Source organism: Daejeonella sp. (assembly GCF_030695525.1).
In the GTDB taxonomy this organism is placed as follows: domain Bacteria; phylum Bacteroidota; class Bacteroidia; order Sphingobacteriales; family Sphingobacteriaceae; genus Daejeonella.
The window spans coordinates 57464-115134 of sequence record NZ_JAUYSS010000012.1; the positions used below are offsets into that span (position 1 = coordinate 57464).

Genomic DNA, 57671 nt, shown 5'->3' on the forward strand with positions numbered 1-57671 from the left:
TTTCCTGATGCACCCGCTTCTGTCGCCGGGCTGATGCTCCTGTTTGAGTACAAATCAAATTCCTGGGTTACCTGTGGTGGTAGCCAGGCACTGATCGCTTTCAAAGGTGCCCCCCATAGTCCGGGAACCATGTATAAAGTAAAACCAAGAATCAGCATCGAGAAAAACAGTCTTGGTAATGAGAGAAAATTAATCTCATGATCATGCGACAAACGAATCTTTCCGAGAAGATACAATGCCCATAATCCAAAAACAACGATCCAGATAATCAGAAAAACATCCCGGTTCAGAATACCCCAATGATATGCTAAATCTACATTAGACAGGAATTTAAATGCGAGCGCTATCTCCAGGAAACCTAATGAAACCTTTACCGTATTGAGCCAGCCACCTGATTTTGGCATTTCTTTGAGCCAAGACGGAAATATTGCAAAAAGTGTAAAGGGTATAGCTAATGCGGAAGAAAATCCAAGCATACCAATCGCCGGGCCAAGATAAGAGCCTTTTGAAACTGCATCAACCAGTAGAGTTCCAATTATCGGTCCGGTACATGAAAAAGAAACCAAAGCCAGCGTAAAGGCCATAAAGAAAAGGCCAACGAATCCGCTCTGATTCGATTTTTCATCCATCTTATTCACCAAAGAAGATGGAAGTGTAATTTCAAAAGCACCTAGAAAGGAGATTCCAAAGATGATTAGGACCACAAAGAAAAGTAAGTTGAATGTGGCACTGCTGGCAGCTTCATTCAAGGCAGAGGCCCCGAAAATCAATGTGATAAGCATGCCAAGTGCTACATATATGATTATAATGGATAGCCCGTAAATTATTGCACTTTGAATTCCCTTAGCCCTTGAGCCTGATTTCTTGGTAAAAAAAGAAACTGTCAGCGGAATCATCGGGTAAATGCATGGCATAAAAAATGCTGCAAGTCCGCCAATAAACCCAGCTATAAATATGCCCCATAATGAGCCGCCGGAAGAGTTAGAAACAGGCTGTATTGGAGCAATTCCGGGTGTCAGCACGCTTGTGGATGTTGAATCAGATGAATTTGCAGTTGAAATACTATCTGATTCCGGCATGGCAGCTATTGTTCCGCCTGGTGCCTTACCGGCCTCTAATGTGATAGTGAATTCAACTTCTGAAGGGGGTAAGCAACGCTCATCATTACAAACCATAAATTCGAGTGTTCCGGCAATACTTGTTTTTGGAACAAGCAAACTGACCTTCTGTTTAAATATTACCTCATCTTTATGCCATGCAATTTGCATGTTGAAATTTTTATCGAATGCGGTGACAGCTTTGGGGCTTTCAGTCACCTTATCTACTAATTTATAGTCTGAAGAAGGTTTAAATTTAAAGGATGTCGGAATCGGCCCCCCTTCTTCGATGAATTGAGAATACACATGCCAACCTTTCTCAATTTTGGCAGTAATGATCAGATTGTATTCCTTATCATTTAATTTCTCGGAAGAGAAGCTCCATTTTACCGGATCATAAATCTTCGCATTAGGATCAGGGAACTGTGCATAAGATACAACAGCCAAAAACAGAAAAATTAGCCCCAATAGTTTTTTCATATGCCCTTAATTAATAAATTCTATTTCTTTGTTATTAAAGTATCGTAATCCATTGGCTGTTTCAAGAATAAGTTGCCCTATAGAGCTTAAACCCTGAATTTTACCGTTCTGGATCTCGTTGTCAAACCTAAACAGAGCCCATGTATCTTTTAAATATAATTGGCTAAGGTACTCATCTCTAAGCTTTACAGTCTTCCCGGCTTTCAGTTGTAAATACCTGGATTCTATGATGCTGCAAATTTCGCCCAATAAATCCATTAAGTTGTAATCCTGATGTAAAGCTTGCTTCAAAGAAGTTACATTCATTAAATCTGCAGGGAAATTCTCCTGATTTACATTTAAACCTATCCCAATTATGGCATGTTTGATGGTATTGCCATGAACAATATTTTCAATCAGTATTCCGCCTATCTTTTTTTTGCCAACATAGCTGTCATTCGGCCATTTTATGGATGCGGCTCCGGAGGTGTATTTATTTAAAAAATCGTTTAAGGCAAGGCTGATGGCCATATTCAAGTCAAATTGCCGTTCAATTGGTAGGAATCCGGGATTTAAAAGGACGCTGAAAGTCAGATTTTTCCCTGCTTCACTTAGCCAAGAATTACTTGCCTGCCCTCTTCCCGAATACTGCCTGTCTGCCATTATAACAGTACCATCCAAAAATGGCTTAGATTTTGACAAAGCATCCTTGAGAAAGGTATTCGTTGAGTCTACCTCTTTTAGAGTAATTAAATTTCGACCGATAAATAGTCCTGAAAAAGTATTATTTTGCAATTAAGATGCGTTAATATGATTCAACAAAACTAATTTTTTTTAATGGTAAAAAATAAAACTGTACAAGAATCTACTTCAATCTCAGAAATAGTTGTTTTTGGAATACAAGAGAAAAAAGGAAATGAAATAGTCCGTCTGGATCTGAGAAACATCCATAGTTCAGTTGCCGATTATTTTGTTGTTTGCCATGCCGAATCCTCAACTCAGGTAAAAGCAATTGCCCAAAGTGTGGAAGATGAGGTTTTTAAGGCTTTGAAACTCGAACCCTGGAGAAAGGAAGGTTTACAACAGTCTGACTGGATAATTCTTGACTATATCGATGTAGTTGTTCACATTTTTAAAACAGACAAAAGAGAATTTTACGGAATAGAGGATCTTTGGGGTGATGCCGACATGAAATCATTCAAAAGTGCCTGATATTCAGTATTTTAACTAAGAAAATTCCTACATACAAATACTTAAAATGAAAGATAATAAAACGGATAAAAAATCTCCCATAAAAAAGATTCCAGGCAAAAAAATCGTTCCCAAAGCACCTAAGTTCAATATCATGTGGCTATATGCTGTCATCATTCTGGGCCTATTTGTGGTTCAGTACATGTTCAGTGGAAACAATGCCAAAATAATTAATTATCAGAAGTTTGAGAATGAGATGCTCAAACCCGGAGATGTTGAAAAGCTGGTCGCTTACAAAAATGGTGACCTTTATAATGTCGATGTTTACATAAAGAAAGATCGTTTAGATCAGAAGAAATATGATGATGTCCGTAATAAGAGCAGCTTCAATGCGACTACCACTGGTCCGCAATACATATTCACTTCGGCAACCTATGAGAGTTTTGAATCAAAAGTGATTGCTGCAGAAAAGGATCTTCCTCCAAATCAGCGTACCCCGATTATTTCAGAATCCAGGGAAAGTCCATGGGCAGGATGGTTCATGTCATTTATTCTGCCCGTACTTCTATTGGTAGGTTTCTGGGTATTTATTATGAAAAGAATGGGCGGAGGTGCAGGCGGGGGTGCCGGGGGTCAGATCTTTAATATCGGTAAATCTAAGGCAACACTTTTTGATAAAGAATCTCAGGTTACCATTACTTTTAATGATGTTGCCGGACTTGAAGAAGCCAAACAAGAGGTTATGGAGATCGTTGATTTCCTAAAAAATCCCAAAAAGTACACTAATCTGGGAGGTAAAATTCCAAAAGGGGCATTACTGATAGGTGCTCCGGGTACCGGTAAAACCCTGATGGCCAAAGCTGTTGCAGGTGAGGCTCAGGTTCCTTTCTTCTCGCTCTCAGGTTCAGACTTTGTAGAAATGTTTGTCGGGGTAGGTGCCTCCAGGGTACGTGACCTGTTTAAGCAGGCGAAAGAGAAAGCTCCATGTATTATTTTTATTGATGAGATCGATGCAATCGGTCGTGCCCGCGGTAAAAACAATATTGTTGGCGGAAATGATGAACGCGAAAACACCCTGAACCAGTTACTGGTTGAGATGGATGGTTTTGGTACTGATAGCGGAATTATTATTCTTGCCGCAACCAACAGGCCGGATGTTCTGGATACTGCATTATTACGACCGGGTCGTTTTGACCGTCAGATCTCCATTGATAAACCGGATTTGGTTGGACGTGAGCAGATCTTTAAAGTTCACCTGAAGCCATTAAAACTTGCTGAAGGTGTTGATGCCAAGAAACTATCAGCACAAACTCCCGGATTTGCGGGTGCAGAAATCGCAAACGTATGTAATGAAGCTGCCCTGATTGCTGCGCGAAGGAATAAAGAAGCTGTAGACATGCAGGACTTCCAGGATGCTGTGGATCGTGTAATCGGTGGTTTAGAGAAAAAGAACAAAATTATCTCTCCTGAAGAGAAACGAATTGTTGCTTATCATGAAGCAGGACACGCGATTGCAGGTTGGTTCCTTGAACATGCAGATCCATTGGTTAAGGTTTCAATCGTGCCCCGAGGTGTGGCAGCGCTTGGTTATGCACAATACCTTCCAAAAGAGCAGTTTTTATATACAACAGAACAATTGCTTGACGGAATGTGTATGACCCTCGGAGGACGAGTTGCTGAGGACATTGTATTTAATAAAATATCAACTGGTGCACAGAATGACCTGGAACGAATTACCAAATTATCTTATGCCATGGTAACAATCTATGGTATGAACGACAAAGTAGGTAATGTTTCGTTCAATGATACTCAGGGTGAATACCAGTTCAACAAACCATATTCAGAAAAGACCTCCGAAATTATTGATATCGAAGTTCGCAATCAGATTGACCGGGCTTATCAGCGGACCAAACAATTATTGACCGATAAACGTGAGGGCTTAGAGAAACTGGCTGAAAAATTACTCGAGAAAGAAATCCTGTTTCAATCGGATCTTGAAGAAATTTTGGGTAAGCGTCCATTTGACAACCGCACTACTTATGATGAGTTCGTAAATGGTACCAAAACAGAAATTACTGTAGAAGAACAACCAAAAGAAAATCTGGAGCACGAAGGTGTGGTTGATCATAATATGGATCTTCCTGAAAACAGATCATCACAGGACTAAATTATCAATTCATAAAATTCCTTTTCCGAAAGAATGAACTTTAAGATTTCTTTCTTTCGGTTTAAAAAGCGTTGTTCATGAACGAGACAACTTCTAAAGAAAAAATGCTTAAGAAGATCCGAAGGGCTCTTCTCGAGAAGCGCGACAACCCGTATCCCAATTTAGAAGAAACGGCTCTTTATGAAGAGTACACCGGCCATCTGGATTCACTTTTTGCTGAACAATTAACTGCTGTTTCAGGAAATTTTGTGTTCTGCGAAGACGAAATTGAACTTATCGAAAATCTTTTACACCTCTCAGAAGCGAAAAACTGGCGAAAGATGTATTGCTGGGAACCCAAATTACAAAAACTATTAAGTACCTACGAGTTTCCGTTCTATAGTACCGACACTGATTTTTTAAATGCCGATGTAGGGATCACAGCATGTGAGTCACTTATTGCCCGCAACGGAAGCATCATGGTTTCTAACGGGAACGCTGCCGGAAGAAGATTAAGCATTTACCCGCATGTACATATTGTTATTGCCTATACCTCTCAACTGGTACTCGACCTGAAAGATGCTTTTAAACTTTTAAAGGCGAATTATCCGGAGAATCTGCCAAGTATGATATCCAATATTACCGGCCCCAGCCGAACAGCAGACATTGAGAAAACCCTTGTACTTGGAGCACATGGTCCAAAAGAACTTTATGTGTTTTTAATGGAAGGTTAAGCAGAGGGTAATTTCATTTTCCTTTCAGAGATTGATTCTACCCAATATTGCTCGTTAATTGAGCAAATATTTCCTGAGATCCTGACTCGTCGATGTAAATCAGAATGCTTTTGGCAATAAATCCCGGACAAATGATATCCAAATGATATCTTCCTGCAGGAAGGGATTTGATGCAAACCTTTCCTGATTGATCAGAAACAGCCGTTAAACTTGCCGAATCAATACTTATTAATGCCTTATTTAAAGGCTTACCACTATCTGAAGTAACATATAGGTTTAGATCGGATTGAAACCTGTTTGCTGCAACGTTTAGGTTCTTAAATGATACCAGAACAGAGTTGGAAGGTGTTGGTAGTTCCTGCTCTATCAAGATATCGGAATCGTGATGAATCTTTTGCATTTTTATTAATTGCATTAATTAAAAACAACATTAAATTCCTCATAGGTTGTTCTAGATATATAAATATACGTATTCTATTCTATGTTACAATTCTGTTACATTTTTTTGATCAAATCATTGATTATTGCGCTGAAAAAATTCCATTGATCAAATCATTGATTTACTAATATTATTAGTGTTTTTGTATCTTCGATTCGTGACACATATTAAAAACAATGCATATTTTAAAGGGAGAGGAGCTCAGGTAAATACCCATAATAGGTTTTTAAAAACTAGCTATGTTACTGAACATGAAGAAGGTATAGACGAGTTTATGCTGGAAAACAGCGTCACACAATTATTTGAAGAGCATCCCAAAAATATCGTAAGCAATTCAAAAAGTCCGGACTTGCCTTTTTCACAATCTATGAATCCATATCAGGGATGTGAACACGGCTGTCTCTATTGTTATGCACGGAATTCCCACGAATATTACGGATTTAGTGCCGGATTAGACTTTGAACGGAAAATAATTGTCAAACGAAACGCTGCAGAATTATTGGAAACCTTTCTGAACAGGAAGGGATATGTACCCTCAACTATCTTTAAATAAATACATGAGTGGCAGAAGCATGAGACCCTATAATTTCGAGCATTTTAGTCCGGTTAATGGGAAACAGCTTAATTTATTTTAAGCAAATTTTTATTTTAAAAAGAATACGTACCTTTAATACAGTAAACCAATATAGTATTCAGTATAATTTCTTTTAATGAGCACTAATATCAAGTCTGTTATCATTGGGACCGGTAGTTTCGTACCCTCCAACATCATACCAAACAAAGACTTTTCAGAACATCGCTTTTTCGAAAAAAATGGAGAACCCATTTTACGGGATAATGAAGAAGTCATACAAAAGTTTCAGGACATCACAGAAATTGAGGAGCGCCGCTATGCCAATAAAGATCATATGGCTTCCGATCTGGGATATTTTGCAGCTTCAAACGCAATCGAAAGCTCTGGAACAGATCCTGAAACTCTGGATTATATCATTGTCGCACATAATTTTGGAGACATTGCTCCCGGCAGCACAAGGGTTGATGTTTTGCCTACCCTGGCATCCAGAATTAAGCATAGACTGGGGATAAAAAATCCGGATTGTGTAGCATATGACCTGCCTTTCGGTTGCCCGGGATGGCTGCAGGGAATGATACAGGCAGATTATTATATTCGGTCGGGAGATGCAAAACGGGTTCTGATCATTGGCACAGAAACTCTATCGAGAGTTACTGATCCGCACGATCGTGATAGTATGATTTATGCAGATGGTGCTGGAGCAACGATATTGGAAGGAAGAGAAGGTGTTGAAGAGGGTATTTTGGCGCATAAAACACAAACCCATACTTCTGATGAGGCTTATTATTTGTATTCCGACAAATCCAGCAATCCCGACCTTATATCAGATGATCAGTTTATAAAAATGGATGGCAGGAAGATTTATGAATATGCCTTGAAAAATGTACCATTGGTAATACAACAAACCCTTGAAAAGTCTGGAACAGACATTAATGACATAAAGAAGGTTCTGGTTCATCAGGCAAATGGCAAAATGGATGAGGCTATTCTTAAAAGACTCTTTAAACTTTATGGAATCAGGGAGGCTCCGATGGATGTTATGCCAATGACCATTTCAAAATTTGGGAACAGTTCGGTAGCTACGGTGCCTACGCTGCTGGATATGTTATTAAAAAACAAGCTTGAAGGTCATCAAGTCAAAAAAGGCGACCGCGTTGTTTTCGCTTCTGTAGGATCAGGAATGAATATTAACGCAATGGTTTATAATTTTTAATTATTCACGTTTTAAAATCCAGTTTTCGCTCTTTTCCAAAAAAAACCAGCTCTCTGAGTGCAGTAACAGGGCGAGCGATCAAAAGAAAAGATAAAAAATTAAGAATAAAAAAAGCGAGCAGTGGATACTGCTCGCTTTTTTTTATTTTTTAAATTAAAATATTAAGCTACCGGATTTTCTTCCAAAGCAAACCCTTCATCAACCAGGATACGTCCGCAATGCTCGCAAACAATAATACGCTTACGCTGACGGATATCCAATTGTCTCTGCGGCGGAATCTGATTAAAACATCCGGAGCATGAATCGCGCTGAATGGTTACAACTGCAAGACCATTCTTTGCATTGCTTCTTAAACGGTTATAAGCGATCAATAAACGCTCATCAATATGTTTTTCAGCTTCCTGAGCCTTTAAAAGAATACTTGCTTCATCTTTTTCAGTTTCAGCAGTAATTGTATCTAATTCAGCTTTTTTAAGTTCAAGATCTTTTTTACGCTCAGAGATATTAGCCAAAGCACTCTCATAAACTTCAGTTTTATTCTGAATCTCAAAAGAATATTCCTTGATCTTTTTCTCCGATACCTGAATCTCTAAGCCCTGAATCTCAATTTCCTTAGAGATTGCATCATATTCACGATTGTTTTTAACATCGTTAAGCTGAGTTTCGTATTTTTTGGTAGCGGCTAAAGCCTCCTTGATCAGATTCTTACGGGTTACGATTGAATCTTCCAATTCATCAAGATCAGCTTTAATTTTTTGTATACGGGTTTCCAAACCTGCAACCTCATCCTCAAGGTCAGCAACTTCCATCGGGAGTTCACCTCTTGTTTGACGGATCTTGTCGATCTGTGTATGCAAAGTCTGAAGTTCGAATAATGCTTTTAATTTCTCTTCTACTGATTTTTCCATTAAATCAAATAATTTATGGGGTTTGTGTTCTGTACTGTTAAACGGAGTGCAAAGTTACTAAATTTTTCTGTAATTAATTCCAACAATAATTCCTGCGTAAACTGCTCACTCTCAAAATGTCCAACATCTGCAATAATCAGTTTTCCTTCAGCATCAAAAAACTCATGGTATTTAAAGTCGCCGGTTATAAATATATCAGCTCCGGCGCTCAGTGCCTGAGGAAGAAGAAAACTTCCTGAACCACCACAAACAGCCACTCTGCGTATCTTTTTTGACCTCAATGCGGTGTGCCTGATAACTTTGGCACCCAGTCTTTCTTTCACAAAATTTAAAAAATCCAATTCATCCGAGTCGCTCTCCAGATTACCTATCATACCTGATCCCACCTGTGGATGGCTATTATTTATGGGATATAGATCATAGGCGGGCTCCTCATAAGGATGTGCTTCATAGATTGCAGCGAGAATTTTCTGTTCCAGATATACCGGATAAATAGTTTCAATCCTGATTTCCGATTCATGATGCTGCTTGCAAGGCTCTCCAACAAATGGATTGCTGCCTTCGCCACCTTTGAAAGTGCCCAGGCCGCTTGCATTATAACTGCATTCAGAATAATTGCCAATATTGCCGGCTCCTGCCCTGAACATAGCTGCTCTTAGCGCTTCTGCATGAGCTTCTGGACAAAATGTAACCAGCTTCCTGAAAGAAGCCTCCCTTGGCTTTAAAATGGCAGAATTCTTTATTCCTAGCTTATCACATATCTTCTTATTTACGCCAATGGATACATGATCCAGATTTGTATGGATTGCATACAAAGCAATATCATGCTTAATGGCTTTCATCACCACCCGTTCCACATAAGATTTACCATTAAACTTCTTTAAACCCTTAAATACAATAGGATGATGTGAAATAATCAGGCTCAAACCTTGCTGAATCGCTTCATCAACAACAGATTCTGTACAATCTAAGGAAATAAGGGCACCTGTTATTTCCTTATCCGGATGACCCACGATCAGGCCTGAATTATCATAATCTTCCTGGTAGGCAAGCGGAGCCAGTGATTCGAGAAAAGATGTAATCTCTCTTAATTTCATAAACAAAGATACCCATATGTTTTTAGTGAGGAAATTCGGAGCATAATGTATTGCCAAATCATTCCACGGCTTAGATCCCGGGCCAGGAAGCCTATAAGCTTTAACTATTACCTAAAAAATAGCAGTGTTTACAATGAGTTCTCAGTACCCTGGTTGCTCATTATTTTTACAAGCTGAGCACTTTCATAAGCCGCTTTTCGATTAAACTCAAGAGTGATGGATTTATGATTAATAACATCTACTATGGTGCCAATAAAACATAAACCTACTGTTAGAAAATAAAGAATACCCATTCCCATTTGACCCGTAATAAACCGCTGAATACCCGCAACGCCAAGAAAGCCAAGCAGGGTAAACAGAAGTATTTCCTGAGGGTCCTTTCGCCTTTCCGAGTAGAACATTGCAAAATTTTGAGTTTGGCCCGGGTTCATTCCTGCAACCACCTGTTTCAGGTATGAATACTCCTCAAGGCCCATGCCTTTAAGGTTAATAAGCGGATCATTTTCCATAATTAATTAGGGTTTGTAATCTTAAATTTATCGGGAATATTTTCAATAATTGCAACATCCGGTAATTCAGAATCAGAAAAGCCGGTATTCCAAACCAATGATGTTCGATCGATAAGCGAAATTCTCCGTGTAATAAAAACCGGATTGAACGGCCTAATCCGCATCCAGGACACCAACTGAAACCCAGGTTCTCCAAAGGGCATAAACTGGAATGCGCAGATCCGGCTGCCGTAAAAGCCAAAAATAAAATGGCAGCTGCCCAGGCCAATAACTCCAATGGCAGTCTCATTAACAAGCTATAAAACTGGTTTTTATTCATTAATCTGCTCAATGATACCCTAAGAATTCTAATTTGGGTTAAATAAATATAGTTTAAATTCTGATTTCTACCTAGGAATTATACCCCTTTTACTGCCACAATCGATTTTTGCCGCACCAAAACGTATATTTGCGATGAAAATCAGATTGTGAACATTCGGGATATTTTAAAGCAGTATAAATCGGACCCCCGGATTGCAATTCTGGCAGAAACCCTCAATAAAGGGGGAAAAGGGCGTGTTCATTTAAGAGGTTTGGTCGGATCAAGCGATTCAGTCATTGCGCTAGCTTTGCATTTTTTGTTACACCGGCACATGGTCTTTGTGCTTCCCGAACGCGAAGAAGCCGCCTATTTTCTTAGTGATCTCGAGAATCTGCTCGAAAAGGAAGTTCTTTTTTTTCCATCCTCCTTCAGAAAATCATTTGAATTTACCCTGGTCGATAGCAATAATGTTTTACAACGGGCAGAGGTATTAAACGAACTCAACCATTCGTCTGAATATGGAAAAATTATTGTAACCTATCCTGAAGCATTGGCTGAAAAGGTAATTGATCGTTCTGCACTCGAAAAAAATACGCTCGAAATTGCTGTAGGAAATAAGCTAAGTATTGATTTCATCAATGAATTTCTAATTGAATATGATTTTGAGCGGGTAGACTTTGTTTATGAACCGGGACAATTTTCTATCCGGGGCGGAATTGTGGATATTTTCTCTTTCTCTCATGACCTTCCCTATCGGATTGAGTTCTTCGCTGATTATATTGAAAGTATCCGGACCTTTGAAATTGAAGATCAGCTATCCGTTCAACAGGTTAAAAGCATCACTGTGGTGCCGAATGTTCAATCGAAATTCCTTACCGACCATAATATTTCCCTTCTTGAATATATTGATCAGGACAGCATTATCTGGTTTAAAGACGTGGAGTTTACCTTTGATGTAATAAAAGGCGGATATAAAAAGGCAGTAGAATACTGGAAGGCACTTTCATCTGAGGATAAACAGCAAAACCCGCATTGGATCGACCCAAAATTTAATTTCACAGATGAAAAAATGCTTGCTGATCAGCTACGGGATTTTGATATCCTGGAATTTGGTAAACAGTTCTATTACCGGGCTGATGAGACGATACATTTTGATATTAAACCCCAGCCATCCTTTAATAAGGATTTTAACCTGCTGATTCATAATTTTAAAGAAAACGAGAAATCAGGCCTCGAAAATCTAATATTTACAGATTCTACAAAACAGATCGAACGTCTCTACAGCATTTTTGAGGATCTGAATGCAGGTGTAAAATTTAGTCCGGTTCACCTTTCTCTGAGAGAGGGATTTATAGACCACGCGCAAAAACTGGTTTGCTATACCGATCATCAGATTTTTGACCGTTATTATAAATACAAGCTTAAAAAAGGCTATATCCGCAACCAGGCAATCACCCTTAAAGAATTGCGCGAGTTAAAGCCCGGAGATTTCATTACCCATATTGATCACGGGATCGGCAAATATGCTGGTCTTGAAAAAGTGGATGTAAATGGCCGGTCACAAGAAATGATCCGATTGGTCTATGCGGACAATGACCTGCTTTATGTCAATATCAACTCCCTGAATCGCATTTCCAGGTACTCAGGTAAGGAAGGTACCGTACCGAAAATGAATAAGCTCGGCACCGATACCTGGGAGAAGCTGAAAAAAACAACTAAAAAAAAAGTTAAAGATATTGCCCGTGACCTGATTAAGCTTTATGCAATCAGAAAGGCACAAACCGGAACTGCATTTTCACCCGACACCTATTTACAAACTGAGCTTGAGGCTTCATTTATTTATGAAGATACCCCTGATCAGGTAAAAGCCACGGCTGATGTTAAAAAAGACATGGAATCGGCACATCCAATGGACAGACTTGTTTGTGGGGATGTGGGTTTTGGTAAAACAGAAATAGCTATCCGTGCTGCATTTAAAGCGGTTACCGATAGCAAACAAGTGGCTATTTTGGTGCCAACTACCATTCTGGCATTGCAGCATTTTAAAACTTTCCAATCCCGCCTGGTTGATTTTCCATGCACAATCGATTATATCAACCGGTTTAAATCAGCAAAACAGATTAAAGATTCCCTTCAAAACCTTGCTGACGGTAAGATTGATATCATCATTGGTACCCACCGTATTGTAAGTAAGGATGTAAAATTTAAAGATCTGGGTCTGCTGATTATTGATGAAGAACAAAAGTTTGGGGTCAGTGTGAAGGAAAAGCTTAAGCAGTTCAGGGCAAATGTAGATACTCTAACACTAACTGCCACTCCTATTCCAAGAACCCTGCATTTTTCACTGATGGGCGCCCGGGATCTGAGTATTATCAGCACCCCGCCACCAAACCGCCAGCCTGTACAAACAGAACTGCATGTATTCAATGAAAAACTGATCAAGGAAGCGGTGGAGTATGAAATAGACCGGGGCGGACAGGTATTCTTTATTCACAACCGTGTGCAGGATTTGATGCAGCTGGGGGGCTTGATCAATACCCTGGTTCCAAAAGCCAGAATTGGTATTGCCCATGGGCAGCTGGAAGGCGATGCACTTGAAGATGTGATGTTAAAATTCGTAGGGGGTGATTATGACGTTCTTGTTGCTACAACAATCATTGAGGCCGGTCTTGATATTGCAAACGCCAATACCATACTGATCAATCATGCACATATGTTCGGATTGAGTGACCTGCATCAGATGCGCGGACGTGTAGGCCGATCCAATAAAAATGCATTCTGTTATTTATTAAGTCCGCCGCTTTCCACCCTGACCAATGAAGCCCGAAAACGCCTCAGTGCGATCGAAGAATTCTCTGACCTCGGAAGCGGCTTTAATGTAGCAATGCGCGATCTGGATATCCGCGGAAGCGGAAACCTCCTGGGTGCCGAACAAAGTGGATTCATTGCAGAAATCGGATTTGAGATGTACCATAAAATTCTGGATGAGGCTATTCAGGAATTAAAGGACGATGAGTTCAAAAATCTGTTCAGTGATGAAAAACCAAGACCATTCATTTCATTTACCCATGTAGATACCGATCTGGAGGTGATGATCCCCGATGAATATGTGACCAATATCGCTGAACGATATAGTTTATATACCGAACTTTCAAACATAGAGAACGAACTGGCGCTCGATGATTACCGGCAAAAACTTACTGATCGCTTTGGACCCGTTCCTCATCAGGTAAATGAGTTAATTAATACCTGGCGCCTGCAATATCTGGGAAAAATGATCGGTTTTGAAAAAATCACTTTTAAAAAAGGGGTACTTCGGGGGTATTTTATTGCGAACAAACAGTCACCCTACTTCGAAACGACACAGTTTGGACGTGTCCTCGAATTTTTACAGGCTCACCCCAGAATAAGTAACCTGAAAGAGGTTAAAAACACCCTAAGGCTGGCAATTGAACATGTTCAGACATTGGATATGGCAATAGAAATACTACAGGAGCTGGCAGGAGAACCTGCGGCAGTTTAATTCCCAAGCTGAAAGGTTATTGGCAGAACATAAGATGTTCTTACGGGTTTTCCGTTAGCCATGCCTGGCCTCCATGCCGGTGAAGACCTTAGTACACGGATTGCTTCCTCATCACATCCTCCTCCTATACCTCTTACTACCTTAAAATCACCAAGATTTCCGTTCTTGTCTACAACAAAGCCAATATAGACCTTTCCTTGAATTTTGTTTTGACGTGCCTCAACAGGATAACGTAACCGGGATCCAAGATACTTACCCAAAGCCAGCTGCCCTCCCTGAAACTCAGGCGCAAGCTCTACACTGGCAAGGTCATATAATTTTCCCTCATAACGCGCTTCCGGATTAGAACTTTCTATGGGTACCGGTAAAGGTTCTGTAACCATTTCCGGAACGGTTGATGCCTGACTATAGTCAACTTCACTGTAAATTATACTGTCGGGAACATAATTAAGTGTTGTTACAACCAGATTTTTAATTTCAGCTTCCCTGAGCGACGTGATCTTTCCTTCCTCATTCACCCTTAATTCAAATTTTATATCTCCGGACACGTCAGCATTTCGGGAAGGCTGCCGATAACTAACTTTTGCCCAGTAAGTTGCAAGCAATTCATTGCTATTGCGATTGTATTCAAGGCTGGAAACAATCCAGGTAAGATTGTAGTTCTGAAGATCGGCCATTCGCTTAGCATGAACGTCTTTCAGACGCTTATAAGTAAGATTATGATAATTAAAATAGGTTCTGGTAATGGATGAAAAATAGCTCGGAGGATCAAAATATCCCTTCCTTTGATCGTTATAAAATGCTTCAATAAACTTAATGAGCGATCTCCGGACCTCTTCATCACTCATATTTGAATTCTCGACCAGAACATCAGAATTATTGTCATCTATAACAGACACAACTTCTTCTTTTTTATCTGAAAATAAAGAACTGACGTCATCTACATAGAGCGTAAGATAACCCATAACAAGAATTAATGTCCCAAGCCCAATGGCCATGAATCTCAATGAGCGGTCTTTTATTACTTCATTCTCAGGCATGGCGTCATGCTGTGTTATATTCTCTCTTTCCAATTATTAGTATTTATACTTATAATAATAAAAATCGTTCCAATAATTTTATGTACCGCTGAACTGAGCAGGTATTATAAACAGGATCAGAAAATTTTTACCAAAGACAAATATACAAATACGAGAGGAGCAGCAAGAAGTAAACCATCAAACCGGTCGAGCAGACCACCGTGTCCGGGTAAAAAAGATCCGGAATCCTTTGTCGAAAGGCTTCTTTTCAACATTGACTCAGATAGATCACCCAAAGTGCCTGAACCAACAATGATTAATGAAACTATAAGCCAGTGAATTAAGGATAGCTCCGTAAAATTTATACTGATTATATAACCCGAAAGCAAGCTGCACAATAAACCTCCTGCGAAGCCTTCCCAGCTCTTTTTGGGAGAATGCCTTTCAAACAATCTATTCTTACCCAGACTGATACCAAACAAATAGGCTCCGGTATCACTCGCCCAGAGCAAGATCAGAAAAGCAAAGGGTAAATGCCAGGAATACTCACCTTCCATAAAACCCAGTGCATAGAAAAAGCAAAAAGGAAGTGCTGCAAATACTACTCCGAATATGGTGTATGCAATATTGTGAAAGGGATTCTTCAGATCACGGTAAAGCTCAGCAATTATAATTAATACAAAAAATGGAACACAAATGAGAAGAACCGTTAAAGGTGCATCATACAGAAAATACAAACTGAGTGGTGCATAAATACTGATTACAAGGATCCAACCCAATAAGCTCTGGGGTTTCAGACCATCAGCACGCACCAGTTTGTAAAACTCCTCGGTACTGAATAAACTAAGCAACAGGAAAAAGACAGTAAAAGCATAGGCCCCCAGAAGAAGTGAAGCAAGCATTACTGCAACAAAGAAAAATGCTGTTATTGCTCTTGTTTTCATTTACAACTCATTTTTTACTATTATTTCAATCGCTTTCTGAAAATCATCTTCATGAATATAAACTTCAACCTCCCCAATACGGTAGGGAAAACCTTGCTTATTTATGATAATGGCCTCCATCTCCTGGTCAATCAAGACCTGCCTTACAAGTTCTGATTTAAAAAAATCAGCTGAAGTATATATTTTAACCCATCCTGCTTCCATCCAAACTTCCTCTATTAATTTCGTGTAATTTTCGGGTATACCTATAAAAGTATCGCATTGATACAATAAATAAAATGAAACTGATGCTGATCAGCACAGGGCTTGAGGGTTCTGATTCAAACATTTTATCGATTGAAAGCCCCTGCTTCTGATACCAGTATGCAGTAATTACCGCAATCGCATTATTCAGAAAATGTCCTAAAATGGGAAGCCAGAGACTGCCACTCCAAACAAGCAGGTAACCGAAGAGTGCCCCCAGGAACATTCGTGGAAAAAATCCATAGAATTGAAAATGTATCGAACTAAAAATAATTGCGGTTAACCAGATCGCGACATGATAGTTTCCAAACCATCGTGCAAAAATTCCCTGAAACCCGGCTCTGAAGATCAGTTCCTCGCCAAAAGCAGGGATAAGGGCAAGCATGATTAAATTCACGAGAAGCTCAGGTACAGAATTCATTATAATGAGCTGTTTCGTCATCTCCTCCATCTTCAATTCCTGCTGAAGCATCCATGCTTCAACTTCTTTAAGAAAATAAGGAAGCTTCATCCCTTTATTAAGCTGCATAATATATTCAAGTGCAGGACTTGAAGAAAACATGATTACAATGGTAATTAAAGCCAGATAGCCCGGAACAGGTATGATTTTAAGATACCCTAACCAATCCTTGTTCTGTAGTTTCGCATACACTAAGGCCGGTACAACAAACATCCCAATGGATGAAACAATCTGAACCAGCTTGATTAGATCCAGGTTTACAATCTCTCCTGAGGAAAGCTGTAGCATGGATTCCATGCCATAGATAGAAAAGCCTATCACAAAAGCAATGCTGGTAAAAATCACAGCGCCTGCAAAAATAAGCAGGAGTAAAAGGATCAATGAGCTGAAAGGATTACGTTCTACTGACGCGGATTTGAACATGCTTATATATTATTCGTAATTTTGCATTTTAGTAAATAAAAATACAAGGTTGAAAGATAGCTAATGTCTGTTAAGATTGGAAATATAGATTTAGGGGAATTCCCGCTTTTACTGGCACCTATGGAAGATGTGAGTGATCCTCCATTCCGTTTCGTTTGTAAGCAAAATGGGGTAGACATGATGTACACTGAATTTATTTCATCAGAGGGTTTGATACGCGATGCAGCCAAAAGCAGGGCAAAACTCGACATTTTTGAATATGAACGGCCAATTGGGATACAGATTTTTGGTAGTGAGATTGAGAGCATGGCTGAAGCAACCCGTATTGCAACACTGGCCAATCCGGATTTAATCGATATAAATTATGGCTGTCCGGTAAAAAATGTAGCTTGCCGGGGGGCCGGAGCGAGTTTATTGCAGGACATAGACCGGATGGTGGAAATGACAAAAGCTGTTGTCAATGCCACCCATCTTCCGGTAACTGTTAAAACACGACTTGGATGGGATGATAATACCAAAAATGTTTACGAGGTTGCTGAACGTCTTCAGGACATAGGTATTCAGGCACTGACCATTCATGGCCGCACCCGTGCCCAAATGTATAAAGGTGAAGCCGACTGGTCACTGATTCGGGAGATAAAAAGAAACCCTAGAATCAAAATACCGATATTTGGAAACGGAGATGTCAATTCCATTGAAAAAGCAGCAAGCTGGCGGATGGAATATGAAGTTGATGGAATTATGATTGGCAGGGCAGCAATTGGTTATCCCTGGATTTTCAGAGAAATTAAACACTTTTTTAAGACCGGAGAACTTTTACCTGAACCAACAATTTCTGAAAGAGTGGATGTTTGTAAAACACATCTTGATAAATCCATCTCCTGGAAAGGACCCCGGGTTGGTATTTTTGAAATGAGAAGGCATTATTCTAACTATTTTAAAGGTATCCCTGATTTTAAGGAATATCGAATGAAACTGGTCTCACTTGAAAATATAGACCATATTTATGGAGTTCTGAAGGAAATTAATGAACGATTTCAGACAGAATTGGCTTGATTTTAGCGTTTATCTTTATATTGCCTATTATTAAAACTATTAATTATGGTAACTAAAATTACTGATGGGGTCAAAATATCGGTAGAAACCATTTACCAACCCGAATATTCGAATCCTGCAAATGAACATTTTATGTTCGCATACCGGGTAAATATTGAAAATATGACCGAAAATAGTGTTCAGTTATTGAACCGTCACTGGCATATTTTTGATTCAAACGGCACCAAAAGAGAGGTGGAAGGAGAGGGTGTGGTTGGCTTGCAGCCAATAATCGAGCCGGGCGACAATCATGAATACGTATCCGGTTGTAATTTAAAGACCGACATGGGCAGTATGAAAGGTTTTTATGAAATGAAAAGAATTGTTGACGGACGTAAATTCCGTGTCAATATTCCTGAATTTTACCTGATTGCACCCTATAAAATGAACTGAAAAAAATCACATAATATAAAAAAACCCCTTTACGAAATCATAAAGGGGCTTTTTTATTTGAAGAAATACTATTCTCTTCTTCCCATTAACATGCTGGCATAATACACCAATGTTGCAAGGGAACCTAATGCAGCAACCACATAAGTCATAGCTGCCCACCATAAAGCATCTTTAGCCTGATCATTCTCAAGGCTGGTTTGCATAATGCCACGATTACTTTGCAGCCAGGCCAAAGCCCTGTTGCTTGCATCAAACTCAACCGGAAGAGTAATGAAAGCAAATAAGGTAACTACGGCAAGAGCCACTACACCTATTGCAAGAACTGTAATATCACCTGAAAAAATAAGTAGCATCACGCCAATCATCAATGCCCATTGAGTAATCTTTGATGCCACATTAACTGCAGGAACTACAGCGGACCTGAATTTTAGCCAATTGTATGCCTTTGCGTGCTGCACAGCATGACCACATTCGTGTGCTGCAACCGCTGCTGCAGCGACACTGCGGCCATGATATACTTCAGGACTCAGGTTTACAGTCCGGTCTGCCGGATTATAATGATCAGATAACTGACCCTCTGCAGAAATAATTTGAACATTATATATTCCGTTGTCCTTTAACATCTTATCTGCAATATCTTTTCCACTCATTGCAGAACCTAGAGGCATTTCGGAGTACTGTTTAAATTTGCTTTTAAAACGCCATTGGACAGCAAAACTAACCACCGCAATGACAATCATTAAAATTAATCCCATAGTTTGTATTTTATGTAAACATATTCAATAACCATTCCGAATAAAAATAATCACAAATAATTTACCTTTAGATTATATGTCCAATTTATTTTCTTACTGGGAACAAAAATCATTCTTATCAGGTTTTGATGTGATCATTATTGGTAGCGGAATAGTTGGTTTGAACGCTGCATTGCATCTAAAATCAGGGCGGCCTTCATTAAAAATTGGTGTTCTGGAATCAGGTTTTTTGCCGGCCGGTGCAAGCACAAAAAACGCCGGTTTTGCATGCTTTGGAAGCATTTCTGAGCTTATAAATGAGATGGAATCCCGGTCTGAGTCTGAGCTTCTTGAAATGATCAGTATGCGCTGGAGGGGTCTGAAAAAACTTAGAAATAATCTTGGAGATTCTGCCATTTGTTTTGAACAAAATGGGGGTTATGAAGTATTCAAAGAAAGCGAAGCTAATCAGGCCAATCTCTGTATTGAAAAGATATCCTGGTTTAATACCTTCTTAAAACCTGTCATTGGGAAACATGACATTTATGCAGATTTTGGTGATAAAATTGCAGGTTTTGGAATGAGAGGTATAAGAAACATCATAAAAAACAAATATGAAGGACAAATAGATACAGGCAAAATGATGAAGGCATTGCTTTCAAAGGTCCAGAGCCTTGGAGTAACTGTCTTTAATAATTGTCCCGTTCAGAATATTGAAGAAAGTTCCGGTAATAAGATTATCCATAGTAGTCAGGGCAGTTTTAACTCAAAATCTGTCATTCTGGCGACCAATGCCTTCATCAAAAATCTGATTCCAGAGCTTGATGTTATTCCGGGAAGGGGGCAGGTACTTATTACAGAGCCCATTAAAGATTTGAAAATAAAAGGCACCTTTCATTACAATAAGGGCTATACCTATTTCAGAAATATCGATGATAGGATACTATTGGGCGGAGGAAGGGACCTGGATTTCATTGGAGAAGAAACCACAGAACCCGGTGTTACTGTGATCATTCAGAATGAGCTGGAAAAACTATTGTATGAGACCCTTCTTCCCGGACAAAAACCAAAAATTGAATACCGTTGGAGTGGGGTAATGGGTTTTGGTAAGGAACTAAAACCTATAGTAAAAGAAGTTTCACCCGGACTGTATTGCGCCGTACGCTGCAATGGTATGGGCCTGGCAATGGGAAGTCTTTTGGGTGAGCAGGTCGCAGATCTTATTCAAATTTGACAGGGCTCTCTTTCGTACCTTTGATAAATTATAAAAATGGAAATCTACATTCTGCCGGCAGCGGCCATAATTGTTGTTGTTATATTTATTCTCTTTCGTGCAAGACCAAAATCCGATTGGGCCGGTATGGAGGAAATCGACCGACTCAAAACCGAGAATGAACAATTAAAAATCAGTCTGGCTAAAGCAGAAGAGCGGGCTGAAAATCTGAGAACTGAGCAGGAAAATTTAAAAAAAGAGTTGAATGCAGAGCGCGAAAAACTTTCTGAAGCCCTGCGCTCAATGGAAAGTTCACGCGCTTATTTGAAGGCTCAACAGGAAAAAATAGAAGAGCAAAAGTCGGAGATTAAAAACAATCAGGAAAAATTCAACAAGGATTTTGAACTAATTGCTTCCCGTATCCTGGAAGAAAAAAGTGTTAAATTCACTGAGCATAGCCGCGCCAATCTTGATCTCATCATCAAACCTCTACGTGAGAATCTCAAAACCTTTGAAGATAAGGTTGAGAAGGTTTATAAGGCCGAATCAGATGAGCGTAATATCCTTCGTGGACATATCAATCAACTCATCGAGCAATCTAACCTGATGAATCAGGAAACGAAAAATCTTACCAAAGCCCTTAAAGGAGACAGCAAAAAGCAGGGAAACTGGGGTGAGCTAATTCTGGAAAGGGTTCTAGAGCGTTCGGGGCTTTTAAAAAATCAGGAATATCGTATACAGGCAACACATCAATCATCAGATGGTAACCGCTTCCAGCCCGATGTGGTGATCGATCTGCCTGATGATAAACACCTGATTATCGATGCAAAGGTTTCCCTTACTGCTTATGAGCGCTTGGTAAATTGTGAAATGGATGAAGAACGCAATTTGTTCACCAAACAGCATATTAGTTCAATTCGGACTCATATATTTGAGCTTTCCTCCAAAAATTACAGCGAATTGTATAAGATTAATTCTCCTGATTTTGTGATGCTATTCATTCCAATTGAATCCAGTTTTAGTATCGCTGTACAGAATGATGCAGAACTGTTTAATTTTGCCTGGGATAAACATGTGGTCATCGTCAGTCCATCTACTCTTCTTGCTACATTACGCACCATTGCCAGCATGTGGAAACAGGAGCGGCAAAACCGAAATGTTATGGAAATAGCCCGCCTGAGCGGTGAAATGTACGATAAGTTCATTGGGTTTATGGCTGATATGGAAGGTATCGGCAAAAACATCAAACAAAGTCAGGATGCTTATGACAAAGCCATCAATAAATTATCCAGCGGTAGGGGAAACCTGAGTACTACGGCAGAGAAGATTAAAAAACTGGGTGCCAGAACCGGCAAGCAGCTAGATCAGAAATTCATTAGCGAAGACGACGATTAATTGTTTTTTATGTTTCGGGTAAGAGCTTAAAATAGGTGGCCACAAATCGGTTATTAACAATACTTCCCTTTATCCCGGCTTTTCTGATTTTTTCGCAAAAACCGTCCTTCGCATGAGCATCCCCATGGTCATCAATTTTAGTACCATCCACAAAATAGGATTTTCCATTAATGCGCACAGCTAGATCACATCCTTTTCCTGCCATCTTAAACTGACATTGTCCGCAGGAGGCTTCCGCGATTTGAACAACCTTTTCTTTGGTAGTGTTGTTTCGGGATATGTTTTTTTGTGCATTCACCGAACCGAATACGAAGCAGGCTAACAGAAGAAGCAATTTTATTTTCATTTCTTTAAAGCAGTTATTCTATATATTAAGTTTCCAGGCCTTCTATTTGGCAAATCAGGTTTGCTCTCCCTTTAAAGAATTCCAGCCCTGTGCTTTGATCGGATGGACCTTTTCTGATTTTGAAATGAGGTTACAACCTGCAGAAGCTTCAGTCATATGGCCAATAATTGAAATATCAGGATTATTCCTGATCTTTTCAAAATCCGATTGTTTGATGGTAAATAGCAACTCATAATCTTCCCCTCCATTTAAGGCACAAACAGTTGGATCTATTCCAAAATCACGGGCTGTATCATAGGTCATTGGGTCAATCGGAATCTTTTCTTCATATAAATTACAACCCTTATCCGATTGCTTGCAGATGTGCAGGATCTCAGAAGCAAGGCCATCCGAAATATCAATCATGGCTGTTGGTTTGATCTTCATCAGTTTCAAAGCCTCCACAATATCTTTACGGGCTTCAGGCTTTAGCTGCCGTTCAACAATATAATCCTTTCCTTCCAGATCGGGTTGTATATTGGGATTCTCAAGAAAAATACCCTTTTCCCGTTCTAATAATTGCAGGCCGATATAAGCACCACCCAGATCCCCCGAAACACATAAAAGATCGCCTTCATTTGCACCGCTTCTATAGCAAATATCCTTTTCGTCCGCATAACCAATACTGGTTACACTAATCACAAGGCCCTGCTTTGAGGAAGTGGTGTCGCCTCCTGCAAGATCAACCCCAAATTTTTCACAGGCAATACTGATTCCCTGATACAATTCTTCGACAGCTTCAAGTGGAAATTTACTCGATAAACCGATAGAAACCGTTACCTGGGTTGCGTTTCCATTCATCGCATAGATATCGCTTAGGTTGACCTGGATTGCCTTATATCCTAAATGCTTTAAAGGAGTATAGGATAGATCGAAGTGGATTCCCTCGAGTAAAAGATCTGTAGATATCAGGGTTTTCTTCCCTTCAAAACTAAGTACGGCAGCATCATCCCCGATAGCCTTTATTGTACTTTTGTTTTTTATCTCAAAATTCTTTGTCAAATGATCAATCAGGCCAAATTCACCCAATTGTTCAATCTCTGTACGTCCTTTATTTTCAAACATATTTCGCTTTTAAAAATACAAAGGTGCTAATTTTTTAAGGAAGCGTAGTTTTGGGATTATGGTAATTTATACATGCCCTTTAATTTGCTGTACTCAGATTGTGGCATCTGAACCAGCACAGGGTTCTTTTTATTATCCAGAAAATCAATCAATTTTAAAATATCAGACTCTTTCATGGCGGTACAACCAGCCGTTGGCTTATTGCTGCCACTCCATATATGCATAAAAATACAAGAGCCCATATTGGGGATAGCGGGCTTCACATTATAATCAACAAAAATTCCGTATTTATAAACATCGCTTTTCATACGCATGGTTTCTGCCGAGTTCCAGTCCTTTTTAACCGTATCTGACTTAACTATTTGATTATAATATACTGATTTTGAATCGTCTACACAAAAAGTTTTGTTGTCAACTTTCAAGGAATTCATTTCAGAACGAATATCCTCATAGCCAAACAAACCGCTAAGCTGAAAAATACCGGCAGGTGAGTTTCCATCACCCTCCCTTTTTAATTTTCCTTTGTTCAGTTCTGCTTTGTGTAATCCTTTTCCCCAGGCCATGCCACTTCTGCCTGTAACAATTGGGATTTCTTTAAAAACAGGCACCCAGCAATTTCCCTTATATTCATAAACAGACATTTTACCATTAATCTTATTCCAGGAGTCTGTGGTTACCACAATTAGCTGACTGGTATTAAATTTGACATTCAGATCTATAGGCTGCTGGTTAAAAGAATATAAAATGAAAAGGTATAATGAAATAATAAAATTCATGGCCATTTAAATAGCGGTTTTAAGCCAGTTTTTGCCTTCAGTAAACCTGGTTACCAGCATAGCCGAAACGGTATCACCAGTGGCATTTAAAACAGTAGCCATAGGGTCAACAAGTGTACCAATAATCATCACTACCGGCAACATTTCTACAGGAAAGCCATAAACAGTCATAACCAGAATTTCTCCTATATAACCACCATTTGGAATTCCGCCTTCTACTATACTGACAATGATAGTTATACCCAGTGCCATCAAAATAGTGCCAGGATCCATCAAATCCTTACCCATAATAGCAAATACAGCTGCAATTTTTATAATAGAAGAAACACTTGACCCATCTTTATGAAGCGGAGCTCCTAGAGGAATAACCAGGTTATAAATATGCTCTGGTATTTTCATGGCTCTGGCAGCTGCCAGATTAGCCGGAATTGTTGCTACACTACTGCAGGTACTTACAGCTGTAAATGTAGGAACGATATTGTTTTTCCAAAATATTTTAACTCCCGGAATTCCTCCGGCGATGAATGCATAAAGTGTAAAGAATACTATAAAATAAAAGGTGCAAAAACCATAATAAATAGCCATTGAATGACCGTAAGTTCCAAAGAGCTGCGGACCAAAAACCCCTACCTGATATGCAAAATAAGCCCCTAATCCAATAGGGGCAAGTTTCATAATCATAATAAGGAATTGCTTCATCACCTCATCTCCGGCAATCAGAAACTTCCTGAAAGGATCTGCCACTTCCCCAGATTTTAACGTTGCAAAACCAATAAAAAGGGAAAAAATAATGAAAGCAAGCATACTTTTTCGCGATAATAATTCCGAAAATTCATTGACTGTCAACAAACTGGTTGCCTGCTCCCCAAAACTTGCCGTATGTACCTCTTCAATTACATTTGCTGCTGTGTCAATATTCTGTGGAAGAGGAAATATCCATACTGTAAAAATTGTAAGAATAGCCGAAATAAGCACTGTCACTAAAAAGACAATGATCATAACCAGCATAACCTTACCCATTTTTTTTGTACGGTCAATATTGGCAATTGAAGATGCTATTGCGAAAAAAATAAGGGGTATTACAGCGGTAAAAAGGAGATTCAGAAAAATATCTCCTATGGGTTTAATAACTTCAACCTTCTTGCCTAAAAATAGACCTAAAAAGGTTCCAATAGTTATTCCAAGAAGTAACCTTATAATACTGGCATAATTCTTTAAAAAACCGGATGAACCTTCATTCATTTTATAAACCTAGTTTGGCAGATATTTCTAACATTCGTTCAATAGGTAATTGAGCCCTTTTAATTATATCCGCAGGAACAGTAACTTCTGGCATACCATTCTTTATGCATAGATATAGTTTCTCGAGAGTATTTCTCTTCATGTGCGGACAATCATTGCATGCACATGAATTATCCGGTGGAGCCGGAATAAATACTTTATCCGGACTAGCTTTTTCCATTTGATGGATAATACCACTTTCAGTTGCCACAATAAATTCCTTCGCCGGATTATTTATGGTGTATTTCAATAATCCGGTAGTAGATCCAATGTAATCGGCCATTTTTAAGATAGCCTCTTCACATTCAGGATGCGCAATGAATTTAGCTTCCGGATGTCTGTTTTTTAATTTTAATATCCTTTGCTGTGAAAAAATTTCGTGAACCATGCAGGCCCCATTCCATAAAACCAAATCCCTACCAGTCTTCTTTGCTACCCAGGCACCTAAATTTTTGTCCGGACCAAAAATTATTTTCTGATCTTTTGGTAAGCTTTCTACAATCTGTACTGCATTTGTTGAAGTACAAACAATATCACTCATTGCTTTTAACTCAGCAGTACAATTAACATAGGTTATTACCAAATGATCAGGGTATTTTTCCTTAAACTTTGCAAATAATTTTGGCGGACAACTATCTGATAATGAACAACCTGCTTTTAAATCAGGCAATAATACTTTTTTTGAAGGAGATAAAATTTTTGCGGTTTCTGCCATAAAATGAACCCCGGCAAATACAATTACATCAGCATCCGTTTTAGCTGCCTGTTGTGATAAACCCAGACTATCTCCAATAAAATCTGCAATATCCTGTATATCAGGCTCCTGATAATAATGTGCTAAAATGACCGCATTTTTTTCTTTTTTTAATCTATTTATTTCAGCAAAAAGATCAAGAGTCGGATCTATTGGCTCATCAATAAATCCTCTAATATTTAATTCTTCTAAGGTATTCATTTATCAACTATTCAATAATTATAATTTATATTATATATAATAATCTTATTGTTTATTATGGTGTTGGTACTGTTAATAATAAACATAATATTTTGTCTTTTTTATTGTTTTTAATTTATTATAAACAAATTATCAACAATATTTAAATTCTAAATCTTTGATTATTAATACTTTCAATAATCCAAGTATTTTTTTTAATTCTTATTTGTGTAGTTTTTTATATTGATAAAAAGTGGAATACTCTGTATATTTTGCTTAAAACTTTTTCAAAAATAAGCTAAATTCGGCTTAACAGAAGTATTTATAAGTCAGTTTGTAATATTATCAACCAGTATTAATTCTTAATTAACATCTTTGATGATATTGTTAACATATTTATTCATAATCAATTTTATATAATTTTTCTTGCATGAAAAATGTTGATTTTTTAGTAATTGGATCCGGGATTGCAGGATTAAGTTTTGCTTTAAAAGCTGCCAAATATGGTAAGGTTCTGATAGTTACAAAGGCTAATGAGGATGAATCTAATACTAAATATGCACAAGGAGGGGTTGCTGTTGTTGTTGATAAAGTGGAAGATTCATTTGAAAAGCATATTGAAGACACATTAATTGCCGGCGACGGACTTTGTGATCAGAACATTGTTGAGATTGTTGTTAAAGAGGGACCAGCCCGAATTGAAGAGATTATTAAATACGGTACCCATTTTGATAAGACTAACAAAGGAATATTCGACCTGGCTAAGGAAGGTGGTCATTCCGAAAGCAGAGTACTTCATTATAAGGATATTACCGGTTTTGAAATTGAAAGAGCTTTACTTTCTCAAATACATAGTGATCCTAATATTGAAATTTTAACTCATTTTTTTGCCGTTGAATTAATAACTCAGCATCATATAGGGGCTTTTGTTGACAGGAAATCAGCAAATATTGAATGTTATGGGATATATGCCCTTGACACTGCAACGAATAAAGTAGAAAAGTTTTTATCCAGGGTTACATTAATGGCATCTGGTGGTGCCGGGCATATTTATTCGACAACTACAAATCCTGTTATAGCCACTGGTGATGGAATTGCGATGGCTTATCGTGCAAAAGCAAAAGTAAGGAATATGGAATTTATTCAATTTCATCCAACCGCATTGTATAATCCAGGAGAGTATCCCTCATTTTTAATATCTGAAGCTGTTAGAGGTTTTGGTGGTGTGCTCAAAACCAGAGATGGGGAAGAGTTTATGCAGAATTATGATGAGCGTGGTTCTCTGGCTCCTCGTGATATAGTGGCAAGGGCCATTGACGCTGAAATGAAGAAATCAGGTGATGATTTTGTTTATTTGGATATCAGGCACCGTGATAAAGCTGATATTCTTTCACATTTCCCCAATATTTACGCGAAATGTTTAAGCATTGGTTTGGACATGACACGTGACCTGATTCCTGTTACTCCCGCGGCTCACTATATGTGTGGTGGTATTCTGGTTGATGAAGATGGAAAATCCTCTATTCATCGACTATATGCTTGTGGGGAGTGCACTTCAACTGGTTTGCATGGAGCGAATAGACTGGCTTCTAATTCCTTGCTTGAGGCTCCTGTATTTGCTCACAGGATTTTTGAAGATGCTATTAAAGTCTTTAGTAAATATGAAATTCCTGATAATATACCTGAATGGGATGAAACTGACACTAAACTTTCAAATGAGGACATTCTGGTAACTCATAATCTTCGTGAAACACAAAAAGTTATGAGTGATTATGTTGGTATTGTAAGATCAGATTTCAGACTGGAGAGAGCAATGCGACGTTTAGGCCTGCTGTATGAAGAAACGGAAAGCTTTTACAAGAAGACCACATTGTCTGTTAAATTATGTGAGCTTCGAAATGTAATTCAAAATGCTTACATCGTTATAAAATCCGCCACATTACGTAAAGAGAGCAGGGGTCTTCATTATACAACTGATTACAAGCCTCATGCACTTGATCCGCACGATACAGTTTTTTAAAATGTTTTATTTATGGCACTTATTTTATCGGTTAAGAATGTTTTTCCTGAAATTGGGACTAATTGTTTTCTAGCTGAGAACAGCACAATAGTTGGTGATGTTGTTATCGGTAATAATTGTTCTGTTTGGTTTAATGCAGTTATCAGGGGTGACGTAAATTACATCAGGATTGGTGATAATACTAATATTCAGGATGGAGCCATTATACACTGTACCTATCAGAAGGCGGCTACAGAAATTGGTAACGATGTATCAATTGGTCATAATGCACTTGTTCATGGTTGTACCCTTTATGATCACGTTCTCATTGGAATGGGTGCCATTGTGATGGATCATGTTATTGTGAATGAGTATTGTATTATTGCGGCAGGTGCTATTGTTCTTGAGAATACCGTTTGCGAAGCTGGGCATTTATATGCTGGTATTCCCGCCAGAAAGATTAAACCATTAACAGAACAACAAATTGACATGTTGAATAAGCTTCCAGAAAACTATAAATTATATTCAACCTGGTTCATTCCGGATCCGGAATAATTATATTTTCTTCCAAATCCCAGTTGGGTCTTAGAGATATTGTTTTGTTAAAGTTCCATGTTTTTTCAGGTTGTTTTCCTTCCTTAACATTACCTGTGTCCCATTCTCCATTGGCATTATCATCATATATAACACGGATTAAATACTTCCCTGTGGGGTATCTTATATAGTTAAGGAGGGTATTTTTTTTAATCGAATTTTGCTTTAGAATATCTTTCCGTTCATTCAACCATTGTATAAGGTAGGTTCTTGCTGTGTCAGGCACACTGATATTGATTGATATACTTCCATAGTTGTCGTCAATATCCAATTCAAAATTTTTGGTATAAACCTTTGATTTAGTCTCAAGAACATCAGTAAATGCATTCTCTGCAAGTTTTAAACTATATTGTTTTTTGGTCTTCCAAGGATATTTTAACCTGTATGTTCTTAGAGAGCTTGTATCCCTTTCAAATTGATAATTTTTTGTTGGTATTGAATCTTCGAGGAGTGTAATTAGTTCTTGTTGATAGGATTTAATTGGGGACGATAATTTTATTATTAATTCTGAACCAGGTCTTATTTTGTTTCCTGATAGATTGTCAGTTGCAATAAGTGATTTCACATAAGTATCTCTTTTATTCCTTCTAAGTGTTACAGTGTCAAGTGCTTTCCCCGCTGAATTGACAACTACATCGACTGAATCAAAACTTAGCTCTGGTAACCATACTGTTGCGGAATCCCTTGTTAAGCTGAATTCAACCGTTTTATTTTGATTGATGCTTGCTGGTTCAATGATGCTTATTGACGCATCAATTACAGGTCTGTTAAAAGTTAAACTTATTCTTCCATCAGCTTCAATTCGACGCTCTTTAACCATGAAAACTGTAGGATATTCCTTGAATACCTCTAAAATAATTCCACTTGTATCTTTGCTTAGTTTAAGTGGATTCGACAGGAAACCAATTTCTTCATTTTGTGCATTGTATATTCTATCTCCACCCTGTTCAAGTAATGCATAGATTTTATAAGTATCTTCTTTGAGGTTCGATATTTTGAAAACACCTGCCGTATCAGTGATATTGAAGATGCTGGCCTTCTTTTTACCGAAAAGTGAATCCTGGCTTAAAGGAAGGATGAATACTACAACGTCTTTTAATTTTTCTTTTGTCAGTGAATTGATCACTCTTCCTGAAATAGATAAGGAATCTATTTCATTTCCTGTGGAGAAAACGTATGAGTAATTTTTTAGGATATTACTCTCGTTTACATCTGCAATAGCTTTACCGAAATTTATTGAATAAGTTGTGTTTTCTTCAAGTTCCTGTTTAAATTCGATTACAAGATTTTCTTTTTTTACTCTATAACCAGGTGAAATGTCCAGTGCCGGGGAAATGCTTATTTCTGTATATTCATTACTTAGCTTTATAAATTCATTAAATTCTATTTCAACTTTTTTAGCGTTAAAGTTTTTTGTAAAGTTTTTTGGAACTTCAGTAATAATTTCTGGTGGTATAGTATCTTTTGGACCGCCAGTTGGTGATTGCATACTTGCACAACCTGTTACGAAAATTGTCAACCAAAAGAGTGCGAATGAGGTATATAAAAATAGCCTCTTTTTATTTTTTGCCATTTATAAGCCTTATGGGCGATTTTTTTTATTTTTGGACCAATATTATTAACTAAACCAAAAAAGTGGTTTAATTCTTATTATTTAAAGCCAGTTTATTATCATGTCTAATGTACTGATAGTCAGATACTTATATTTTATCTGGCCATATGAACCATTAAAACTGATATATCTGATGGTGAAACCCCAGAAATTCTGGATGCTTGTCCCAAAGTCCTCGGTTTTATTTTCATCAATTTTTCCCTTGCCTCTTTTGATAATGATACAAGGTCACGATAATTGAATTCAGGGTTAATTGTATGATCTTCCATCCGTTTCATTTTATCAACTATCTCGAGTTCCTTTTCAAAATAGCTTTCGTATTTCACTTTTATTTCTGCTTGTTCGACAGTCTCTCTATCGTACTTTTCTATTAAATCATTGAACGCCGGATCTGCTTTTTTAATATCTTGAAACCCAATCTGAGGCCTTGTTATAAGTTGGAACATTTTTACGTTTTGGGTTATTCCCGGTGTACCTTTTTCTTCAAGGATCGTATTTACGGCATCGGGTCCAATTGAAGTTGTTTTTAAATAGCTGACTAAATGATCGGCATTTTCTATTTTCTTATTTACCTTATTTAGTCTTTCATCAGATATTAAACCTAACTGATGTCCTATAGGGCTCAATCGGATATCTGCATTGTCTTGTCTTAATAATAATCTATGTTCTGCTCGTGATGTAAACATCCGATAGGGTTCTTCAGTCCCTTTTGTTACCAGATCATCTATTAAAACCCCAATATAGGATTCAGCCCGTTTTAAAATTAGTTCAGCTTTCTTGTTTATTTTGAGGTGTGCGTTGATTCCAGCCATAAAACCTTGGCATGCGGCTTCCTCATATCCCGTTGTACCATTGATTTGTCCCGCAAAATATAAATTACTGATTAGCTTTGTCTCAAGGCTAAGACCCAGCTGGGTTGGAGGGAAGAAATCATATTCTATGGCATAACCGGGTCTGAACATTTTTACTTTTTCGAACCCGGGTATTTTTGTTAGTGCCCTGTATTGAACGTCTTCTGGTAGTGATGTTGAAAATCCATTGACATAGATCTCTACAGTATTCCATCCTTCTGGTTCAACAAAAATCTGGTGCCTGTCACGTTCTGCAAAACGATTAATTTTGTCTTCTATTGATGGACAATAACGGGGTCCCAGTCCTTTAATTCGTCCTGTAAACATTGGAGATTTTTCAAAACCTTCCTTCAGAGTCTCATGTACCTCCGAATTTGTATAGGTTATCCAGCAGCATTTTTGTTTTGTAGGTAAAACTACGTTTGTGTAGGAGAACCTCCCCTTGCCTGGGTCACCCCATTGTTCTTCCATCCTGGAGTAATCCAGTGACCTTCCATCTACACGTGGTGGTGTTCCCGTTTTCATTCTACCCGCTTCAAATCCTAGCTCCACCAATTGTTCGGTTATACCTGTTGAGGATTTTTCACCTGTTCTGCCCCCTCCAAATTTCTTTTCACCAACATGAATTATTCCATTAAGGAAGGTGCCATTTGTTAATACCACCGCCTCTGCTCTAATTTTTAATCCTAATGAAGTTCTTACCCCACATACCTTGTTATTTTCTATTAATAAGGAAGTTGCTGTATCCTGCCAGAAATCTACATTTGGCGTTCGTTCTAGTGCTAATCTCCACTCTTCAGCAAATCTTTTTCTATCATTCTGTGCTCTGGGGCTCCACATGGCAGGTCCTTTAGAACTGTTCAACATGCGGAATTGTAATGTTGTTTTATCTGTTATTATTCCGGAATACCCACCCATTGCATCTATTTCACGAACAATTTGGCCTTTTGCCACACCACCCATTGCCGGATTACAGCTCATTTGGGCAATCGTTTCCATGTTCATGGTTATTAATAAAACTTTAGAACCCAGGTTAGCGGCCGCAGCTGCTGCCTCGCATCCGGCATGTCCGGCGCCTACCACTATTATATCGTATTTATCAAACATTTTTATGATGTTCCACGTGGAACAATTGTTTTGTAAAAATAATCATTACTATTTAATAATTGTTCCACGTGGAACATGCTTAAAAAGAGAGATGAGAGCTGCTGTTCCCCAAACGGCATTAAGAAAAACAAAAGGATAGAATTGTATCAGAAAGGAAGAATACCCACATAGGGCTGACCCTAATAAATTCATGGCGCTATACCACTTGCTTTCCGTCGGCATCAATTTCCTTAAATTGAGATAAAATGCAATGAGCAACAAGCTAACTCCTGCCGATGCCAATAGATCTGATATGCTCATATTAAATATTATTCCGACAACTCTAGCCAACGAAAGGTTTGCTCATCGATTTTGTCTTTAAGATCCTTTATTTTGGTAGCCATGTCAATTAATTTATGGTGATCTGTTATTCCTGAATTTAATTCTAATGTGAGGACTTCTATTTGTTCCTCATGTTTTTTAATACATAATTCAAGTTCAGAACGTTCTTTCTCTTCCTTAAAACTTAGTTTTCTTTTTGTCGAATCAGTACTCTTGGATATTATTGCAGTATTGGTTTCAGGCTTTGCCGGCTTTTTAGGCTCTTCTTGTTCCAGCCTGTAATCCGTATAATTACCTGAGTAGATATGTACATTCCCATCTCCTTCAAAAATAAAGAGCTGGTCGGTTAGACGATCAATTAGATAGCGGTCGTGTGAAACTAACATTAGAATTCCTGGGAAATTAAGCAGAAAGTCTTCTAAAACATTTAGTGTATCAATATCCAGATCGTTAGTGGGCTCATCCAGTATAAGGTAATTAGGGTTCTTCATCAAAACCCGCATAAGCTGAAGTCGTTTCTTTTCGCCCCCGCTTAATTTGCTGACCATTCCATACTGTTTCGCCGGTGGGAACAGAAAATGGGTTAAAACCTGGCTTGCAGTCAGGGTCTTTCCATCAGCCATGGTGATATACTCTGCCACATTTTTGACTACATCTATCACCCGCTCATCATCCTTAAACTCAAGCCCCCCCTGTCTGTAATATCCATAAACGGTTGTTTCACCCACAATAACTTTACCACTATCCGGCTTTATGTCTCCTGTAATAATATTAAGAAGTGTAGATTTTCCTGTTCCATTCTTTCCGGCTACTCCAATTCTATCGCCTTTTTTGAATGTATAGCTGAAATCATTAATTATCGGTTTGCCGTTAAACGACTTAGCCACATGCTCCAGTTCCAAAATCTTATTTCCCTGTCTCGAAACGTTGACACTTAACTCAAGCGATGATTTTACATTCCTGCCTTTGGTTTTTTCTTCAAGATCATAAAAAGAGTCGATCCTGGATTTTGATTTAGTTGTTCTTGCCTTTGGCTGTCTACGCATCCATTCCAGTTCTTTTTTCAGCAGATTGGTGTTTTTGCTGAATGTAGCATCTTCTGCTGCATTTTGTTCTGCTTTCTTTTCCAGATAATAACTGTAATTCCCGTTAAAGTTTTGAATTTTACCCCGGTCGAGTTCGATAATTCGGGTTGAAACGTTATCCAGAAAGTATCTGTCGTGTGTAACCAGCAAAATTGTTTTCTGTCCACTGCTCATATAGCTTTCGAGCCATTCAATCGTTTCAATATCCAGATGGTTAGTAGGTTCATCTAAAATATAAACATCAGGATCGTCGATGAGTAGCTTGGCAAGTGCCAGACGCTTTCTCTGTCCGCCCGAAAGAGTAACAATTTTCTGCTCGAGATGTTGTATTCCCATCCTTCCAAGGATTGTTTTTATCTCATATTCATATTCCCAGGCATTTGCATTACTTAAGTCATCCATTAGTCTGTTCAGGAGCTTTTCATCATGAACTTCCTGATTTACAGCCTCTTCGTACTTCCGTATCAGTTGCTGACGTTCATTTCCAATGGAGTAAATGAAGTCACTGATTGTTTCCTGATTGCTAAATTGAGGATCCTGTTCGAGGTAGCCCACCCTCAGATCCCGTTCGGTTACAACTTTGCCAAGACTTGGTTGTAAAATACCCGAAAGAATTCTGAGCAATGTTGATTTTCCGGTTCCGTTGATTCCAACCAATGCTACCCGGTCGCCCTTGTTAAGACCGAGATAGAGATCCTTAAATAACCAGTTATCGTTAAATGAATGCCCTAATTGTTCTGTAGATAAAATGCTCACGCTAATTTTTGTATTTTAATGGAAGGATAGATAAAAGTTCCTTTAAGATCTTTTAACGATTGATTAAGCATAACCCGGGCAACTGTTTCTGCCTCGATGCTGCGATATTTTTTAAATGGACCTATTAGAAGCGGATTAATTAGCTTAAAAACAGAGATTGCAAACTTCTCGCCCAAACGCGACTCTTTCCGATTTCCGGTTAATAAGGAAGGCTGGTAGATATGTAAAGATGAGATGGATAAATTCTTTAGTTCATTTTCCAGTTCCCCCTTAAGTTTCAGGTAAGCGTTAGATGCTAAAGCATTTGCACCCAATGATGATACCAAATGAAATTGTGAAACTCCGTTTCTGGTGCCAATTTCTGCCAGTTTTAGTGGATATTCAAGATCAATTTTTCTATATAAATCAGAATCAGGCGTCGCAGCCTTGGTAGTACCCAGACAGCTAAAAATTACATCCCCTTTGATGTCAGAAGAATAGTGCTCCAGTTCATCAAAATTAACAATCAATTCCTGAACTTTATGTGCAGAAATATGAAGTGGCTTTCTAAGCAACAATAAAATCCGCGATATTTCAACGGACTCGATTAGCTGTGTGAGTAAGTGACTGCCAATAAGTCCGCTTGCTCCAACTAAAATGACTTGATGTGGCATTAATTTGTCTTATTAATCTGCAAAGGTACACATTAGAAAGTTTGGAATTAATATTGTATGTTTAAACATGTAATTAAAAGTAAAGCATATGAAAAACACTATTCATCTCGCAGCTGATCGTGGAATTCAAGATCACGGCTGGTTAAAAGCAGCTCATTCCTTTAGTTTTGGCCAATATCATGATCCATCAAAGGTTCATTTTGGCTTATTAAGAGTATTGAACGACGATATTATTGCCCCGGGTATGGGATTTGGCACTCACGGTCATGACAATATGGAAATTGTGACCATTCCTTTAAAGGGGGTACTGGCCCATAAGGATAGTTTGGGATCTGAGGGTAATATAAGTTATGGAGAAGTTCAGGTTATGTCTGCTGGAAGTGGAATCCGTCATTCAGAGTATAACGATTCTTCTAACGAAGAGGTAAATTTACTTCAGATATGGGTTTTTCCAAAGGAACGCAATATTCAGCCGCGATATGATCAGATGGTGTATGATCTTGAGAAAGTAAATAATTCATTTCTTACAATTGTGTCCCCGAATGAAGGTGAGAATGTATTGTGGATTAATCAGGACGCATTTTTCAGTCTGGGAACATTTGATGGCGGTAAAAAGGTAAGTTACACAATTCAGCATCCCGGAAACGGTGCGTATGTCTTTATAATTGACGGTAAGACAGAACTGGAAGGTACAGTTTTAAAAACTCGGGATGCTATGGGTATTTACGACACCGAAAATTTAGAGTTCAAATTCAGTGAAGATTCCAGGGTATTGATTATAGAAGTTCCAATGCAATAATTTTAAAAGGCTCTGTGTGACAGATAAAAATCTTCCTTTTCTGTCATTAGGGCTTTTGCAGACTTTCCTTTATCCGGATACCCAAGCAAGTGGAGTGTACCATGAATCATCACTCGGTGTAACTCATCTATTACATTTAAATCCAGTTCTTTGGCGTTTTCCCTTATTCTATCCAGGCTGATAAAAATATCTCCGACAATCTCGCCTATATTTTCGCTGTTGTCGAAAGTAATGATATCAGTATACGTATCGTGATTTAGATATTGCTGGTTGATAGTTAACAAATAGGGATCACTGCAAAAAATATAATTTAAAAGTCGGAGCCGCTTTTTTTCGGCAAAAATTGTATTCCTAATCCAGGTTCTGACAAGCCCTTTTTGTTTTAATGTAAAAGAAATGTCTTCAGTAAAGAAATTAATAGGTATTTGGCCCATTAAATTTTAAAATGGAGTTCCAGCTCGTTTCCTTTTGAATTAAAAATACACTGATCAGCAAGCTTTTTGATTATAAAAACCCCCCTTCCGCTTAGTTTTTCGATATTATCGGGAGCAGTAGGATCGGGTATATTATTAAAATCAAAACCCTCACCTTCATCAGAAATTGTGAAAATAAGACGCTTTTCTTCGATTACTTCCAGGTTGATGTATACCTTTTTATCCAAATTTTCACGGTTTCCATGAACAATTGCATTGATTACAGCCTCACTGAGACAGGTCAGGACGTTAGCATAAAGCTCATCACTAAAACTATATTTTGTACTCAGCTCATCAATGAAATTCTCCACGATGGTTATACTATCAATTCTGGAAGGTAACTGCAGTGTATACAATGATGTATTATCTGAAAATTCTGTCTGCTTACTCATTTATCCCCCGAATTTAAATATTTAAAATAGTCCCCTACTTTTATTTTATAAAATGAATTTAATGAAGGGGTCACGGTTTTTAACAAATCAACCTCTTTTTGCTTGATTTTTTGGAACTCCTGCAAGATTAAAGAATTAGAAGGTGGAGGTGTAATTCCCTCTTTGCTTTCTCTTTTCTGATCCTGTTCGCGCTCCCGATCTGCTTTTTCTGCGTCAAGCAACTTACTAAGAATTTCCTGTTGCCTGTTTATCGTTTCCTGTTGTATTTTTTTGTTTACGAGATCCGTTTCTGTTTGTTCCATCTCTTTCATTAATTTATCAAGATTTCCCAATGTTCCTTTCCCATCCTTGTTTTCCATTTTATTGATCTCTTGCATGGCCTGTCTTATCATCTGCTGTTCCCGAGCCATTTTTGCCAGCTGTTCGCTCATTTCCCGACTGCTTTTACCCTGTTGTCCGCTTTTCTGCTGCCTTTGCTTTTGCATATCTTCCCTTGCTTTTTGCATGTTCTTATTCAATTGTTCCTGCATTTTACTGAGCTGGGAAAGATTTTGCTTTTGTTTACCCTTTCCTCCGGGTTTGCCATTCTGCTGCGCTTGTTGTAATTGCTCCAGGGCTTCGCTTAACATTAAAGCCAGATTATTTATAGAGGTCATAGCAAATTGCTGGTTTCGGTTGGCTTCGGCTGTGCGACGCTCCCCAAGACTTTCTATAGCTTTTCCAACATTAAAATTTATTGCCTGAATTTCCTTATTCACGACGGATTGAATTTGAGGAACCTTTTTACTCAGTGAATACAGGCTATCTTCGATCATTTTGAGATTGACCTGAATGTCTTTCTGCTTTTGGCTCTGAATGATATAGTTTGGATCGCTGGAATTGATTTGCCTGACCGTTTGCATCGTTTTTTCCTGATCAAAGGAGCTGGTTAGGAGGTTATCAAGGATTTCCCGGAGGCTTTTTGCATTAACTTCATTTTCTTTTTCTTCTGATTCCTGTTGCATGCTCTGTAAATCTTTCGTCAGTTTTTTTATTTCTGCTGCAGCCTTCTTTTGGCTTTCTGCAGCCTTTTTCTGATCTTTTTTCTCCAGATTGTCAGAACTTTTTTGCTGCTCCTTATCTATTTCCTCCTGGGTCTTTTCCTGATTTTCGAAATCATTTTTTTGTTCCAGCTCCTCGTTTTTTTGCTCCAGTTCACTGAGTTCATCTTTCAGTTCTTTAAAATCATCCTGAAGTTGCTTTTGTTCATCTTTCAGTTCTTCAAGATCAGTCTTATTATCCAGAGTTTTCTCACTCAGCTCTTCTTGATCCTTTGCCAGTTCATTTAATTTTTCTATGGTCTTGCTAAGCTTTTGATCAAATTCTAGCTGTTTATAAAGTTCCAAAATACGATCAAGTTCTTTTTGCAGTGATTTATTATCCATCTGCATTTTAGATAGCTCCTCCTGGGTTAGGTTTTTATTGTTTTTTTCAAGAAGCTTTTCGATATTTTTCAAAATTTCGCGTGTCTTTTCATCCAGAACATTATTGAAAAGTTCCTCAATTTGTTTTTGTTTTTCAAGAATCTGTTCATTTTCCTCCTGCTGTTCTGCCAAATTTTGTTTGTTATCCTTTTGGATCTCTTTAACTAATTCATCAATCTCCTTTTGTTTCTGAAGAAGATTTTCGATTTGCTTTCTTTCTTCAAAAGACAAACTTTTTTTATTCAAAAGTTCCTGATTCAATTTTTTAGTTTCTTTCTCCAACTGTGCAGATTTTTTAATTGCCTGCTCCATCTTATTCTTAATCTGCTCGGTATTGGCTTCCAATTTTTTCTTTAGCTCTGCTTCAGAGGGCAATTTCAGAGTTTTAATTGTTGATTTAACTGACTTTGGACCATTTACCCCATCATTATCAAATAGTTCAAAATAATATTCAATCTGCTCTCCTGGTTTTGCTGCAACCTCATTTGCATCCCATATATAGAAGAAATTACTCTGCAGTGCATTTCTATCTAGCTTGACAGATCTGATTTCGGTTTTTTCATCCTTTTCAACTTTTTCTGAAAGCACCCTGTAATTAAAATTCAGTTTTGAAATACCATAATCATCACTGGCTTGCCCTACAAAATAAAGTACCCTTGAATTAACCGAATCCTGGCGCTCGTTAACATCAATTAGAGGAAGAAGATCGGGTATTACCCTTAAATCATACGAAACAAATTCTGATGCCGGTACTTGTGAATTAAGGGGCCTTATGCTGTAAGTCAGGTTTTTGATAGCCTTATAACTGAAATTAAACAGGTTTTCTTTAGATTCTTTTATCAAAAAGCTTTTTTTGTCCAAAACCATATCAATCTGATCAGAATTTTGGGCCCTGAATTTCCACGTAATCCGTGACCCTTCCGGAACAGTCAGGTCTCCGGTATTTTCGAGCTTTTCATTTCTCTTATTGATATAAGCAGGATATTCTATCATTACATCAAAGTTCAGAAGGGTAGGCCGGGCCTTTACTACAAGTTCATAATCTACTGAGCGGAACTCACCGGCCTTTAGAATTATTTTTTTGTTTTTCTGCAGATTTCTGAAAGTATATTTATAACGGATGATATTTTCTTTATCGAGTTTAAAGGTATTAAGGCCATCTTCAAGGTAAATTTCTGAGGGGATTTCAGTGCCTGTAAGTTTAACCATCAATGTAAAATCGCTACCCTGAACTACAGAGAGTTGCTCATTAAGTATTTCAAATCTAAACGGTGCTTTTTTTACAAAGTGCTTATTATGATTAATCAAACGCTCTGTGCTCTCGCTCAGAATAGAGGGTGCTGAAAAAAATACAAAAACGAAGATTGCTAAAGGCGCCAGAACGTATTTCAGGTATTTTCGGTTTTCATTAATATGAATGGCCGAAGTAAATGGAACGGGTTTGAGTTCGGCGATCTTTTGATTGATACTGGCATCAATAAGGCTGCGCTGTTCCGGGTTAAGTTCAGAAAGCTTTTTTAACTGTAAGGTATTTAACAATTTCTCTTTTACAGGCGTGAAGTGCTTTCCAATTATAGCTGAGGCCTGTTCGTGGCTGATTGTATTTCCAAGCCTGAAATAAGCTAATAGCGGAAGAATAATATAGGTACCAAGAACAAATGTATTGCCCGTTATGAATGTATAAAAAAGAATACTTCTTACTAAAGGATCAAAATGCCCCCAATACTCTGCAAATATGAAAACTAAGTACGCAGCAAGGAAGGAAGCAACCAAAAAGATGGAGCCTCTAACGACCTTATTCAGGTAATACTTTCGTATAAAACCATCAATTTTATTGATAAGGTAGGCATAATTATCTTCAGACCTGTTCATCGTAATATTTCACCTTGATAGTTTGTATGAATTTAACGAATATTTCCTAACAATTGGTGTAATTCCCCGGGCTTTGTACATAATTTAAAACAAATGCATAGTTATTGATTACCTTTTCAATAAAAGTACCACATTTGCAACTTTTCGCTGGCCTTCATGATCCCACTTTCTATTGTCACTTGGGAAATTTACAACACCATTTTCCCCATAATTATTTAGCCATAAGGTTGTGGAACCGCCACCGTCTAAATTAATCGCATCACGGGCATTTAACCATCGCATCAGTTTTGTTAATTCGAAAAGGTTCATTCCTGCAGAATTTTCATTTCTGCCATCTACTGAAATCAACAGAACCCGATTATTTTTTGTGATGGCTACAACTGTTCTGGGATGCCTGGTTTTATTGAAGGAATTAGCGGTATCCAATTTTTCAACAATCTGGTTCAAAATGAGAAGCGGACCACTTACCATAATATCCTCAGCTTCAATTGATTGTTCCCAATTTTGTTGCCCATTCCATTTTAAAATGCTCAATTTTCCTTTATTGAACACCAGGGCAGATTCCTGATGTCCTGCTCTGTTGCCGATCCTTCCGAGACGGTTTTCATTGATTACCTGACCATCTGCGCGGATATAATCTACAGATCCGCCATTTGCAATATCAAAGAAAGTTCCGTTTAATGCTGCCAGAGCATTATTTTGTTTACCAAAATCACTTGTCTTTAACAGTATTTTGGGATCATAACCCAGATCAAAAAAGAGGCCTCTCTTTTGTTTAATCTCCACTATACTTACATTCTGATTAGAATTAAAGAGTGATTTATTAAACCAGAAAGTCTTTAAATGAACTCCTGATGCTAATTTCTCTTTTTTCCAATCGGCTTTTAACACGGCCAGAGAATCAAATTGAGCAAATATTCTACCAGTGATGAAAAACACCAGTAATGCTGTTATTGGAAAGACTTTCATGGGAATAAAATATTGCTCTTAATTTATTAAAAATCAATAAATATAAAAGCTCTGGTCAATTAAATGCCAGAGCTTTTATATTCACAGTGATTGTTATTTTTTAGGATCTAAAGCCTCAGCGATACGAACCAGAACATCATCTAGATGTGCTCTTAATACCGGGTTGGAGTACTTTGGCAAAGCTGATTTAACTTGCACTGACAACAATTTAAGTTCATGTCTGGCCATTGGACGGATATCTGATTGAGACACATCGATCTGTGGTCCGGCTAATGCTGCAAATTGCGGCGGTACCGGAACTTCATTTTCATTCAAAAGGTATGACATCCTCTCGATATAAGCACGTTGCAAGTTTCGGCGATAGGTATCTAAATTAGCTCCGGTTTTTAATTCTGACCAAATGCCATTACGCAGATCCGCAAGTAATTCATTCATATGGTATGCATTAATCCCATTTTTCACAGAATTATCAATCACCCTATTCAGGCGTCCAAAATCAAGAATTCCGTTCAGGATACCCATCTGCGTTCTCCTTAAACGATCAACAATTCCCGCATTGTCAAATTTGTTCAATACATTCTTATCAAGCATCCAGTGTGGTGTAACAAAGGCATGTTCGTTGATGAAATTAACAGCTTCCTTTTGTTTTGATTTAGGCACATGTGTGTATACCGGTCCTTTTTGTTCATAAGTTTTATCATCTTTATAGATGCCACCAATATTTGATCGTACATGGCCCATATAACGATTCCATTGGATTAGAACTTCCCCATAAAGCTCTTTGAGGTTATCGTATGGTTTACCTTCCTCATAAGTCCATTTTTCAATATTCGGTACAATACGTTTCAGATTGGCAATTCCATATTTGGAAGCTTTCATAGCATCATCACCCAGATCTTCGGATTGCGCACGTGGGTCGATCGGATTTCCAGTTTGCTGACCGTAGAAATATACCGGATTTCCAGCCCGCTCTATGGTCCATTTATTTAATGTTTTTGCTTCTTCTTCCGGGGTTTGGTTATCAAACCAGGTATAACCCCATTTAATAGTCCATTTATCGTAGTCTCCTATTCCGGGATATAACACAACCCCTTCATCTCCGGGCTGGGCAATATAATTAAAGCGGGCATAATCCATGATTGATGGCGCGGTTCCACCCTTTCTTTTGGTAAAGGACGGAGAACGAAGGGAATCAACGGGATATGCCACGCTTGATCCGAAGTTATGGGGGAGTCCGAGAGTGTGTCCAACTTCATGGGAGGATACAAAGCGGATGAGCTGTCCCATAACCTCATCCTTGAATTTGGGACTCCTGGCCTCAGGATTGATGGCCGCAGTTTGAACAAAGAACCAGTTCCGAACCAGGTTCATGACGTTATGATACCAGCCTATATCCGATTCCATGATCTCTCCTGAACGAGGATCAGAAATATGCGGACCATAGGCATTTGCGATATTCGATGCAAAATAACGGATCACTGAATAGCGTGCATCTTCAGGTGACCAGTCAGGATCATTTAAAGGAGCTTCCAATGCCGTGATCGCATTCTTAAATCCGGCCTCTTCAAATGCTGCATTCCAGTCTTTTACTCCCTCAATCAGATAAGGTCTCCATTTAGCAGGTGTTGCCGGATCGATATAATAAACAATTTGTTTTTTAGGTTCTACTAATTCACCACGTTTGTAGGCAGCCGGATCTTTTGGTTCCAGCTTCCAGCGATGAATATAGCGTGTAACCTGTGCTTTTTGCTCGTCCAGCCCGTAATCTGTCTGGCTTTGGCCAAAAAATCCGACCCTGTCATCTGAAAAACGAGGTTTATAAGGCACCTTGGGTAATAAAAGCATTGAATTGTGAATCTCAACGGTCATTGAACCGATTGATTTATCTCCCGGAGGATCTGTTGCCCGGTAAGTTTTTAGTGAACGAACCTCAATATTAATTGGGAAAGATTTGATCGTATCTATAAAGGTACGGGTTTCATCCATGGTAGTTATTTTATATTGAGTTCGTATCGACTGAGGCAAACCAAGGGATTGAACATCCTTTGCATATAGATCAGTTACATCAATCACTACTGAATTGGAATCTTTGTTAATAGCCTTAATTTCAAATGAAGATAAAACAGCATCCAGGTTCGAATTCTTAACAGCCTCAAACATTTCTGTTTTTTTATCTGCGATATTACGGTAAGAAGGAATCCGGATCATTACCTGTTTATCCCTTCTTTGCCATTTCCAAATCTGTTCGTTAAGTTCCTCACCGCCATATGTTCCATCTATTGTAGGGGTTTTTGCATAGCGGGTAACAACAAGCATTTCACGGTTGAATAAGGAGTCCGGAATCTCATAAAAATATTTTCCATCCAGACGGTGTACTTTAAATAATCCATTGTCTGTTTTTGCTTTAACTGTAATGACCTCTTTATAGGGTTTTATTCCGGTCTTTGGAGGTGTTGCGGCTGCTGGTGCTGCTGGCTTAGCAGGTTCAGTAGCAGGTACAGCAGGTTTGTTTCGATCCTGTGACTGAACATTATCCAGACCTGAAATAAAGATCAGAGCCGATAATGCGGCAAACTGCCAATTGCGAAAGTTTATTGTCATAAAAATTTTATAATGGTTAGGTTATAAGGAATTTACAAATCTATTGATTGAAGTGAATATGTATAATTTTTTTATACATTTTAATAACAAATTTAATGAGCATGGTTTTTTTGTAATCAAAAACAGTATGGCTCCAAACAATAAATTAATCTAAACAAATGATCAGTCGTTTTGATCAAATAATTTAAATTCTTTTAATAAGGGTTAATATCAGCCTCTCCTTAATTTTAGTTTCATTTGATAAAATGTCAATTACAAAACTACGTCCGTTTCGCGATCTGAACATAGCATCTATTTCAGATAATGACATTTCAGAAACCGCTCTAAAATTAATAGCCAGAATTTCATCGCCTCTCATAAGTCCTGCTTGCTCTGCCGCAGAGGAGGGCTCAACCCTGGTAATAATAAGGCGCTTATAATTTTCACCTGCAGAACCAATTTCCATTCCGGCCATATCATGCTCAAAAGCTTCCTTGAATGTTGGAAGTGGTTTAATGTACATGGCAGCTCTGTTGTAATCAAAAACAATATTAAATCTGTTTATGATTGTGATGCCCATATTTCCGTTTCTGTTTATGGAAAAGATCCTGGAAGCAGCATCCTCATGATCCGGGAATGCGGCAATAACATTATTAAGAGTATATTTTCCTAATTGGAGTGATGCTATTCTTCCAATATAACCATCAATAGGCCCGGTTAAACCTACCCCAAGGTTACCACGTATTCGTTCATCCGGCAATTCAAATGGAACTCCATCTATTGTTTCCAGAGAAATAGCATGACCCGCACCCGTATCAATAACGAGTTTTACAGGGAGTTTTTTGCCTGATTTCAGTTGGATATTAGTAGTAATGTATGGCTTTCGCTCCTCTATGCTGAGCGGAATACGACTACCCCTTTTTGGGATATAAGTCTTTTGGGGTTGAAAGACAGTGATAGTACTGCTTGAAAAATTCAGTCTGACGACAAAACTATGGAAAAACTCATAACCAATCAGTCCATGTATCGGAATTCCGACATAATTTGATAATTCGAAAATATCCTTTTTAAGAATAGCTGCGGAAATATTTGTTGCAAATGTGTTTCCTATGCGAATGTCAATTGATGGGGCAATCAGTGCGCTTAATTTTTCTCCTTCTCCAAAGCCTGTTATATAAATACTTCTAAGATTTTGAAAAGATACTGAATCAACCAATTTGGGATCAGATATCAGAACTAAACCTACCCCTGTATCCAAAATGAAGTTGAAGGGTCCCTTTCCGTTAATATGAAGCTGGATAACCATTTGATTTTTTATCATCTTGAACGGCAGAATTTCTCTTTTTCTCTTTCCGCTTAATTCGAATTTTTGGGCATATGAATCCCGGGAAACAAGAATAAGAATGGCTAGTATATAGATGATCCTGATCAATGAAAAATCCTTTCTTTGAAATCAAATTGTTTTTGAGACTCAAGAGTCTATAACAAGTTACGTCATAAAATAATATCAAAGGTTCTATTTTTAAAGATCTTATATCGAATTACTGCTTAGCTTTCCATTATTCTTTTATATTTTTAAAAACTTAACCCATTCTATCTCCGGTTCCAATCCTGATTTTAATTATACCAATGAAAACAAAGCATTTAGTATTCATTCTTCTGTCTGTATTTAGCATAGAATCTGCTTTTTCCAAATCGATACCATCCCGAAAAATTATTAAGATGCTAAAGAGTTCGGCGATTCTAAATGATCATTTTACTGGCTTTGCACTATATGACCTTACTAAGAGGAAAATGATTTCCGGGCAGCATGATGATAAATATTTTACCCCAGCCTCAAACACTAAATTATTTACTTTTTATGCCGGCCTGAAGCTTTTAAAAGATTCTATAGCCGGATTACAATATGTTGAACGCGGGGATTCATTAATTTTCTGGGGCACAGCTGATCCTGTATTTCTGGACCCTCAATTTAAAGAGCAGCGGGTTTTGCAAAATCTAAATTCTGCCAGAAAGCAGATATACCGGGCAAAAGGCATATTTTCTGGTGATTTCTACGGTACGGGCTGGACTTATGATGATTATAACGAGTACTATCAGCCTGAGATGTCTGATTTTCCAATCTATGGCAATGTTGTTCGTTTTAGCAGAAATCCAATTGGATTGCAAACTTATCCCGTATTCAATATAGGAGGAAAACTGATATTACAGACAGACCGCTTGGGAAATCCGGAAAGGTTCCGTATTAAACGAGAGATTTTTAGCAATATATTTCATCAGCCCAGTTCAAGTGCTCCAACAGGATTTAATCAATTGGTTCCATTCAAAGTGTCGGATGACTTAATTGCAGATTTGCTAAAACAAAGTATTGCGAACTTTTCAGGAAATATTAACTACCCCAAACCTGCGCAAACAAAAGTTTGGTACAGTATAGCTGCAGACACACTTTATAAAAAAATGTTATCAGCAAGTGATAATTTTATCGCTGAACAGATTCTACTTAATATTGCTGCTAGCAGGGGAATGGAAATGAATACTGCTGTAGTGATCGATTATGTAAAAAAGAACTTTCTTACTGATCTTCCGGATAAGGCTGTTTGGGTCGATGGGTCTGGATTATCGCGACAAAATTTATTTACCCCTCGGAGTATGGTAAGACTATGTGAAAAAATTTATGATGAGGTCGGGGATCAGGATCGACTTTTTGACCTTTTAGCGCAGGGAGGAAAAACAGGAACCTTGAAAAATCTTTTCAAAGCAGATGAGCCTTTTATTTTTGCAAAAACAGGTAGCCTCTCTAACAATCATAATTTGAGCGGATATCTGATCACAGCATCTGGTAAAAAGCTGATTTTTTCATTCATGAATAATAATTTTACAAGGCCGACGGCAGAAGTACGTTCTGAGATGGAAAAGCTGATCACCCAGATCTATAAAAATTATTGATCTGTTTTAATAGATTTAGCCGTTAATTCAGATTTCAATGCATATTAATATGCCAAAACAGAATCAAAATTATGAAAAAATTCAAGATCGGGCTTATTGTATTTCTGGCAATAGTTGCTGCAGGATGCAGCACTGATGCACCGGGTATTACTACTATTTTTATTGTCAGACATGCCGAAAAGGATGTTTCCGACCCTAAGAATGAGGATCCTGAACTTAGTGTGGAAGGCAGGGAAAGAGCTGAGGCATTAGCCGGCAAATTGAATGAAATTAAACTTGATGCAGCTTTTGCCACCAAATACAAAAGAACAACTCAGACAGCTTACTATGCTGCAAAAAACAGCAATATTCAGATTCAGACTTATGATGGACATGATTTTACTGGTATTGCTGAGCTTGTAAAATCAAAACATAGTGGGCAAAGAGTTTTAATAGTGGGGCATTCCAATACTGTACTTGAATTGCTTGAGTCTTTTGGTGCCTCCCGGCCACTTACTGCACTGACCGATGAAGATTATGATTTTTTCTTTGAGCTAAAAATAGATCCTCATGGAAAAGCTAAACTAATATCACAGCAATACGGAAAAGCACATCATAGCAGCACAATAAAATAGGTATACCCACTAAAAATATAGAAAGCAGAATGAAGAAAGGAACGGGACTAAACCTATTTTTTGGCGGCACAGCATATTTGGGTATGCCCCATAATGAGGCCTTCAAAAAACTTGTTTTTGAAGGTATTGAGATTTATGGAATAAACTACGGAGCATCCAGAAACAATAATATTACGCTGGATATTTTTTCTATTGCCGAAAATGAAGCGGCCAGCAGGTTCGGAGCCGAAGATTCCATTTTTTTGTCGAGTGGATATCTGGCTGCCCAATTACTTGTTCAGCAATATTATGAAACTCATCTGTTAATTTATGCTCCCGATACTCATCCGGCACTTTGGATTGGAAAACCTGCAGCACCACGGATAAAATTTGAGGAATGGGCAGAGAATACGGTCAAACAGATCAATGAATCAGATCAGCCGGTAATGCTTATCAGCAACTCGCTGAATAACCTAATTCCCGAAATCTATAATTTCGATTGGTTAAATTGTATTGACCCCCTTAAAAAAATTGTACTGCTGATAGATGATTCGCATGGAATTGGAATTACTGGTAATCAGGGAGAAGGTATTTACAGCAGCCTGCCTCAATTACCGAATATTGAAACCTTTGTGATTGCGTCGATGGCAAAGGCACTGGGTTTTGATGCAGGCATGATTCTGGGAAATACTGAAGGTATTATGAACCTGAGAAATTCACCTGTTTATGTGGGCAGTTCACCTCCATCACCCGGGATGCTTTATGCTTTTGTTCATGCAGAGTCTATTTATAAACATGAGCTTAATAATTTGCACAGAAATTTAAGGCTATTTACGGATCTGCTGGAATCTACAAAAAAGCTTTTTTTTATCAATGATTTTCCGGTTTTTCTATTGTTAGATGATGAAATTGCTATAAATCTGTTAAAAAACGGTATCAATATTTCATCCTTTCCTTATCCTGATCCAAATGCTAAAGCAATTCACAGGATTGTGATTACTAGTATACATGAGATAGAGGAACTTGAAATTCTGGCAAAGGCGATAGACAGGAATTATTGATCTCAATAGATTATTTCAATTAGGTATTGGCTTTGGGGTTTTACAAATCTTCAAATGGAATATCCATCAATTCATAGCTTTTCCAGCCAATAAAATCAAAATGCCACCATTCATTTTTAAGCACTCTGAATCCCTGCTTTTCCATTGCGCTTCGAAGTAATTCACGGTTCTTAATGACATTCGAAGGAAGGTCAGTATAATCGGATGCAGCTTCTGGAGCGAAGCTGTCGTAGGGAGTGGGCATTTCCAGTTCCTTTCCGGTTTTCAAATCGATTAGGGTGAGATCAATTGCACAACCTCTGTTATGTCGTGATCCATCCTTTGGATTCGCAACAAAACTCTTATCGCTGGCAATTGCAAAAAACTTAACCGTTACACTGTAGGGGCGGTATCCATCAAATATTTTTAGTCCGAGTCCCGATTTTTTGAGCTCATTTTGAACATTTTTAAGGGCTTCGACCACTGGAAGTCTGGCAAATGCCCTTGCCTGTTTGTATACTGCCTGTTTGGTAAAATTATTTTTTCCGGCGTACCGGATATCCAGTATAATGTCTGGTATCCGTTTTTTGATTTCAATTAACTGTTTGTTTTTATCCTGCTCAACTGATTTATTATATGCAGTACGCTCATTGATGACCAGTAAACCGTAGGGGTTAATAAGCTGGGCATAAGTTGGGGCAAATCCAGAGAGCAGGATAAATAATAGCAGTTTTTTCATCAGCGGTTTGAAATAACCAGCAGATCCAAATCTTTCATGGGGATATTAAAGCGGTCTGACAGATCTTTATTGGTAAGCTTACCCTGATAAAGATAGATTGCATTCCGTATACCGGGTCTTTCCCAAATCAGGTTCATTATTCCTCCCATTTCCCCTATATCCAGTATGATTGGTGTGAAAATATTAGTCAAAGCATAGGTTGCAGTACGTGATACCCTGGATGCTATGTTTGGAACACAGTAATGTATCACATCGTATTTTCTGAAAGTTGGCACAGTATGATTAGTCACACTTGATGTTTCAAAACAGCCCCCCTGATCAATACTGACATCAATTATCACGGAGTTAGGCTTCATTTTACTGACGGTTTCCTCCGATACAATGCATGGGCTTCTACCGTGATTTGCACGAATGGCTCCGATAGCAACGTCGCAACTGCAAATTGCCTTTTCTAATACTACAGGCTGGATGACTGATGTAAAAACCCGGCTTCCAATATTGTTTTGCAAACGGCGTAACCTAAAAATGGAGCTGTCAAATACCTTCACCTCGGCACCAAGAGCAATAGCGGTCCGGGCAGCATATTCCCCAACTGTTCCGGCGCCTAAAATAACAATTTCAGTTGGTGGCACACCTGTTATTCCGCCAAGCATCAAGCCTTTACCCTCAAACACGTTGCTCAGGTATTCTGCTGCTATAAGTACTGAAGTAGCACCCACAATTTCACTCATTGCCCTGACCACACTAAGTACATTTCCTTCATCTCGAAGGTATTCAAATGAGAGTGCTGTAATATTCTTTTTCATCAGAGACTTGAGGAAATCGGCCTTCATGGTCGACATCTGAAGGGCAGAGAACAGAACCTGTCCCATCTTCATCATTTCGACTTCATCCTCTGTAGGGGGTGCTATTTTGATGATCAGATCGGCTTTATAAATTTCCTTTTTATCATATACAATCTGAGCACCCTGTTCACTATAATGATTATCCTTAAAGTTGGCAGCAAGTCCGGCACCGGCCTCAATCACAACTTCATGTCCATGCTGAACCAATAAGCCAACGGATAAAGGAGTTAAAGCGATTCTGTTTTCTTGGAAAGAGGTCTCTTTCGGGATCCCAATGTAAAGGTTGTTTTTCTTGGTTTTAAGCTCCAACATCGCCTCCTGAGGTTGCATCATGGCTTGTTTTGCAATGTCAGATAATTCACTCATCATGTGGGTTCTAATAGGGCATTTGAAGGTACGAAATTTTTAAAACAGGAAGGGCTTTATTTAGAATAATTCAGTTTAAACCCTGTTCGCTTCAATATTGCGTAGTCCGTTTTCGCCTTCAGATATTGTTATTTTGATGTAATGATGGGGCCAAAGGTCGGCTATATTTTGCGGCCATTCGATAAAACAGTATTCTCCTGAAGCCAGATATTCTTCAAATCCGATGTCAAAAGCTTCATTCTGCGATTTGATACGGAAGAAATCAAAATGATAAATTTTCCCCCGGGGGTATGCATATTCATTTACAATAGAATAGGTAGGGCTGCTTGCCATTTCTATCATTCCAAGGGCATAACATAATGATTTGATCAGGGTTGTTTTGCCCGCACCCATATCGCCTTCGAATAGAAAGACTTTTTCTTTTTCTGCAAATTTTAATAGTTCAGATGCTACTTCATGCAGTTCCCTTTCACTATTAACCCGGATATTCATTAGATCGCATTAAATTTAAAAATGTGTCAGACTGGTTTATTTCGGACTGTATGTAACGTATGGTACAATCATTTCTTCCATGGAAATGCCCCCATGCTGGAACGTTTCGTTAAAATAGTTAACAAAATGATTGTAATTATTCGGGTAAACAAAAAAACTATCCTCTTTAGCAAATATGAAGCTCGAACTCATATGCAGTTTTGGAAGCATTGCATCATGCGGATTTTTGACATGAAACACATCTTTGGAATTGAAATCCAGATTTTTACCCTGTTTATACCTTAAATTTGAGTTGGTATTCCGGTCGCCAATCACTTTACTCGGATGTTTTACCCGGATTGTTCCGTGATCAGTAGTAATAATCAGTTTTATTTTTTTCTGGGAGAGCTTTTTTAACGCATCCAGGAGAGGCGAGTGCTCAAACCATGAGAGGGTTAAAGAGCGGTATGCTGCTTCGTCATTTGCAAGTTCCCTTATCATCGCCATATCGGTACGTGCATGAGAAAGCATATCAACAAAATTATAGACAATAACATTCAAGTCATTCCCCATTAAATTATGCATGTTTTCACTGATGTTTTTTCCTTGTTCAAAGGTGAGAATCTTATTATATGAGTATTTGCATTCCTTACGCATGACTCGCTGGATCTGATCAGCAAGAAATTTTTCTTCGAATAGGTTTTTGCCACCTTCATCTTCATCATTCTGCCACATTTTTGGAAAGTGTCGCTCCATTTCAATCGGCATGTATCCAGAAAAAATTGCATTCCTGGCATATTGAGTGGCTGTGGGTAAAATACAATAGTAACTATCTTCTTCATCGATGCGATAATAATCCATCAATAAAGAATTGATCATTTTCCACTGATCGTATCTCAAATTATCGATGAGTATGAAGAAAGTCGGTATTTTAGGTTCCAACGAAGGAAAAACTTTTTTAACAAAAAGTTGATTCGAAGTAATTGGCCCATCCTCCGGATTTTTAAGCCATTTCAAATAGTTCTTTTCAATAAATTTTGAAAACTGAACATTGGCTTCTGACTTTTGCACAGTCAGAATCTCATGCATGCCTTCATCTTCAAGTTTCTCGAGAGAAAGTTCCCAGTAAACTAATTTTTTATAAACATCCACCCATTCTGAAAAACTCAGGTTTTCGTTTAGGGTCATCCCAAGAGTTCTAAAATCCTGACGATAGGCCATAGATGTTTTCTCACTAATCAGGCGTTTATTGTCAATCAGTTTTTTTATGGTAAGCAGGATTTGTTTAGGATTTACCGGCTTGATGAGATAATCATCTATTTTAAATCCAATTGCATCTTCCATCATGTATTCCTCTTCGTTTTTAGTGATGAGTACGATCGGAATATCGGGATCAATGGTTTTAATTCTGGCGAGAGTCTCAAGCCCGGTCAGACCCGGCATATTTTCATCGAGGAAGACCAGATCGAAATTTTCATTTTTGAAACAATCCAGTGCATCATTACCATTGGTTACAGTTTTAATCCTGTAACCTTTTTCATTGAGAAATAGTATGTGCGGTTTTAACAGGTCGATCTCATCGTCGGCCCATAATATGTTTGTTTCCTGCATTTCAATGTAAAATTAATAATTAATAGTTTATTGAACTTATTAATACGTTCAATTGTCATTTAAAATAACAATTTTTGTGCCGTAAGATTCTCGATCTTGAACAAGAAGAAAATAATTAATGATCCGGTATATGGATTCATCACCATTCCATCAGAATTGGTGTATGATTTGATTCAGCACCCTTATGTTCAGCGTCTACGCTATATTAAACAATTGGGAATGACCCATTTGGTTTACCCCGGTGCTCTTCATACACGCTTTCATCATGCCCTAGGTGCAATGCATCTGATGAGTTTAGCGGTTGAAACAATAAAAAGTAAAGGTCAGGCGATTTCTTATGAAGAAGAAGAAGCGGTGATGATTGCCATTTTACTTCACGATATTGGCCATGGCCCCTATTCTCATGCCCTGGAGCACACCATTGTAGACGGAGTATCTCATGAGCATATTACAGCACTGCTGATGAATAATTTGAATCGGGAGTTTGATGGAAAACTTAGCATGGCTCTTGAAATATTCAACAACCGTTATTCCAAAACTTTTTTACACCAACTGGTTTCCGGGCAGCTTGATATCGACCGTCTGGATTATCTGAACAGGGATAGTTTCTTTACCGGAGTTTCGGAAGGAGTAATTAGCTTCGACAGAATCATTAAAATGCTGGATGTCTATGATGATCAGTTAGTTGTTGAAGAAAAGGGTATTTATTCTATTGAGAAATTTTTGATTGCCCGCAGACTGATGTACTGGCAGGTATATCTACATAAAACAGTCATTGCTGCAGAGCAAATGCTGGTGAAGATACTGGAAAGGGCAAAAGAACTATCCTTTGAGGGAAGGAATTTGTTTGCAAGTCCCTGTTTTTCCTATTTTTTGAAGAATTCTGTAAGCCGGGAAGAATTTAGAAATGATCCCCGAAATTTAGAAAGATTTACCAAACTGGATGATAATGATATATTTACATCGATAAAGGTTTGGGCTGATGATGAAGACCTCATCCTTTCTACACTTTGTAAGCATCTGATTAGCCGAAATCTTTATAAGGTGGAGATTAGTAATGAACCACCACCCGTTGAATGGATAAATGACTTGGCTGAGAGGGTAACGGTTGAATTCGAGGTTTCTGACGATGACACCTCTTATTTCGTATTTACTGATACAATAAGGAATAATGCCTATAGTGTTGGCGACGGAAGTATTAACATTTTGATGAAAAATGGGTCTATACTGGATATTACCAAAGCATCAGACAATTCTAATCTGGAGGCCCTGGCAAAAACAGTACAGAAGTATATTCTTTGTTATGTTAAGGAAATTAGAGATATCGAATAATTTGCGAATAAGTTCAAAATTTGTTCGTTAACATATAAGCTATAAATTTGCCCGATGCAATTAACTGCTCATCAGATTGGAATTTTACTTCAAGGAACTGTAGAAGGTAATCCTGAGGTGACAGTAAATCAGCTTGCGAAAATAGAAGAAGCAAAGCAAGGGTCCCTGTCTTTTCTTGCAAACTCTAAATATGAGCAATTTGTTTATGGCTCTAAAGCATCCATCATTATTGTAAACGAGGAGTTTGAACCTACCCAGCCTATTAATGCAACATTAATCAGGGTAAAAAATGCATACAGCGCATTTTCAGTTTTACTGGAGAAATATGATGAACTATTAAAATCAACTAAAACAGGAATCGAAGAACCCAGTTTTATTCATCCAAGTGCTGAAATAGGCAAAGATGTTTACATTGCCGCACTTGCATATATTGGACCGAATGTTAAAATTGGAGATGGCAGTAAGATCTATCCGAATACTTACCTGGCTGACAATGTAATTGTTGGTAAGAATGTAACTTTGTATGCCGGTGTAAAAGTGTATTTTAATTGCATCATTGGGGATAATTCCATTATCCACTCAGGTGCTATAATTGGGAGTGACGGATTTGGCTTTGCTAATGGAGGCGAGGGTATGTACCGAAAAGTAAGCCAGATCGGTAACGTTATAATTGAAGAAAACGTAGAAATAGGATCAAATACAACGATTGACCGGGCAACTATGGGATCAACGGTTATCCGGAAAGGGGTAAAACTTGATAATTTGATTCAGATTGCACATAATGTAGAGATTGGTGCAAATACGGTGATTGCAGCACAAACCGGAATCTCTGGAAGTACCAAAATTGGTGAAAACTGCGTTATTGGCGGACAGGTGGGAATGGTGGGACATATAAGCATTGCCAATGGTAGTAATATCGGCGCAAAATCAGCGGTTAATAATTCAATAAAGGAGGAGAATATGAGCTGGAACGGATTCCCGATGATGGGTTACCGGGACTCATTGAAATCGCAGGTCATTGTAAAACGATTACCTGAGCTGGAAAAGCGAATTCAAGATCTTGAAAAAATTATAAAAGACAGTTTAAAGTAATCAGTATCCGGACTGAAGAAGATTAATACGATGAATGTAAAGCAAAGAACTATTAAATCAGAAGTTTCTGTGACAGGAGTCGGTTTACATACCGGCAAGGTAGCAAGGATGACATTTAAGCCCGCTCCCGAAAATCATGGATATAAATTTAAGCGGATTGACCTTCCGGAAACGCCAATCATCGATGCCGATGTGGACAATGTGACCGATACTTCAAGGGGAACCACCCTGACCCAGAATGGAGCCAGCGTGAATACGGTTGAACACGTTTTAGCTAGTCTGGTAGGTACAGAGGTAGATAATGTACTGATGGAGCTGGACGGCCCTGAGATTCCTATTATGGATGGAAGTTCAATACAATTCGTAGATGCACTGGAAAGTGTGGGATTTGTGAATCAGGAGGCAGACCGCGAGTATTACAGCATCCCGCATAATATTCATTATTCTGAACCCGACCGTAAAGTTGAGATGGTTGCGATGCCTCTTGATGATTATCGCTTTACCTGTATGATTGATTATAACTCACCGGTATTGGGTAGTCAGCATGCAGCAATAACAACACTTTCAGAATTTAAAAAAGAAATAGCATCCTGTCGCACATTTTGTTTCCTCCATGAACTTGAAATGTTATTGAAACATGATCTGATTAAGGGTGGTGATTTGAATAATGCGATTGTGGTTGTTGATAAGCAGGTTAGTAAGGATGAGTTAAAGAACCTTGCCAAACTTTTTAACCGTGACGATATTGATGTGGCTAGAGAAGGAATTCTGAATAATATTGAATTACGTTATCAGAATGAACCGGCCCGTCACAAACTTTTGGATATGATTGGTGATCTGGCATTGGTTGGTGTCCCGCTGAAGGGACATATCATGGCGGCAAGACCCGGACATGCCGCCAATATTGCATTTGCCAAGAAGATTAAATCCCAGATCAAAAAGGACAGATCAAAAAAGAATGTACAGGTATATGATCCGAGCGTTCCTCCATTGTATGATGTGGTTCAGATCATGAACATTTTGCCACACAGACAGCCCTTTCTTTTTATTGACAAAATTCTCGAGCTTTCAAAAACACATGTGGTTGGAGTAAAAAATGTTACCATGAATGAAGAATTCTTCAAAGGGCATTTTCCGGGTGCACCGGTGCTTCCGGGCGTGATTCAGATTGAAGCAATGGCTCAAACAGGGGGGATTTTAGTATTGAGTACTGTGCCCGATCCGCGTAATTACCTCACCTATTTCCTAAAGATTGATCGGGTCAGATTTCGTGCTCAGGTATTACCCGGAGATACTATTGTATTCCGCTGCGATTTAATGGAACCAATCAGAAGAGGTATTTGTCAAATGAAAGGTGTTGGAATGGTAGGTGAAAAGATTGTGGTAGAGGCAGAAATGATGGCACAAATAATCAGAGTTAAAGAAAGCGAAGCAAGCGTATGATTCAGCCCCTAGCATACATCCATCCACAGGCCAAAATTGCCGAAACCGTTGTTATAGAACCCTTTGTTACCATCTACAAGGATGTAGTTATAGGTGAAGGTACCTGGATCGGATCAAATGTTACCATCATGGATGGTGCCCGAATCGGGAAGAACTGCCGTATATTTCCGGGAGCTGTTGTTTCGGCACCGCCTCAGGATATGAAATATAAAGGGGAAGCTTCAACAGTAACAATTGGAGATAATACGATAATCAGGGAATGTGTAACACTGAACAGGGGTACCGCACTCGACAGGAATACAACCACCATCGGGTCAAACTGTTTGTTGATGGCTTATGTCCACATTGCCCACGACTGTGTTATAGGAAACAATGTTATCATCGCAAATTCTGTGCAACTGGCTGGACATATTGAAGTGCAGGATTATGCTTTTATAGGCGGAGCCTCAGCCGTTCACCAGTTTGTTTCGATAGGCGCACATTCGATTATATCCGGAGGCTCGCTTGTGCGTAAAGATGTACCTCCCTATACTAAGGCCGGACGTGAGCCACTTGCCTATGTTGGAATTAACTCGGTCGGTTTACGTCGCAGAGGTTTTACTTCCGAACAAATTAATGAGATCCAGGACATTTACAGAACCATATTCCTCAAAAAATTTAATATTTCTAGAGCTCTGGATATTATAGAAACCGAACGCGAAGCTACTGAGATCAGGGATGAGATCGTAGATTTTATCCGAAACTCTAACCGCGGTGTTATGAAGGGTTTTGGTAATTCTTAGACCTTGAGATTCCCGGGAATTTGCTAAATAATGAAAATAAACCTTGAACACATTGGCCGCCGGTTTAATCGCGAATGGATCTTCAGGGATGTAAATTATGTTTTTGAAAGCGGCAGTTCCTATGCCATTCTGGGTGCCAATGGTGCCGGAAAATCTACAATCTTACAAGTTATTTCAGGAAGTCTGAGCAGTTCAGAGGGAACAATCTTATATACAAAGGATGATGTTTTGCTGAATCATGAGAAAATTTTTGAACATATATCAATGGCTGCACCCTATCTTGAGCTCATAGAGGAATTTACCTTAGGAGAACTCATTGATTTTCATTTCCAGT

52 protein-coding genes (2 of these 52 running past the window's edge) are annotated in these 57671 nt (G+C 38.4%); 21 read left to right on the forward strand and 31 right to left on the reverse strand.

The genetic code is table 11. From position 1 onward, the window contains the following. Window positions 1-1577, reverse strand: partial view of a thioredoxin family protein gene (locus Q8S11_RS02140; protein ID WP_305660433.1) — the 5' portion only. 463 nt of this gene lie to the left of the window's left edge; the window shows 1577 of its 2040 coding nt (coding positions 1-1577); the start codon lies at window positions 1575-1577; its stop codon lies off the left edge, out of view. 6 nt (window positions 1578-1583) lie between these two features. Beyond that, the gene (locus Q8S11_RS02145) at window positions 1584-2351 is read right to left on the reverse strand and encodes a biotin--[acetyl-CoA-carboxylase] ligase (RefSeq protein WP_305660434.1); all 768 of its coding nucleotides are present in this window, start codon (window positions 2349-2351) and stop codon (window positions 1584-1586) included. A 42-nt stretch (window positions 2352-2393) separates the two neighbouring features. Here Q8S11_RS02145 and rsfS point away from each other — a divergent pair, with 42 nt between their 5' ends. The 3 genes from rsfS to Q8S11_RS02160 all read left to right on the forward strand — a co-directional run bounded on the left by rsfS (window position 2394) and on the right by Q8S11_RS02160 (window position 5627). Then, window positions 2394-2768: a ribosome silencing factor gene (gene rsfS, locus Q8S11_RS02150; RefSeq protein WP_305660435.1), complete on the forward strand. Its 375-nt coding sequence runs from the start codon at window positions 2394-2396 to the stop codon at window positions 2766-2768. A gap of 46 nt (window positions 2769-2814) precedes the next feature. Continuing rightward, a complete protein-coding gene (gene ftsH / locus Q8S11_RS02155) occupies window positions 2815-4914 on the forward strand; it encodes an ATP-dependent zinc metalloprotease FtsH (protein ID WP_305660436.1) in 2100 nt (699 codons plus the stop codon). 77 nt (window positions 4915-4991) lie between these two features. Beyond that, window positions 4992-5627, forward strand: coding sequence for a lactate utilization protein (locus Q8S11_RS02160; RefSeq protein WP_305660437.1), 636 nt, complete (start codon window positions 4992-4994; stop codon window positions 5625-5627). Between the two features lie 37 nt (window positions 5628-5664). Here the strand turns inward: Q8S11_RS02160 and Q8S11_RS02165 are convergent, their stop codons facing one another. Beyond that, window positions 5665-6042, reverse strand: coding sequence for a carboxypeptidase-like regulatory domain-containing protein (locus Q8S11_RS02165; RefSeq protein ID WP_305660438.1), 378 nt, complete (start codon window positions 6040-6042; stop codon window positions 5665-5667). Window positions 6043-6223: 181 nt separating this feature from the next. Between Q8S11_RS02165 and Q8S11_RS02170 the strand changes: the two genes are divergently transcribed. Beyond that, a complete protein-coding gene (locus tag Q8S11_RS02170; protein ID WP_305660439.1) occupies window positions 6224-6619 on the forward strand; it encodes a hypothetical protein in 396 nt (131 codons plus the stop codon). Between the two features lie 157 nt (window positions 6620-6776). Further along, the gene (locus Q8S11_RS02175; protein ID WP_305660440.1) at window positions 6777-7853 is read left to right on the forward strand and encodes a 3-oxoacyl-ACP synthase III family protein; all 1077 of its coding nucleotides are present in this window, start codon (window positions 6777-6779) and stop codon (window positions 7851-7853) included. Between the two features lie 161 nt (window positions 7854-8014). On the opposite strand, the gene Q8S11_RS02180 is transcribed toward Q8S11_RS02175, so the two are convergent. The 4 genes from Q8S11_RS02180 to Q8S11_RS02195 all read right to left on the reverse strand — a co-directional run bounded on the left by Q8S11_RS02180 (window position 8015) and on the right by Q8S11_RS02195 (window position 10686). Continuing rightward, a complete protein-coding gene (locus Q8S11_RS02180) occupies window positions 8015-8761 on the reverse strand; it encodes a zinc ribbon domain-containing protein (RefSeq protein WP_305660441.1) in 747 nt (248 codons plus the stop codon). Next, window positions 8761-9858, reverse strand: coding sequence for a Nif3-like dinuclear metal center hexameric protein (locus tag Q8S11_RS02185; RefSeq protein ID WP_305660442.1), 1098 nt, complete (start codon window positions 9856-9858; stop codon window positions 8761-8763). The genes Q8S11_RS02180 and Q8S11_RS02185 overlap by 1 nt, the downstream gene beginning before the upstream one ends. A 128-nt stretch (window positions 9859-9986) precedes the next feature. Continuing rightward, complete coding sequence (locus Q8S11_RS02190; protein WP_305660443.1) at window positions 9987-10367, reverse strand: TM2 domain-containing protein; 381 nt, start codon at window positions 10365-10367, stop codon at window positions 9987-9989. Continuing rightward, entirely contained in the window at window positions 10357-10686 is a 330-nt protein-coding gene (locus Q8S11_RS02195) for a DUF2752 domain-containing protein (protein WP_371135119.1), read from the reverse strand. Before Q8S11_RS02195 ends, Q8S11_RS02190 begins: the two co-directional genes overlap by 11 nt. A 148-nt stretch (window positions 10687-10834) precedes the next feature. On the opposite strand from Q8S11_RS02195, the gene mfd reads away from it, so the two are divergent. Beyond that, on the forward strand, window positions 10835-14191 hold the full coding sequence (gene mfd, locus Q8S11_RS02200) for a transcription-repair coupling factor (protein ID WP_305660445.1): 3357 nt from the start codon (window positions 10835-10837) through the stop codon (window positions 14189-14191). Here the strand turns inward: mfd and Q8S11_RS02205 are convergent. From Q8S11_RS02205 to Q8S11_RS02220, 4 genes are all read right to left on the reverse strand, one after another. Beyond that, a complete protein-coding gene (locus Q8S11_RS02205; RefSeq protein ID WP_305660446.1) occupies window positions 14188-15264 on the reverse strand; it encodes an energy transducer TonB in 1077 nt (358 codons plus the stop codon). The two genes, mfd and Q8S11_RS02205, sit on opposite strands and share 4 nt — an antisense overlap. A gap of 83 nt (window positions 15265-15347) precedes the next feature. Beyond that, on the reverse strand, window positions 15348-16154 hold the full coding sequence (locus Q8S11_RS02210; RefSeq protein ID WP_305660447.1) for a phosphatidate cytidylyltransferase: 807 nt from the start codon (window positions 16152-16154) through the stop codon (window positions 15348-15350). After that, window positions 16155-16358, reverse strand: coding sequence for a DUF2007 domain-containing protein (locus tag Q8S11_RS02215; protein WP_305660448.1), 204 nt, complete (start codon window positions 16356-16358; stop codon window positions 16155-16157). After that, window positions 16339-17280 carry a CPBP family intramembrane glutamic endopeptidase gene (locus Q8S11_RS02220; RefSeq protein ID WP_305660449.1) on the reverse strand — a complete coding sequence of 314 codons (942 nt, stop codon included), beginning with the start codon at window positions 17278-17280 and terminating at the stop codon, window positions 16339-16341. Before Q8S11_RS02220 ends, Q8S11_RS02215 begins: the two co-directional genes overlap by 20 nt. A gap of 63 nt (window positions 17281-17343) precedes the next feature. Between Q8S11_RS02220 and dusB the strand changes: the two genes are divergently transcribed. Continuing rightward, the gene (gene dusB, locus Q8S11_RS02225) at window positions 17344-18336 is read left to right on the forward strand and encodes a tRNA dihydrouridine synthase DusB (RefSeq protein WP_305660450.1); all 993 of its coding nucleotides are present in this window, start codon (window positions 17344-17346) and stop codon (window positions 18334-18336) included. 45 nt (window positions 18337-18381) lie between these two features. Continuing rightward, window positions 18382-18768, forward strand: a complete 387-nt coding sequence (gene apaG / locus Q8S11_RS02230; protein WP_305660451.1) for a Co2+/Mg2+ efflux protein ApaG — start codon at window positions 18382-18384, stop codon at window positions 18766-18768. Window positions 18769-18836: 68 nt separating this feature from the next. Here the strand turns inward: apaG and Q8S11_RS02235 are convergent, their stop codons facing one another. After that, window positions 18837-19523 carry a zinc metallopeptidase gene (locus Q8S11_RS02235; RefSeq protein WP_305660452.1) on the reverse strand — a complete coding sequence of 229 codons (687 nt, stop codon included), beginning with the start codon at window positions 19521-19523 and terminating at the stop codon, window positions 18837-18839. Between the two features lie 76 nt (window positions 19524-19599). On the opposite strand from Q8S11_RS02235, the gene Q8S11_RS02240 reads away from it, so the two are divergent. Together Q8S11_RS02240 and rmuC are read left to right on the forward strand one after the other, a co-directional pair. Then, window positions 19600-20736 carry an FAD-binding oxidoreductase gene (locus tag Q8S11_RS02240; RefSeq protein WP_305660453.1) on the forward strand — a complete coding sequence of 379 codons (1137 nt, stop codon included), beginning with the start codon at window positions 19600-19602 and terminating at the stop codon, window positions 20734-20736. A 36-nt stretch (window positions 20737-20772) separates the two neighbouring features. After that, window positions 20773-22110, forward strand: coding sequence for a DNA recombination protein RmuC (gene rmuC / locus Q8S11_RS02245; RefSeq protein ID WP_305660454.1), 1338 nt, complete (start codon window positions 20773-20775; stop codon window positions 22108-22110). A gap of 7 nt (window positions 22111-22117) precedes the next feature. On the opposite strand, the gene Q8S11_RS02250 is transcribed toward rmuC, so the two are convergent. From Q8S11_RS02250 to nadA, 5 genes are read right to left on the reverse strand one after another with little or no spacing between them, the layout of a single operon-like run. Then, entirely contained in the window at window positions 22118-22456 is a 339-nt protein-coding gene (locus tag Q8S11_RS02250; RefSeq protein WP_305660455.1) for a DUF6370 family protein, read from the reverse strand. Between the two features lie 54 nt (window positions 22457-22510). After that, entirely contained in the window at window positions 22511-23560 is a 1050-nt protein-coding gene (gene thiL / locus Q8S11_RS02255; protein WP_305660456.1) for a thiamine-phosphate kinase, read from the reverse strand. A gap of 56 nt (window positions 23561-23616) precedes the next feature. After that, window positions 23617-24336 carry a L,D-transpeptidase gene (locus tag Q8S11_RS02260; protein ID WP_305660457.1) on the reverse strand — a complete coding sequence of 240 codons (720 nt, stop codon included), beginning with the start codon at window positions 24334-24336 and terminating at the stop codon, window positions 23617-23619. 6 nt (window positions 24337-24342) lie between these two features. Continuing rightward, complete coding sequence (locus Q8S11_RS02265; protein ID WP_305660458.1) at window positions 24343-25578, reverse strand: dicarboxylate/amino acid:cation symporter; 1236 nt, start codon at window positions 25576-25578, stop codon at window positions 24343-24345. A gap of 1 nt (window position 25579) precedes the next feature. Continuing rightward, on the reverse strand, window positions 25580-26572 hold the full coding sequence (gene nadA / locus Q8S11_RS02270; RefSeq protein WP_305660459.1) for a quinolinate synthase NadA: 993 nt from the start codon (window positions 26570-26572) through the stop codon (window positions 25580-25582). Between the two features lie 409 nt (window positions 26573-26981). Here nadA and nadB point away from each other — a divergent pair, with 409 nt between their 5' ends. Both nadB and Q8S11_RS02280 read left to right on the forward strand, forming a co-directional pair. Further along, window positions 26982-28571: an L-aspartate oxidase gene (nadB, locus tag Q8S11_RS02275; RefSeq protein ID WP_305660460.1), complete on the forward strand. Its 1590-nt coding sequence runs from the start codon at window positions 26982-26984 to the stop codon at window positions 28569-28571. Window positions 28572-28583: 12 nt separating this feature from the next. Beyond that, window positions 28584-29105: a gamma carbonic anhydrase family protein gene (locus Q8S11_RS02280; RefSeq protein ID WP_305660461.1), complete on the forward strand. Its 522-nt coding sequence runs from the start codon at window positions 28584-28586 to the stop codon at window positions 29103-29105. Here Q8S11_RS02280 and Q8S11_RS02285 read toward each other — a convergent pair. From Q8S11_RS02285 to Q8S11_RS02300, 4 genes are all read right to left on the reverse strand, one after another. Further along, on the reverse strand, window positions 29086-30717 hold the full coding sequence (locus Q8S11_RS02285; protein WP_305660462.1) for an Ig-like domain-containing protein: 1632 nt from the start codon (window positions 30715-30717) through the stop codon (window positions 29086-29088). The genes Q8S11_RS02280 and Q8S11_RS02285 overlap by 20 nt on opposite strands. Before the next feature lie 134 nt (window positions 30718-30851). Then, entirely contained in the window at window positions 30852-32714 is a 1863-nt protein-coding gene (mnmG, locus tag Q8S11_RS02290; protein WP_305660463.1) for a tRNA uridine-5-carboxymethylaminomethyl(34) synthesis enzyme MnmG, read from the reverse strand. A 308-nt stretch (window positions 32715-33022) separates the two neighbouring features. After that, window positions 33023-34876: an ABC-F family ATP-binding cassette domain-containing protein gene (locus Q8S11_RS02295; RefSeq protein WP_305660464.1), complete on the reverse strand. Its 1854-nt coding sequence runs from the start codon at window positions 34874-34876 to the stop codon at window positions 33023-33025. Continuing rightward, entirely contained in the window at window positions 34873-35529 is a 657-nt protein-coding gene (locus Q8S11_RS02300) for an NAD-dependent epimerase/dehydratase family protein (RefSeq protein WP_305660465.1), read from the reverse strand. Before Q8S11_RS02300 ends, Q8S11_RS02295 begins: the two co-directional genes overlap by 4 nt. An 88-nt stretch (window positions 35530-35617) precedes the next feature. Here Q8S11_RS02300 and Q8S11_RS02305 point away from each other — a divergent pair, with 88 nt between their 5' ends. Continuing rightward, window positions 35618-36328: a pirin family protein gene (locus Q8S11_RS02305; protein WP_305660466.1), complete on the forward strand. Its 711-nt coding sequence runs from the start codon at window positions 35618-35620 to the stop codon at window positions 36326-36328. Window positions 36329-36330: 2 nt separating this feature from the next. Here Q8S11_RS02305 and ybeY read toward each other — a convergent pair whose 3' ends face one another. The 6 genes from ybeY to Q8S11_RS02335 form a co-directional block, all read right to left on the reverse strand. Then, complete coding sequence (gene ybeY / locus Q8S11_RS02310) at window positions 36331-36762, reverse strand: rRNA maturation RNase YbeY (RefSeq protein ID WP_305660467.1); 432 nt, start codon at window positions 36760-36762, stop codon at window positions 36331-36333. Continuing rightward, window positions 36762-37193 (reverse strand): ATP-binding protein, encoded by a 432-nt coding sequence (locus tag Q8S11_RS02315; protein ID WP_305660468.1) that lies wholly within the window; start codon window positions 37191-37193, stop codon window positions 36762-36764. The genes ybeY and Q8S11_RS02315 overlap by 1 nt, the downstream gene beginning before the upstream one ends. Then, complete coding sequence (locus tag Q8S11_RS02320) at window positions 37190-40528, reverse strand: DUF4175 family protein (RefSeq protein ID WP_305660469.1); 3339 nt, start codon at window positions 40526-40528, stop codon at window positions 37190-37192. The genes Q8S11_RS02315 and Q8S11_RS02320 overlap by 4 nt, the downstream gene beginning before the upstream one ends. Before the next feature lie 108 nt (window positions 40529-40636). Next, window positions 40637-41497: a phosphodiester glycosidase family protein gene (locus Q8S11_RS02325; RefSeq protein ID WP_305660470.1), complete on the reverse strand. Its 861-nt coding sequence runs from the start codon at window positions 41495-41497 to the stop codon at window positions 40637-40639. A 93-nt stretch (window positions 41498-41590) separates the two neighbouring features. Further along, on the reverse strand, window positions 41591-44098 hold the full coding sequence (locus tag Q8S11_RS02330) for a zinc-dependent metalloprotease (RefSeq protein WP_305660471.1): 2508 nt from the start codon (window positions 44096-44098) through the stop codon (window positions 41591-41593). 184 nt (window positions 44099-44282) lie between these two features. Further along, window positions 44283-45398: an aspartyl protease family protein gene (locus Q8S11_RS02335; protein WP_305660472.1), complete on the reverse strand. Its 1116-nt coding sequence runs from the start codon at window positions 45396-45398 to the stop codon at window positions 44283-44285. Between the two features lie 308 nt (window positions 45399-45706). On the opposite strand from Q8S11_RS02335, the gene Q8S11_RS02340 reads away from it, so the two are divergent. From Q8S11_RS02340 to Q8S11_RS02350, 3 genes are all read left to right on the forward strand, one after another. Next, window positions 45707-47023, forward strand: coding sequence for a D-alanyl-D-alanine carboxypeptidase/D-alanyl-D-alanine-endopeptidase (locus Q8S11_RS02340; protein ID WP_305660473.1), 1317 nt, complete (start codon window positions 45707-45709; stop codon window positions 47021-47023). Window positions 47024-47094: 71 nt separating this feature from the next. Beyond that, a complete protein-coding gene (locus tag Q8S11_RS02345) occupies window positions 47095-47637 on the forward strand; it encodes a histidine phosphatase family protein (RefSeq protein ID WP_305660474.1) in 543 nt (180 codons plus the stop codon). 29 nt (window positions 47638-47666) lie between these two features. Continuing rightward, complete coding sequence (locus tag Q8S11_RS02350) at window positions 47667-48677, forward strand: aminotransferase class I/II-fold pyridoxal phosphate-dependent enzyme (protein WP_305660475.1); 1011 nt, start codon at window positions 47667-47669, stop codon at window positions 48675-48677. 40 nt (window positions 48678-48717) lie between these two features. Here the strand turns inward: Q8S11_RS02350 and Q8S11_RS02355 are convergent, their stop codons facing one another. The 4 genes from Q8S11_RS02355 to Q8S11_RS02370 form a co-directional block, all read right to left on the reverse strand. Continuing rightward, complete coding sequence (locus Q8S11_RS02355) at window positions 48718-49395, reverse strand: M15 family metallopeptidase (protein ID WP_305660476.1); 678 nt, start codon at window positions 49393-49395, stop codon at window positions 48718-48720. Beyond that, on the reverse strand, window positions 49395-50606 hold the full coding sequence (locus tag Q8S11_RS02360; protein ID WP_305660546.1) for an alanine dehydrogenase: 1212 nt from the start codon (window positions 50604-50606) through the stop codon (window positions 49395-49397). The genes Q8S11_RS02355 and Q8S11_RS02360 overlap by 1 nt, the downstream gene beginning before the upstream one ends. Window positions 50607-50681: 75 nt before the next feature. After that, window positions 50682-51098 (reverse strand): tRNA (adenosine(37)-N6)-threonylcarbamoyltransferase complex ATPase subunit type 1 TsaE, encoded by a 417-nt coding sequence (gene tsaE / locus Q8S11_RS02365; RefSeq protein ID WP_305660477.1) that lies wholly within the window; start codon window positions 51096-51098, stop codon window positions 50682-50684. 36 nt (window positions 51099-51134) lie between these two features. After that, on the reverse strand, window positions 51135-52688 hold the full coding sequence (locus Q8S11_RS02370; protein WP_305660478.1) for a bifunctional response regulator/alkaline phosphatase family protein: 1554 nt from the start codon (window positions 52686-52688) through the stop codon (window positions 51135-51137). A 96-nt stretch (window positions 52689-52784) separates the two neighbouring features. On the opposite strand from Q8S11_RS02370, the gene Q8S11_RS02375 reads away from it, so the two are divergent. The 5 genes in view from Q8S11_RS02375 to Q8S11_RS02395 are tightly spaced (at most 54 nt apart) and all read left to right on the forward strand, a layout consistent with a single transcriptional unit that may run on beyond the window. After that, the gene (locus Q8S11_RS02375; RefSeq protein ID WP_305660479.1) at window positions 52785-54020 is read left to right on the forward strand and encodes an HD domain-containing protein; all 1236 of its coding nucleotides are present in this window, start codon (window positions 52785-52787) and stop codon (window positions 54018-54020) included. A gap of 54 nt (window positions 54021-54074) precedes the next feature. Then, complete coding sequence (gene lpxD / locus Q8S11_RS02380) at window positions 54075-55112, forward strand: UDP-3-O-(3-hydroxymyristoyl)glucosamine N-acyltransferase (RefSeq protein ID WP_305660480.1); 1038 nt, start codon at window positions 54075-54077, stop codon at window positions 55110-55112. 30 nt (window positions 55113-55142) lie between these two features. Further along, window positions 55143-56555 (forward strand): bifunctional UDP-3-O-[3-hydroxymyristoyl] N-acetylglucosamine deacetylase/3-hydroxyacyl-ACP dehydratase, encoded by a 1413-nt coding sequence (locus tag Q8S11_RS02385; protein ID WP_305660481.1) that lies wholly within the window; start codon window positions 55143-55145, stop codon window positions 56553-56555. Then, a complete protein-coding gene (gene lpxA, locus Q8S11_RS02390) occupies window positions 56552-57337 on the forward strand; it encodes an acyl-ACP--UDP-N-acetylglucosamine O-acyltransferase (RefSeq protein WP_305660482.1) in 786 nt (261 codons plus the stop codon). The genes Q8S11_RS02385 and lpxA overlap by 4 nt, the downstream gene beginning before the upstream one ends. A 30-nt stretch (window positions 57338-57367) precedes the next feature. Continuing rightward, window positions 57368-57671: the start of an ATP-binding cassette domain-containing protein gene (locus Q8S11_RS02395; RefSeq protein ID WP_305660483.1), read on the forward strand. The gene runs 314 nt beyond the window's last position; the window shows 304 of its 618 coding nt (coding positions 1-304); the start codon lies at window positions 57368-57370; the stop codon falls past the right edge of the window.

What these genes read in the sequence shown, in the direction of transcription:
- Q8S11_RS02160 (WP_305660437.1), top strand. Translation starts at nt 4,992, where the DNA reads ATGAACGAGACAACTTCTAAAGAAAAAATGCTTAAGAAGATCCGAAGG.
- mnmG (WP_305660463.1), bottom strand. Translation starts at nt 32,714, where the DNA reads ATGTTTGATAAATACGATATAATAGTGGTAGGCGCCGGACATGCCGGA.
- thiL (WP_305660456.1), bottom strand. Translation starts at nt 23,560, where the DNA reads ATGTTTGAAAATAAAGGACGTACAGAGATTGAACAATTGGGTGAATTT.
- Q8S11_RS02305 (WP_305660466.1), top strand. Translation starts at nt 35,618, where the DNA reads ATGAAAAACACTATTCATCTCGCAGCTGATCGTGGAATTCAAGATCAC.
- dusB (WP_305660450.1), top strand. Translation starts at nt 17,344, where the DNA reads ATGTCTGTTAAGATTGGAAATATAGATTTAGGGGAATTCCCGCTTTTA.
- Q8S11_RS02345 (WP_305660474.1), top strand. Translation starts at nt 47,095, where the DNA reads ATGAAAAAATTCAAGATCGGGCTTATTGTATTTCTGGCAATAGTTGCT.
- Q8S11_RS02315 (WP_305660468.1), bottom strand. Translation starts at nt 37,193, where the DNA reads ATGAGTAAGCAGACAGAATTTTCAGATAATACATCATTGTATACACTG.
- Q8S11_RS02360 (WP_305660546.1), bottom strand. Translation starts at nt 50,606, where the DNA reads ATGAGTGAATTATCTGACATTGCAAAACAAGCCATGATGCAACCTCAG.
- Q8S11_RS02350 (WP_305660475.1), top strand. Translation starts at nt 47,667, where the DNA reads ATGAAGAAAGGAACGGGACTAAACCTATTTTTTGGCGGCACAGCATAT.
- Q8S11_RS02340 (WP_305660473.1), top strand. Translation starts at nt 45,707, where the DNA reads ATGAAAACAAAGCATTTAGTATTCATTCTTCTGTCTGTATTTAGCATA.
- Q8S11_RS02320 (WP_305660469.1), bottom strand. Translation starts at nt 40,528, where the DNA reads ATGAACAGGTCTGAAGATAATTATGCCTACCTTATCAATAAAATTGAT.
- Q8S11_RS02285 (WP_305660462.1), bottom strand. Translation starts at nt 30,717, where the DNA reads ATGGCAAAAAATAAAAAGAGGCTATTTTTATATACCTCATTCGCACTC.
- Q8S11_RS02280 (WP_305660461.1), top strand. Translation starts at nt 28,584, where the DNA reads ATGGCACTTATTTTATCGGTTAAGAATGTTTTTCCTGAAATTGGGACT.
- Q8S11_RS02260 (WP_305660457.1), bottom strand. Translation starts at nt 24,336, where the DNA reads ATGAATTTTATTATTTCATTATACCTTTTCATTTTATATTCTTTTAAC.
- Q8S11_RS02240 (WP_305660453.1), top strand. Translation starts at nt 19,600, where the DNA reads ATGTCCAATTTATTTTCTTACTGGGAACAAAAATCATTCTTATCAGGT.
- nadB (WP_305660460.1), top strand. Translation starts at nt 26,982, where the DNA reads ATGAAAAATGTTGATTTTTTAGTAATTGGATCCGGGATTGCAGGATTA.
- lpxA (WP_305660482.1), top strand. Translation starts at nt 56,552, where the DNA reads ATGATTCAGCCCCTAGCATACATCCATCCACAGGCCAAAATTGCCGAA.
- Q8S11_RS02370 (WP_305660478.1), bottom strand. Translation starts at nt 52,688, where the DNA reads ATGCAGGAAACAAACATATTATGGGCCGACGATGAGATCGACCTGTTA.
- rsfS (WP_305660435.1), top strand. Translation starts at nt 2,394, where the DNA reads ATGGTAAAAAATAAAACTGTACAAGAATCTACTTCAATCTCAGAAATA.
- Q8S11_RS02385 (WP_305660481.1), top strand. Translation starts at nt 55,143, where the DNA reads ATGAATGTAAAGCAAAGAACTATTAAATCAGAAGTTTCTGTGACAGGA.
- rmuC (WP_305660454.1), top strand. Translation starts at nt 20,773, where the DNA reads ATGGAAATCTACATTCTGCCGGCAGCGGCCATAATTGTTGTTGTTATA.
- Q8S11_RS02185 (WP_305660442.1), bottom strand. Translation starts at nt 9,858, where the DNA reads ATGAAATTAAGAGAGATTACATCTTTTCTCGAATCACTGGCTCCGCTT.
- Q8S11_RS02180 (WP_305660441.1), bottom strand. Translation starts at nt 8,761, where the DNA reads ATGGAAAAATCAGTAGAAGAGAAATTAAAAGCATTATTCGAACTTCAG.
- Q8S11_RS02355 (WP_305660476.1), bottom strand. Translation starts at nt 49,395, where the DNA reads ATGAAAAAACTGCTATTATTTATCCTGCTCTCTGGATTTGCCCCAACT.
- Q8S11_RS02265 (WP_305660458.1), bottom strand. Translation starts at nt 25,578, where the DNA reads ATGAATGAAGGTTCATCCGGTTTTTTAAAGAATTATGCCAGTATTATA.
- Q8S11_RS02220 (WP_305660449.1), bottom strand. Translation starts at nt 17,280, where the DNA reads ATGTTCAAATCCGCGTCAGTAGAACGTAATCCTTTCAGCTCATTGATC.
- Q8S11_RS02175 (WP_305660440.1), top strand. Translation starts at nt 6,777, where the DNA reads ATGAGCACTAATATCAAGTCTGTTATCATTGGGACCGGTAGTTTCGTA.
- Q8S11_RS02330 (WP_305660471.1), bottom strand. Translation starts at nt 44,098, where the DNA reads ATGACAATAAACTTTCGCAATTGGCAGTTTGCCGCATTATCGGCTCTG.
- Q8S11_RS02335 (WP_305660472.1), bottom strand. Translation starts at nt 45,398, where the DNA reads ATGATAAAAAATCAAATGGTTATCCAGCTTCATATTAACGGAAAGGGA.
- Q8S11_RS02165 (WP_305660438.1), bottom strand. Translation starts at nt 6,042, where the DNA reads ATGCAATTAATAAAAATGCAAAAGATTCATCACGATTCCGATATCTTG.
- Q8S11_RS02190 (WP_305660443.1), bottom strand. Translation starts at nt 10,367, where the DNA reads ATGGAAAATGATCCGCTTATTAACCTTAAAGGCATGGGCCTTGAGGAG.
- Q8S11_RS02210 (WP_305660447.1), bottom strand. Translation starts at nt 16,154, where the DNA reads ATGAAAACAAGAGCAATAACAGCATTTTTCTTTGTTGCAGTAATGCTT.
- nadA (WP_305660459.1), bottom strand. Translation starts at nt 26,572, where the DNA reads ATGAATACCTTAGAAGAATTAAATATTAGAGGATTTATTGATGAGCCA.
- Q8S11_RS02300 (WP_305660465.1), bottom strand. Translation starts at nt 35,529, where the DNA reads ATGCCACATCAAGTCATTTTAGTTGGAGCAAGCGGACTTATTGGCAGT.
- Q8S11_RS02235 (WP_305660452.1), bottom strand. Translation starts at nt 19,523, where the DNA reads ATGGGATTAATTTTAATGATTGTCATTGCGGTGGTTAGTTTTGCTGTC.
- Q8S11_RS02215 (WP_305660448.1), bottom strand. Translation starts at nt 16,358, where the DNA reads ATGGAAGCAGGATGGGTTAAAATATATACTTCAGCTGATTTTTTTAAA.
- ybeY (WP_305660467.1), bottom strand. Translation starts at nt 36,762, where the DNA reads ATGGGCCAAATACCTATTAATTTCTTTACTGAAGACATTTCTTTTACA.
- Q8S11_RS02195 (WP_371135119.1), bottom strand. Translation starts at nt 10,686, where the DNA reads ATGAATAAAAACCAGTTTTATAGCTTGTTAATGAGACTGCCATTGGAG.
- ftsH (WP_305660436.1), top strand. Translation starts at nt 2,815, where the DNA reads ATGAAAGATAATAAAACGGATAAAAAATCTCCCATAAAAAAGATTCCA.
- tsaE (WP_305660477.1), bottom strand. Translation starts at nt 51,098, where the DNA reads ATGAATATCCGGGTTAATAGTGAAAGGGAACTGCATGAAGTAGCATCT.
- Q8S11_RS02250 (WP_305660455.1), bottom strand. Translation starts at nt 22,456, where the DNA reads ATGAAAATAAAATTGCTTCTTCTGTTAGCCTGCTTCGTATTCGGTTCG.
- apaG (WP_305660451.1), top strand. Translation starts at nt 18,382, where the DNA reads ATGGTAACTAAAATTACTGATGGGGTCAAAATATCGGTAGAAACCATT.
- Q8S11_RS02325 (WP_305660470.1), bottom strand. Translation starts at nt 41,497, where the DNA reads ATGAAAGTCTTTCCAATAACAGCATTACTGGTGTTTTTCATCACTGGT.
- lpxD (WP_305660480.1), top strand. Translation starts at nt 54,075, where the DNA reads ATGCAATTAACTGCTCATCAGATTGGAATTTTACTTCAAGGAACTGTA.